The sequence below is a fragment of the Micromonospora radicis genome (assembly GCF_003583405.1).
In the GTDB taxonomy this organism is placed as follows: domain Bacteria; phylum Actinomycetota; class Actinomycetes; order Mycobacteriales; family Micromonosporaceae; genus Micromonospora; species Micromonospora radicis.
The window spans coordinates 170,789-228,296 of the sequence record NZ_QXEC01000002.1 but is presented as its reverse complement, the minus strand read 5'-3'; the positions used below and the strand labels follow the sequence as shown (position 1 = coordinate 228,296).

Genomic DNA, 57,508 nt, shown 5'->3' with positions numbered 1-57,508 from the left:
ACCGTACGGCGGACCGGCCTGGGCCGGCATCGCCCGGGGCGGCATCGGCGGCTGCGGCACCGGAGACATGCCCCGTTCCTCGCGCATCGGCGGACCCAGCCGGTCCGGCGGGCCCGGCCGGGCGTCGCCGCCGGACCGACCCGTGCCCCGCTCCTCCAACTCGGCCAGCTGCCGCTCGACCCGGTCGAGGTGCAGGTCGACCTGCCACTCGTCGTAGCCGTTGAAGCGAACCCGGAAGACGACGTCGTGGACCTCCTGCGAGGCGACCGGGGCCCCCACCGGCTGACCTGCGAGAGTCGCCTCGACCCGGTCCAGGAAGGCGTCCACCTCGTCAACCTTGTATCCCCGGCGGAGCGCCTTACGCCGGAAACGCTGACCCTGACTCGCCACTATGTCTCCTGGTCTCGTTCGCCACGCCCGGTCACGCCGACATCCTCCCGGCCGGGTCGGTGCCCCTGTCCTCCGCGGCGGCCAGCTGCCCACACGCTCCGTCGATCTCGCGACCCCGGGTGTCCCGCACCGTGGTGGACACGCCGGCGTCCCGAAGCCGCCGGACGAACTCCCGCTCGACCGGCTTCGGGCTCGCGTCCCAGCGACTGCCCGGAGTCGGATTGAGCGGAATCAAGTTCACGTGGGCCAGCTTGCCGGCCAGCAGCCGGCCGAGCAGATCGGCTCGCCACGGCTGATCGTTCACGTCCTTGATCATCGCGTATTCGATCGACACACGACGCCCGGTACGAGCCGCGTAGGACCAGGCGGCGTCCAGCACCTCGGACACCTTCCAGCGCTGGTTGACCGGCACCAGTTCGTCGCGCAGCTCATCATCGGGGGCATGCAGCGACAACGCAAGAGTCACCGAGAGGTCTTCGCTGGCCAGTCGGTTGATGGCCGGTACCAGCCCGACGGTCGACACGGTGATGTGACGCTGCGACAGGCCGAGACCCTCCGGGGCGGGAGCAACCAGCCGACGGATCGCGGCGACCACCCGGTTGTAGTTCGCCAGCGGCTCGCCCATGCCCATGAAGACCACGTGCGAGAGCCTCGGCGGTGACCCGGCCACCGCGCCGGAGGCGGCCACGCCGGCCAGGTAGACCGCCTGGTCGACGATCTCGGCGGTGGAGAGGTTGCGGGTCAGACCGGCCTGACCGGTGGCGCAGAACGGGCAGGCCATCCCGCAGCCGGCCTGGCTGGAGATGCAGACCGTGACCCGGTCCGGGTAGCCCATCAGCACGCTCTCCACCAGCGAGCCGTCGTGCAGCCGCCAGAGCGCCTTGCGGGTCGCGCCGTCGTCGCAGGCCAGCTCCCGCATCGGGGTGAGCAGCGGGGGCAGCAGCTGGTCGGCCAGCCGGTCGCGGGACGCCGCCGGCAGGTCGGTCATCTGCGCCGGGTCGCGGACCAGCCGCCCGAAGTAGTGGGTGGAGATCTGCCGGGCCCGGAAGGCCGGCTCTCCCAGCTCGGTGACCAGGGCCTTGCGGCCGGCCAGGTCAAGGTCGGCGAGGTGTTGTGGCGGCATCGTCGCCCGACGCGCACCGGGCGCGTCCGGGTCGACCGGGATCAGGGGCAGACTCGTCATGACCCGTCCAGTCTGGCACGCCCGGCGCGGAACGCACCGGGGCGGCGGGAGCGGACCGCCGTCGGCCGCCTGGCCGACTCGGTCGCGCCGACCTGGTCCATGTCTCAACTCACCGCCGGGACGAAGATCACGAGCAGCAGGTACGCGGTCGGCACGGCGAACAGCACCGAGTCCAGCCGGTCCATCAGGCCGCCGTGCCCGGGCAGCAGGTTGCTCATGTCCTTCACGCCGAGATCCCGCTTGATCATGGATTCGGCGAGGTCACCGAGGATCGCGGCGGCCGACACCGCCACCCCGAACACGGCACCCCACCACGGTGCGACGTCGAACAGCAGCCAGAGCAGCAGGGCGCTGCCCAGCGCCGCGGCGCCCACCGAGCCCGCCAGCCCCTCCCAGGACTTCTTCGGGCTGATCGTCGGTGCCATCGGATGCTTGCCGAAGTTCGCGCCGGCCGCGTACCCGCCGGTGTCGGAGAGCACCACGGCGACCAGGGTCACCAGCACCCGTAACGCCCCGTCCTCGGGAGACGACGCGAGCAGCGCGGCGAAGCCGCCGAGGAACGGCACGTACACCGCGATCAGGGTGGCCGCGGTCATGTCCCGCCGGAGGTTGGCGGTACCGTCGCCGAGCCGCCAGACCAGCGTGCCCGCGACCGTGACCAGCAGGCCGAGCAGGAGTGCGTCCAGTCCACCGAACCAGGCGATGGTGACCGTCAGGACCCCGCCGACGACCAGCGGGATCAGCGGCACCACGGCGCCCGCGCGTCGCACCGCGCGGGACATCTCCCAGATGCCCACGCCGAAGGCGGCGGCGAGCACCAGTAGGAAGGCCGGAGTGTAGAGGAAGAGCGGGAGCAGGACCGCGGCGCCGAGGCACACCCCGACCGAGATGGCCGCCGGCAGGTCCCGCCCGCCGCGGCCCGGTTTCCCGCCGGGCGGGCGACCGGCGCCGGCGCGCCGTCGACCCCGGTGCCGTTTGCCGGGTGACTGCTCGTCGTGCTCCGGCTCGTCGTCGGTACGCACCGGCGCGATCTGCGCGGTCGGTGCGTCCTCGTGGTCGAGGCTGGGGCGTACCGGCTCCAGTTGGGTGGTGGGGGCGTCCTCGTGGTCGAGGCCGGGCCGGCGGTCCGGGCCGGTCGGGAAACGTTCCCGCCAGCCGTCGTCGTACCGGTCGCGGCGCTCCTCGCCGGGGCCGCCCTCGTACCCGCCGCCCTCGGGGTGCCGGGCGTACGGCCGCTCGGTCGGCGGATGGAGCCGGGCCTGCGGCTCGGCGTGCAGCTCAGCGCCGGGGTGTGCGTCGCGGGCCCACGGACCGGGTTCGAGTTGCGGTTCGGGCCAGGGCAGCGGGGCCGACCGGTCCGGGCGGTCCCAGCCGCGGGCCTCGGCGCCACCGTAGGGGTCGAGGTGGGACATCACGCACCAGGTGTGAGCGGTACGAGATCCACCACTTGACGCACAACCACTACCATCCCCTACCCGCGCGAGGCGCTCCGTCTGATTTGCCGGCCGGTCGGCCGGCCGATCCCCACCGTTCACCGCCGGGTCGCCGGGAATCGTGCCGAGCCTACTGCACCTGGCCGCCCGGCAGGACGTACCACCAGCGGCCCACACACCGGACCGCGTTGATCATGAAGTTATTACCGCGCCGGGCCGGCGAGGGAACAACAACTTCATGATCAACGCGGTGGGGCCGGAGGGTTTAGACCTCCAGAAGTTCGGTTTCCTTGTGCTTGACGAGCTCGTCGACGTGCGCGACGTAGCGCTGGGTCAGGTCGTCCAGTTCCTTCTCCGCACGCCGGCCGTCGTCCTCGCCGACCTCGCCGTCCTTGACCAGCCGGTCCAGCTCTTCCTTGCCCTTGCGGCGGATGTTGCGGATGGCGACCTTCGCCTCCTCACCCTTGTGCCGGGCCACCTTGATCATGTCGCGGCGGCGCTCCTCGGTCATCTGCGGGAGCAGGATGCGCAGCTGGTTGCCCTCGTTGTTCGGGTTGACCCCGAGGTCCGAGTCGCGGATCGCCTTCTCCATGGCGTTGATCTGCGAGTTGTCGTACGGCTTGATGATGGCCATCCGCGGTTCGGGGATGCCCACCGACGCCATCTGGGTCAGCGGCGTCGGGCTGCCGTAGTAGTCGATGATGATCTTGGAGAACATGGCCGGAGTGGCGCGACCGGTACGGATCGCACCGAACTCCTCCTTGGCGTGCTCGACCGCACGCTCCATCTTCTCCTCGGCCTCGAGGAGGGTGTCGTCGATCACCGCTCTCCTCGCCTCCTTCTTGTGCTCGTCGTGGGGCTTGTCCGGTCACCGGGACCGCCGGGTTCGGATCGACGGTCGGCTCAGGTGGTGATCAGCGTGCCGATCTTCTCGCCGCCGACCGCCCGGACGATGGTGTCGTCGCCCTGCGCACCGAAGACCAGCATCGGCAGGCCGTTCTCCATGCAGAGGCTGAAGGCCGCGGCGTCGGCCACCCGGAGGTTGCGGCGCAACACCTCGGAGAAGGTGATCGAGTCGAACTTGCTCGCCGACGGGTCGATCCGGGGGTCGGCCGTGTAGACGCCGTCGACGCCGTTCTTGCTCATCAGCACCACGTCGGCGTGGATCTCCAACGCACGCTGCGCAGCCACCGTGTCGGTGGAGAAGTACGGCATGCCCGCCCCGGCGCCGAAGATGACCACCCGGCCCTTCTCCAGGTGCCGGATCGCGCGCAACGGGATGTACGGCTCGGCGACCTGGGCCATCGTGATGGCGCTCTGCACCCGGGTCTCGATGCCCTCCTTCTCCAGGAAGTCCTGCAACGCGAGGCAGTTCATCACGGTGCCGAGCATGCCCATGTAGTCCGCCCGGGCCCGGTCCATGCCGCGCTTCTGCAGCTCGGCGCCACGGAAGAAGTTGCCGCCACCGACCACCACGGAAACCTGGACCCCGCGCCGTACCACCGTGGCGATCTGCCGGGCGATTGCCTGCACGACATCCGGGTCGACGCCGATCGCGCCGCCGCCGAAGACCTCACCGGAGAGCTTCAGCACCACCCGCCGGGACCGGCCGGGCGGCGGCGCCGTCGGATCGTCCACCGCCAGCGTCCGGTCACTCACAACCTGCGTCATCCGCCCGTCCTTCCCCCACCGGCGCACCGGGTGTGCAACTGCCGTTGCCGACCTTATGGGACGAGGAGGCCGCGGTGTGCGTCGCGTACACCGGCGGCCTCCTCGTCGTGTCGTTGCTCAGCCCACGGGCGCAGCGCGCCCGGGGAGGCTCAGGCCTGACCGACCTCGAACCGCACGAAGCGGGTGACCTCGATGCCGGCCTCCGCCAACACCTGCTTCACGGTCTTCTTGTTGTCGGTGACCGAGGACTGCTCCAGCAGCACGAAGTCCTTGAAGAAGGAGTTCACCCGGCCCTCGACGATCTTCGGCAGCGCCGCCTCGGGCTTGTTCTCCTCGCGGGCGGTCTGCTCGGCGATCCGCCGCTCGGACTCGACGACCTCGGCCGGCACCTCGTCCCGGGTGAGGTACTGCGGGCGCATCGCGGCGATCTGCATGGCAGCGCCACGGGCGTCGGCGTCGGCGGCCTCGTCGGTCTTGCCGGCGTACTGCACCAGCACGCCGACCGCCGGGGGCAGATCCTGTGCCTTGCGGTGCAGGTAGACCGCGACCGTGCCGTCCAGCTTGGCGAAGCGGTTCAGCACCAGCTTCTCGCCGATCTTGGCCGACTGCTCCTGGACCAGGTCGGCGACCGGACGGCCGTCGATCTCACTGGCCAGCAGTTCCTCGGCGTTGCTCGCGCCGGAGCGCTCGCCGTGCTCGACCAGCTGCTGGGCCAGCGCGATGAACGCGTCGTTCTTGGCGACGAAGTCGGTCTCGCAGTTGAGCTCGAGCAGGGCCTGGCCGCTGTGGGCGATCAGCCCGTTGGCGGCGGTACGACCGGCGCGCTTGCCGACATCCTTGGCGCCCTTGACGCGCAGGATCTCGACGGCCTTGTCGAAGTCGCCCTCGGCCTCGGTCAGGGCCTTCTTGCTGTCCATCATGCCGGCGCCGGTCAGATCGCGGAGCTTCTTGACGTCCGCGGCGGTGATCTGGGACATGGCTCTCTCTTCGGTGTTGAGATTGCGATGGGATGGTCTGAGGTACCGGGTACCCGGATCCGGGGGGTTCGTGCCCGGCCTGGCCACCGCCGGCCACCCTCAGCGAACTGACGGTGGCCCGACGGCGGCGGGGGTCACTGCCCGGAAACGGCGGCCGGCTGCTCGACGGCCGGCTGCTCGACGGCCGGCTGCTCGACGGCCGGCTGCTCGTCAGCCTTCTTCGGCTCCTCGAGCAGCTCGCGCTCCCACTCGGCCAGCGGCTCGTCGGTGGCGACACCCGCCTCCGGCTTCTCGTCGCCACCCCGGCGACGGCCGGAGCGGGCGATCAGACCGTCGGCCACCGCGGCGGCGACGACCCGGGTCAGCAGCTCGGCCGAGCGGATCGCGTCGTCGTTGCCCGGGATCGGGAAGTCGACCTCGTCCGGGTCGCAGTTGGTGTCGAGCACGGCGATCACCGGGATGCCCAGCTTGCGGGCCTCGTCGACGGCGATGTGCTCCTTCTTGGTGTCGACCACCCAGACCGCGGCCGGGAGCTTCTGCATGTCCCGCAGACCGCCCAGGGTGCGGGACAGCTTGATCTTCTCGCGGGAAAGCTGCAGGGTCTCCTTCTTGGTGTAGCCGGCGGCGGTGCCGCTGAGGTCACCGAGGGCCTCCAGCTCCTTCATCCGCTGCAGCCGCTTGTACACCGTCTGGAAGTTGGTCAGCATGCCACCGAGCCAGCGGTGGTTGACGTACGGCTGGCCGACCCGCGTCGCCTGCTCGGCGATCGCCTCCTGGGCCTGCTTCTTGGTGCCGACGAAGAGGATGCTGCCGCCCTCGGCCACCGTGTTGCGCACGAACTCGTACGCCTTCTCGATGTAGTCGAGGGTCTGGCGCAGGTCGATGATGTAGATACCGTTGCGCTCGGTGAAGATGAAGCGCTTCATCTTCGGGTTCCAGCGCCGGGTCTGGTGCCCGAAGTGAACACCACTCTCCAGCAGCTGACGCATGGTCACGACGGCCATGGTTCGTACTCCTTGCGGTCCCTGGTTGTCGCGCCCGGCCGGCGGCCGGGCGTCCTGGTGCCCGGTCGTCGGCCATGGTCGGCCCGATGAAGATCGGGACCAGGGAGGCCGCCGCCCCACGACGATTCGTGAAGAGGGCACGCGAGGTCGACCGCGCGAGGCGGTCGCCAGTCGACCAGTGTACGCCCCTCCCCCGCCGCCCCACCCCCGGGTGCAGGGAAGGGCACCCGTTCAACGCCTCGTGTCGAGGAAGGTGCCCTTGTCGGCAGCTGCCGCGCGCCGTCGGAGGCCGGACCCGGCCCCGACGGCCGGTGGCTCAGCCGGCGGCCAGTGCCGCCGCGAAGAACAGCGCCAGCCCGACGGTCAGGTACGCCGTCGGCGGGCGCAACCAGCCCCGCGCCCCGTCGGTCAGCGAGAACCCGGTGGTCCGCAGCCCGTACAGGCCGGCCGCGAAGATCGGCAGTCCGGCGACCAGGAAGGTACCCACCAGTACGTCGGCGGCGGAGACCGGATCCGCGGTCGCCCCGTGCAGCAGCACCCGCAACGCCGGCACCTCGAAGATCACGACCAGCGCCACGAACAGCACGGCGAGCACCGGCCGCCGCGTCCGGTAGACACCGTCGCCGGCCGGCAACCCCGCAGGTACGCCCGGCGCCTGGTACCCGACCTCACCGGCGGCCTGCTGGTACCCGACCTCGCCGGTCGGCGGGTCACCGCGGTGTGCCACCGGTGGCATCGGCCCGGTCGGCTGCTCCAGCGGGTTCACCGCGTCCGTCGCCCGCTTCGCCTCGACGATCGGGTAACCGGCCAGCGGCGCGGGTCGGGTCGGGTCGGCCAACGACGGATCCCCGCCCACCGGCCGGCTCACCTCCCGCGCCGCCCGGCGCCCCGGACGCTCGGCGGGCAGCTCACCCGAGACCTCCGGATCAGCCGATTCGGCCCGGCGGGCGCGTGATGCCCGGTACCGCTCGGTCTCCGCGGGAATGTCCCCCAACGGATCCGTGCCGCCGAAGCGCCGCGTCGCGGTGTTGTACCGGTCGTCGTCGTCGACCCGCTGCTCGGGGAGCGCCCGCGGCTCGTCGTCCCGGTACCGTGCCTCCCCCGCGCCACGCCATTCGGGATCGCGGTAACCACTGTCGCGTTCACCCGGATACCAGCGCGACTCCGGGTCGTCGGCAAAGCTACGTCGTCCATCCACGCCCGGCACCGTATGCGACCGGCCGGACAGTCTCGATCGGGGCCCCGCCCCTGGCCAGGGGCGGGAGAGGCAATTCGACCAGGTACGCAGAGTAAGGACCGGATTGGCCGGGCACCCTTCCGCGGGCAGCGGACCGCGACGAAGCCCGTAGCACACCGAGGGCATGATCGTCCGTCTGTCCACAGCCCTCCGGTTGTCCACAGCTCGCCGCCGCGGGGGTCGCCGCGTCGCCACCTCGCCGGGCAGGGTGCCGACCATGACCAAGCGGAACCGGGCGGTCGGCGGCTACGGGGAACGATGCGCCGTCCGACATCTGATCGAGGCCGGGCTGCGTCCGGTGGCCCAGAACTGGCGCTGCGCCTCCGGAGAGATCGACATCATCGCCTGGGACGGCCCGGTGCTCGCCATCTGCGAGGTGAAGACGCGCCGCAACCAGGACTTCGGCACCCCGGCCGAGGCCGTGGTGCCGCGCAAGGCGCACCGGCTGCGCCGGCTCGCCGCCGCATGGCTGGCAACCACCGGCACCACCGCCGACGAGGTTCGCTTCGACGTCATCTCGGTGCTGCTGCCGAGCACCGGCCGGGCCCACGTCGAGCACCTCAAGGGGGCGTTCTGATGAGTTACGCCCGGGTGCTCTGCGTCGGCCTGGTCGGGATGACCGGCCAGCTGGTGGAGGTGGAGGCCGACCTCTCGCCCGGCCTGCCCGGGGTGGTCATCACCGGCCTGCCGGACACCGCCCTGCACGAGGCGCGGGACCGGGTCCGTGCCGCGGTGGTGAACTCGGGCCAGCGGTGGCCCAACCGCCGGATCACCCTCAACCTGCTACCGGCCACCCTGCCCAAGTTCGGTTCGGCGTTCGACCTCGCGATCGCGGCGGCCCTGCTCGGCGGCTCCGGCGAGTTGCCACTGGCCCCGTTGGACGGCGTGGTGCTCCTCGGCGAGTTGGGCCTGGACGGCACGGTGCGGCCGGTCCGGGGCGTACTGCCGATGGTCGCCGCGGCGGCGAAGGCCGGCATCCGGCGGGTGATCGTCCCGGCCCCGAACAGCGCCGAGGCGGCGGTCGTGCCCGGCCTGCGGGTACGCGGCGTGGACACCCTGCACCGGCTGGTCGCGTTCGTCCGTGACGGCGCGCCACTGATGGATCCGCCGGCCCGCGTCCCGGCACCGACCGGGCCCGGCACCGACCTTGCCGAGGTGGCCGGGCAGGGGCTCGGTCGACGGGCCCTGGAGGTAGCGGCCGCCGGCGGTCACCACCTGGCACTGATCGGGCCGCCGGGCGCCGGCAAGACGATGCTCGCCGAACGGCTGCCCTCGATCCTGCCGGAGCTGGACGATACCGCCGCGCTGGAGGTGACCGCGCTGCACTCGATCGCCGGCCTGCTGCCGGCCGACGGCGGGCTGCTCCGTCGCCCACCGTTCCAGGCCCCGCACCACACCGCGACCGTGCCCTCCCTCGTCGGCGGCGGATCGGGCCTGGCCCGGCCCGGATCGATCTCCCTGGCCCACCGTGGGGTGCTCTTCCTGGACGAGGCGCCGGAGTTCGGCAAGGCCGCCCTGGAGGCGTTGCGCCAGCCGTTGGAACACGGCCGGGTGCTGCTGACCCGCAGCCGAGGTACCGCCGAGTACCCCGCCCGGGCCCAACTGGTGATGGCCGCCAATCCATGCCCGTGTGCGAACCCGGCCGGCGACGACCGCTGCGAGTGCCCACCGCTGACCCGACGCCGCTACCTCGGACGGCTCTCCGGCCCGTTGCTCGACCGGATCGACCTGCAGGTCCGGCTGTCTCCGATGCGCGCGGCCGAGCTGATGGCCTCCGTCGCGCCCGAGCCCTCCGCGGTGGTGGCCGCCCGGGTGGTCGCCGCCCGTTCGGCGGCGGCGACCCGCTGGTCGCCCCTGGGCCGGCGACTCAACGCCGAGATACCCGGCCCGGCGTTACGCCAGTCACCGTGGCGACTGCCCGCCGAGGACACCGCCGAGCTTCGGGCCCGGCTCGACGCCGGTTCGCTCTCCGCCCGCGGCTTCGACCGGGTCGTCCGGCTCGCCTGGACGATCGCCGATCTGGACGGGCGGGACCGGCCGGACAAGCAGGACGTCGCCGAGGCCATCCAGCTCAGGACAGGAGAGGGCATGTGAGCACGTACGACGAGACGACGCTGGCCCGGGTGGCGCTGACCTGGCTGGCCGAGCCGGGTACCCGCTCGGTGTGGAAGCTGGCCGCCGAACTCGGCCCGGCGGCCGCGCTGGACCTGCTGCTCGACGGCGGTGCGCCGGAGCAGGGGCTGCGCGACAGTGTGGCGGCGCGTGGCCAGGCCGGTGCCGCCCGGGCGATCGCCACCGAGGCGCTGAAACGCGCCGACCGGCTCGGGGCCCGCGTCGTGGTACCCGGAGACGACGAGTGGCCCGGCACGGTCGAGCAGCTACGCCACCTGCGGCTGCCCGCGCCGCGCCGCCGGGTCGACGTGGAAACCGCGCCGCCGCTCTGCTTCTGGGTACGCGGGCCGTGGCCGCTGGCCGAGACGCTGGAACGGTCGGTGGCGGTGGTCGGCGCCCGGGCCGCCACCCCGTACGGCCTGCATGTCGCCACCGAGCTGGGATACGGCCTGGCCGACCGGGAGTGGACGGTCGTCTCCGGTGGTGCCTTCGGCATCGACGCCGCCGCACACCGGGGGGCGTTGAGCGCGGGTGGTCGGACCGTCGCGGTGCTCGCCTGCGGGGTTGATCGACCGTACCCGATGGGTAACACCGCGCTGTTCGACCGGATCGCCGACGTCGGGCTGCTGGTCAGCGAGTGGCCTCCCGGCGCCGAACCACTCCGACCGCGTTTCCTGATCCGCAACCGGGTGATCGCGGCCGGCACCAGGGGCACCGTGCTGGTGGAGGCGGCGGCGCGCAGCGGCGCGACGCAGACCACCAGACGGGCGCTCGCCCTGCACCGGCCGACCATGGTGGTGCCCGGCCCGGTCACCTCGGCGATGTCCGTCGGCGCGCACGAGCTACTGCGCGACGAGCCGGACGCGCGGCTGGTGACCGGTCTGGCCCAGGTGTTGGAGGAGGTGGGCCGGATCGGTGAGCTGGCACCGGTGCCACGCGGTCCGGACCGCCCCGTCGACCTGCTCGACGACGACGCGCGGGCACTGGTGGAGGCGATGCCCCGACGTGGCACGGTCGACGTGGACGACCTCGCCGCGCGGGCCGGTCTGGCGGTGCGTACGGTGCTGCGCAAGATGTCCCTGCTGGAGGAGTTGGCCCTGGTGGTACGCCGCGAGGACGGCTACGCCCTGGCCGCCGCGGCGTACCGGCCCCACGTTCCCCGTTGACCCGGCCCGCGGTCGTAGGCTGTCACCCGTGCGGGGCACGGAGGACCGGGACGCCCGCGGCACCCGGGCGACGCACGCGGCGCTGCCGGGGCCGCTGCGCGACGCCGTGGACGCCTTCGCCGACCACCTCGCCTCGGTCCGCGACCGCTCGGCGCACACCGTGCGGGCGTACGTCGGCGACCTGGTGTCCCTCATGGACCATGCCCACCGGATGGGCTGCGCCGAGGTGGCCGACCTGAGCCTCGACACGGTACGCAGTTGGTTGGCCAGGCTGCGGACGATGGGAGCGGCCCGCTCCTCGCTGGCCCGGCGCGCGGCGGCGGCCCGCACGTTCAGTGCCTGGGCGCACCGTAATGGTCTGCTCCCCACCGACGTGGCCGCCACGCTGGCCAGCCCTCGCCCGCGGCGGACCCTGCCCACCGTGCTCCGCCCCGACCAGGCCGCACTACTTGTCGCGGCCCCGGCCCGCGTCCCGACCGACCAGCCCGACTACGAAGCGGCAGCCAGCGATGCAGCCGGAGCCAACGGAGCGGCAGAAGCCGACGGCACAGCAGAAGCCGACGACGACGCAACGGAAGCCAGCGGTGCAGCAGGGGCCGACGACGCGACGGAGGCCGACCGCGACGCGGCCGCCGGCGGTGGCGTCCGGGATCGGGGCGGTGAGGGCCCGCGCGACCGGGTGGCGGAGGCGGTGCTGTTGCGTGACCGGGCGCTGTTGGAGTTGCTCTACGGCACCGGCGTTCGGGTCAGCGAGGCGTGCGGCATCGACCTCGCCGACGTCGACCACGGCCGGCGGGTGGTCCGGGTACGCGGCAAGGGTGGGCGGGAACGAACCGTGCCGTACGGCGTGCCCGCCCAGCGGGCGCTCGACGAGTGGCTGCACCGCGGGCGACCGGTGTTGGTGGTACCCGGTTCGCGCGACGCCCTGCTGCTCGGTGCGCGGGGTGGCCGGTTGAATCCGACCACCGCTCGCCGGATCGTCGGCAGCTACGCCGCCGCTGCCGGGCTGCCCCACACCGGGCCACACGCGCTGCGCCACTCGGCGGCGACCCATCTCCTCGAAGGCGGCGCGGACCTGCGCGCGGTACAGGAGTTCCTCGGCCACTCCTCGCTGGCCAGCACACAGGTCTACACCCACGTCTCCATCGAACGCCTACGCACCACCTACCACCGGTCCCATCCCCGCGCCTGAACCCCTGCTGTCGATCTCGGTACGCGACGGCCCCTGCGAGGGCGGCTTCGCACCAAGATCTACGAGGCGGGTTCACGGACGAGCGGGGCGGGCGGGAGCTGGGCGACGTTACGATCAGCCGGTGAGCGTCCCGCCGCCGCCCGACCCGATCGCGGGCGCCCGTCTGCTCTTCTCCCTGGATCCGGCGGTCAGCCACCTCAACCACGGCTCGTTCGGCGCGGTTCCGATCGTCGCGCAGCGGGCCCAGCAGCGGCTGCGCGACGAGATGGAGGCCGACCCGCTGCGCTTCTTCACCCAGGGCCTGGTCGACCGGGTGGCCCACGCGCGCCGACACCTGGCCGGCTTCCTCGGCGCCGACCCGGACGGGGCCGCCCTGACCACGAACGCCACCACCGGCGTGGCGGTGGTGTTGCAGTCCCTCGGGCTGCGCCCGGGCGACGAAGTGCTCACCACCGACCACGGCTACGGCGCGGTCGAGTTCTCGGTGCACCGCGAGTGCCGCCGTACGGGCGCCACGCACCGGGTCCTGCCGGTGCCGCTGGCCGCCACCGCCGAGGAGATCGTGCAACTCGTCCGGTCGGGGCTGCGTCCGGGGCGGACCCGACTGCTCGTCGTCGACCAGCTCACCTCGGCCACGGCGAAGCTGTTCCCGGTCGCCGCCATCGTCGGCGTGGCCCGGGAACATGGCGTGTCGGTGCTGGTCGACGCGGCGCACGCGCCCGGCATGCTGCCAGCGACCGTGCGGAGCATCGGCGCCGACTTCTGGGTGGGCAACCTGCACAAGTGGGGGTACGCCCCACGCGGCACCGCGATCCTCGCGGTCGCTCCACAGTGGCGGGAGCGGATCGAGCCGTTGGTGGTCTCGTGGGAGCAGGAGGCGGGCTTCCCCGGCCGGTTGGAGTGGCAGGCCACCGCGGACTACACCCCGTGGCTGAGCGCGCCGGTGGGGCTCTACACATTGCGTACGCTGGGTGTCGACCAGGTCCGGGCGCACAACGCGGCACTGGCCGCGTACGGCCAGCGGGTGCTGGGGGACGCGCTCGGCGTGCCGCCGGCCGACCTGCCCGCCCCCGGCGGACCCTCGGTCGCCATGCGGATCGTCCCGTTGCCCGCGGGGCTGGCCAGCACCGTCGACGCGGCACGGGCGCTACAGACCCGGATCGCCGAGCGGCTGGCCACCCAGGTCGCGATCACCAGCTGGAACGGGCGGGGTTGGCTGCGGCTCTGCGGCCAGGTCTACAACTCGGCCGAGGAGTACGACCGGCTCGCCGTCCGGCTGCCCGCCCTGCTCGACCAGCGTTGACCCCACCGGTCCACGGCTCGAACTCGGCCAGTGGCAGGAGACGGACCCGGCCGAGACCGAGCAGGGCCAGCGGATCGAGGTACTCCGGCCCGTGCCGCAACCCCCAGTGCAGGCAGGCCGCACCGGGACAACCGGCATGGCCGGCGAGCAGGTCACCCAGGGCCGTACCGGCCGACACCTCGGCACCGACGGTGACCACCGGCTGAACCGGCTCGTAGGTGGTGCGCAGCCCGTCGGCGTGCCCCACGGTCACCACCGGCCGTCCGGCGACCGGGCCGGCGAACAGCACCGTCCCGGCACCGGCCGCCCGGATCGCCGCCCCTGCCGGGGCGAGCAGGTCGACACCCCGGTGGCCGGGAAGCCACGGCTGCGGCGGTGGATCGAAGCGGCGTACCGGATCCGGCCGGCCGTCCACCGGCCACCGGAACACCCCCGCCGCGGCCCTCGTCGGCAACACAACCCCCGCCGCCGGCCAGTACTTCCCGACGGGTGACGGCAGCCCGGCCGATGACGGCGGCTCTGCCGGTCGAGGCGTCGACGGGAGCACCAGGGCGGCCGTCGTCAGCAACAGGAGCAGATGTCGTCGCATGACGGCGATCGTCACCGGTCCGCAGCGTGCTCGCCGCCCCGGGAGGCTCACCTGTGGACGGTGCGACGTCCTGTGGACAACGCCCGGATGAACGAATGATCTGCTATGCGTCGACCGGCCGCGCGGGGCTGAGCCAGGCCGCGCGGGGCTGAGCCAGGCCGCGCGGGGCTGAGCCAGGCCGCGCGGGGCTGATGGGGTACCGACGGGACCAGTGTGGACGAGCGGGTGGGGGTCCGCCTCCGCTACCGGCCTGACCGGGTACGGGTCAGGCGCCGCCGAAACCGGAGTCCGCGGGGAGGGAGATGTCGGGCTTCTCCAACTCCTCGACGTTGACGTCCTTGAACGTCATCACCCGGACGTTCTTGACGAACCGGGCCGGACGGTACATGTCCCACACCCAGGCGTCGTGCATCTCGACCTCGAAGTAGACCTCGCCGTCGGAGTTGCGCACGTGCAGGTCGACCTGGTTGGCCAGGTAGAACCGTCGTTCCGTCTCCACCACGTAGGAGAACTGACGGACGATGTCGCGGTACTCCCGGTAGAGCTGCAGCTCCATCTCGGTCTCGTACTTCTCGAGGTCTTCCGCGCTCATCGCACTCCGCCTTCCATGACCACATCTTCCCCCACCGGCGCCGGAGGCCGAGGCTGCTCGCCCAACGCCACGCCGACGGTACCCCCTGCGGAGCCTGAGCGCTCCATCGGCTCGTCCCGGGTTGCCTCGACCGGCCGCCGAGAGCGCGGTGGGCGGCCGTCCAGCCCGGAGAGGGTGGCCACGTTGACGTAGGAGAACCGGTGCTCCCGGCACGGCCCGTGCGCACGCAGTGCCGCGGTGTGCTCCGCGGTGATGTACCCCTTGTGCTCGGCGAAGCCGTAGCCGGGATGCGCGGCGTCCAGATCCACCATGATCCGGTCCCGGGTGACCTTGGCCAACACGCTGGCCGCGGCCACGCAGGCGGCCACCCGGTCGCCCTTCCACACGGCCAGTCCGGGCACGTCCAGCCCGTCGACGCCGAAGCCGTCGGTCAACACGTACTCCGGCCGAACGGTCAACAAGGCCAGCGCCCGGCGCATCGCGGCGAGGTTGCACACGTGCAGCCCGCGGGCGTCGACCTCCTCGGCCGGGATGACCACCACGGCGTACGCCAGGGCACGCGCGACGACCTCGTCGTACACCCGCTCCCGGCTCGCCGGGGTGAGCAGCTTGGAGTCGGCCAGCCCGTCGATCTCGCCGCGCCGCCCCTCGGGCAGTACCGCCGCCGCGGCCACCAGCGGCCCGGCACAGGCACCGCGGCCCGCCTCGTCGGCACCGGCGACGTACCGGAAGCCACGCCGCTGGAGGGCCCTTTCCAGGGCGTACAGTCCCGCCTCGCGGCGTACCACGGTGCGCGGTGGGGTCAGCATGTCGGGTCTCCGGCCACCGTCGGGTTGTTGTCTCCCAGCGTCAGATCGTCGACCACCGCCGAGCGCTCGGACAGCGGCAGGTTGCCGGCCGCCGGGATGTCCACCAGCGCCGAACGGTCGGCCAGCGCGCGGGCCAGGACCGCCGGCAGGTCCGGCGGGTAGCAGCGTTCCCCGGTGGCGCCCAGTTCCCGCGTCGACCACCAGCGGTGGCCGTCGACGCTGCCCCGTTCGATCTCGGAGAAGCCGGTCGTGTCGACCTCGTGCGCCGCCACCCGCACCAGGAAGAACCGCTGTTCCTGGCGGTACCACACGCCGTCGAAGGTGAACTCCGTCAGGTCGGCGTGGACCGGCTCACCGAACGCCGCCGCGGTCAGCCGCAACCCGGTCTCCTCCGCCAGCTCACGCGCCGCGCACTCGGCGTACGTCTCGCCCGGGTCGAGCCCGCCGCCGGGGGTGAACCACCAGCGTCCGCCCTCGGGACGCGCCGGGTCGAAGCCGCGGAAGAGCAGCAACCGGTCGGCCGCGTCGACCAGGAGCACGCGGGCGGCACGCCGCGCGGTGTAGTGCCTCACCGCACCAGACTGCCAGACGCCGGTGACCACGCCCACGGCCCACCCGTGGCCCGCGCCTGCCGGTACGGTCCGCCGGGCGCCGTCAGGGAGTGGGAATCGCCTCGAACTGCTCGGGCACGGTCAGCAGGGTGGCCCGGCTGAACGGCCAGAAGACGGTGAAGGCCCGGCCCACGACGTCCTTCTCCGGGATGGTCGCCGAGGTGATGTTCTGCCCGGACTGCTGGTAGTGCTCCAACGAGTCACCGGAGGCCGAGCGGTGGTCACCCATGACCCAGAGCCGTCCCTCCGGTACGACGACGTCGAACTCCTGGTCCGCCGGCTTGTCGCGGTGCCCCTCGAAGGAGAAGATGTACGGCTCGTCCAACGACACCCCGTTGATCACCAAGCGGTCCTGGTCGTCGCAGCAGACCACCCGGTCACCGCCGGTGCCGATCACCCGCTTGATGAAGTCCTCTCCCGCGGGGTTGCCGCTCCACTCCACGGGCGCCTTGAAGACGATCACCTCGCCGCGGTGCGGCGTACGGAAGTTGTAGACCAGCTTGTTGACCAGCACCCGATCGTCGATCTTGAGGGTGTTCTCCATGGACGGCGAAGGGATGAAGAAGGTCTGCAACACGAAGGCGCGTACCAGTACCGCGACCACGATCGCCACCCCGAGGAGGATGGGCAGTTCCTTCCAGAAGGAATGGCGCGACTTGTCGGTCTGCTCGTCAATCACGGAAGGAGCCTACGTTGCTCGGATCGACGCCACCGCGCGGAACGCGCGAGAACGGATAGCCCGGCCGCAATCGGGAGAACCAGGACGACACCTCCATCGGCCGTGGGCCGCACCAGCGGCGCGGCACCTCCGGTGGCCGCCGGCGGCGGCGGGGGCACACTGTCGAACGTCTCGGGTACCGGCAGCGAATGCCAACGGCTCGACGGCCAGACCACCGCGAAGGCCCGTCCCACCACGTTGTCGATCGGCACCGTGCCCTGACAGCGGGCATCCTGGGACACCTGCCGGTGGTCGCCGAGCACGAACATCTGGCCGGGCGGCACCACGATCTCCTCGAACCGCCGGGGGCGGCACTCCTCCGGGTTCGGCGGCAGGTCCAACGGCGAGTCGCGCAGGACGTACGCGGACTCGTCCAGCGGGGTGCCGTTGACCAGCACCCGCCCCTCGTCGTCGCAGCAGCTCACCCGGTCGCCCGGCAGCCCGATCACCCGCTTGATGAAGTCCTTCTCACCGGGACGGCCGTACCCGATCAGATCGCCGACGGTACGGCCGAGACGGTCGGCGAAACCGCCCGGCGGTTCCACGTCCACCTGTGGAACCCACTGGTCGGTACCCCGGAAGACGACCACCTCGCCGCGTTGCGGATCGCGCACGTTGTAGACGACCTTGTTGACCAGTACCCGGTCATTGACGAGCAGGGTGTCCTCCATCGACCCCGAAGGGATGAAGAACGCCTGGAGCAGGAAGGTGCGGATCAGCACCGCGAGGCAGAAGGCGACGATGAGCAGCAGGGGCAGTTCCTGCCAGAGCGGCATCTGCGGCTTACCGCGTCGGGTGCGTCTGCGCCACGGATCGACCGCGCCGCTGTCGTCAAGCGCCTGTACCACGCCCACTCCCCGGTCCGCAGATACGACTACCGCCCGTGAGTCTCGACGAGACTCTCCGGGCGGTAGTGGAGGCACCCGCCACAGGAGGCGGGTCGCCGTACCGCTGCGCCCGTACGACCAGGGTAGTGCGACCTGGCGAGTACGGCATACGCGCAGCTCGGACGGCGTGGCGCAGCGTCGAGGTCAGCTCGGCAGCTTCTCGCGCAGCTCCTTGATCTTGGCCTTCTTGCCGCGCAGCTCGCGCAGGTAGTAGAGCTTGGCACGGCGAACGTCACCGCGGGTCACGACCTCGATCCGGTCGATCGCCGGGCTGTTGATCGGGTAGGTCCGCTCGACACCGACGCCGAAGCTGAGCTTGCGCACGGTGAAGGTCTCGCGCAGCCCGTCGCCCTGGCGGCGGATGACGACGCCCTGGAAGATCTGGACCCGGGACCGGTTGCCCTCGACCACCCGGGCGTGCACCTTGACGGTGTCACCGGCGCGGAAGGCGGGCAGGTCGGTGCGCTTCGACTGGGCGTCAAGAGCATCCAGGATGTTCATCGCGGTGTCCTCGTAAGGCTCACGGCGCACCGTCACTCGGCGCGCGGATGGGTGATACTGATCCTCGGGTAGTGGCCGTGGCGAACCGACCCCGGTCGAGGATCCTCGCAGCCGTCCACGGCGCAGACGGCTCCGGCAACCCCTCTACTTTGCCACATCCCGTCCGGGCACCGGAAATCCACCCCGGTCCAACGCCGCCACATCCCGTTTGTCCAGGCTCTGCGGGTCGAGCGCGGCGAGCATGTCCGGACGGCGCCGACCGGTACGGGTGAGCGCCTCGTCGCGCCGCCAACGGGCGATCCGCCCATGGTCGCCGGAGCGGAGCACCTCCGGCACGTCCCGGTCCCGCCAGGTCGCCGGCTTGGTGTACATCGGCGCCTCGAGCAGCCCGTGCGCGTGTGACTCCTCGGTCAGCGAACCGGCGTTGCCGAGCACCCCCGGCAGCAGTCGGGTCACCGCCTCCAGGATCACCAGCACCGCGACCTCACCGCCGAAGAGCACGTAGTCACCGAGGCTGACCTCGGTGACCGGCATCCGGTCCGCCGCGTGGTCCAACACCCGCTGGTCGATGCCCTCGTACCGGCCGCAGGCGAAGAGCAGGTGCGGCTCGGCGGCCAACTCGTACGCCAGCGCCTGACTGAACGGCACCCCGGCCGGGGAGGGCACCAACAGCCTCGGTGCGGCCGAGTCGGCGGGGGCCAGCGCGTCCAGCGCCGCGCCCCACGGCTCGGGTCGCATCACCATGCCGGGACCGCCGCCGTACGGGGTGTCGTCGACCGTACGGTGCACGTCGTGGGTCCAGCCCCGCAGGTCGTGTACGGCCAGCCGCAGCGTGCCGTTGGCCCGGGCCTTACCGATCAGCGACAGTTCCAGCGGGGCGAAGTACTCCGGGAAGATCGACACGATGTCGACACGCATCAGGGTGGCTCCCGGGGTCAGAGGTCGAGCAGGCCGCCGGGCGGATCGACCACGACGCGACCACCGGCGAGATCGACCTCGGGGACGATCGCCTTGACGAACGGAATCAGCGCGGTGCCCCCCTCGGGGCGGCGCAGCACCAGCAGGTCGGAGGCGGGAGCGTGGTCGATCCGGGCCACCTCGCCGAGGCGCTCACCGGACGGCGTGACCACGGCCAGCCCCACCAGCTGGTGGTCGAGGAACTCCTCGGGGTCCTCCGGCGGTGCCACCTGGGTGCTGTCCACGGTGAGCAGGGTGCCCCGCAACGCCTCCGCGACGTCCCGGTCCAGCGACCCTTCGAAGGCCACCAGCAGCCGCCCCTGGTGCCAGCGGGCGGCCTCCACGGTCAGCTCGTCGGGCACCTCGTAGCGCACGCCGGCTCCGGCGGGCGACTCCGGCCCGCCCCGGGTGCCCGCTCCCGGCATGGTGCGCAGCACCATGCCGGGAGCGAACCGCGTCTCGGGCTCGTCGGTCCGCACCTCCACGGTGACCTCACCGCGGATGCCGTGCGGCTTACCGATCCTGCCGACGATGAGCAGCATCAGTACGAGTCGACGATGTCGACGCGTACGCCGCGCCCACCGATGGAGCCGATCACCTGGCGCAGCGCCTTGGCGGTCCGGCCGGACCGCCCGATCACGGTGCCCAGGTCCTCGGGGTGCACGCGCACCTCGAGCCGCTTGCCCCGACGGGAGTCGACCATCCGGACGCGTACGTCATCGGGGTGGTCGACGATGCCCTTGACCAGGTGCTCCAACGCCGGCCGCAGTGCCATGTCAGGCCTGCTCGCCGGAGTCCGCAGCGGCCGGCGCAGCCGCCGGCTCCTCGGCCTTCGGCGCCTCGGCCTCGGCCTTGGCGGCCTTCTTGGCCGGCTTGGCCGGGGTGTCGGCCACACCGGCGGCGGCCTTCGCCTCGGCCTCGTAGGCGGCCTTGCGGTCGGCCCGCTCCGGCGCCATCTTCAGCGGCGGCGGGGCCGGCAGGCCCTTGAACTGCTGCCAGTCACCGGTCAGCTCCAGCAGCCGCTGCACCGCCTCGCTCGGCTGGGCGCCGACGGACAGCCAGTACTGGACCCGCTCCGACTTGACCTCGATCACCGAAGGGTCTTCCTTCGGCTGGTAGATCCCGACGAACTCGATCGCCCGGCCGTCGCGCTTGGTGCGCGAGTCGGCGACGACGATGCGGTACTGCGGGTTGCGGATCTTGCCCATCCGCAGGAGCCGGATCTTTACGGCCACGTCTGTTTCGCTCCTGTTGCGATCTCACCGGCCCGGTGCGGGCGGTGTGCATGGGTGAGCGCCAACCGGCACAGTGGGGTTGGGCCGGAGACCGCTCGGGTGGACTGGCGACGCGCCCGGGTTAGAGGGCGCCGGACACGCGCCGGATACCAGCCTGCCATTCTGCCAGATCCACCCGGGATCCCTCGCACCGGACCGGGGCGGGTCACCCACCGCGGTCCGGAAGTGACCGAGAACACACCCCCCGTCGGGCCGGTCCGGGACACCGGTGAACGGCCGGGCACGACCCGGGATCAGCGGACGGGCGGGCGGTCCCAGCCGGCGGGCAGTTGCTCCGGGGTGGTCCACTCCGGCGGCGGGGTGAACTCGCACCAGGTGCCGTCGAACGGAAACTCGCCCGCCTCCGCCAGCGCGATCGCCCGCTTCCCCTCGGCCCGCACGGCTGCTTCGTCGGTCACCCAGTAGTGCTCCGGGAAGGCCAGCCGCTCGACGAACTCGTCCTCGTCCTTCCAGTCCCAGCTGCGGTCCGGACGGATCCACACGTCCAGGTCCTGGTCGACGATGTCGACACCGGCCAACCCGCCGTCGTCCCACCGGACACCCGGCTCTTCGAGGTTGACGTACCAGCCGGTGAAGTGGCCCTGCGCGTCGCGGAACCACCAGACGGAGTGGGCCGCGCCGGTGGGCAGGAACGACAGCAGCGGCGGGCCGTTCCACCGCCCCTCGGCGACCCGGTACGTACTGGCGATCCACTCGGTGAACGGGACCGCGCGCATGCCCAGCCCGGCCGCCGTCACCTCGCCGGCCACCGGGGCGCCCTCGGCGAGCCAGAGCAGCAGGCCGCGATCGTCGTCGCTGACCACCCAGGAGGGCCGCACCCACCCGATCCGCCCGCGCCGCACGTTGCGGTGCACGATCAACCGTCCCGGCTCGAACCTCACGCCGCCGACCCTACCGCCCACCACACGGCCCACCCGGACGCCTCGCCGATCATGCGCTCACGGTCGGCGATACGCCCCTTCAGCGGCGCTGATCCCGACGGCAAGTGCAAGATCTGTGATGTCGCGCGGGATCGGCGGGCGGGGGCGGGAGTCAGTAGGCGCGGGCCAGGATGGCGATCAGGTCGGGCTCGTCCTCGGTGTCGGGGACCGAGCCGTCGGCGCGGACCAGGCAGCGGACGGTGACGCCCTGCCCGTTGGCCCTGGCCTCGCCCTCGACGCCGACTGCCGACCACGGCACCCGGGCCCAGCCGGTGGCCGCCGCCTCGATCGCCTCGTCCAGGGTCGCCACGTCGACCGTGCGCGACTGCCGGAAGGCCAGCGCCTCATCGTGCAGCGCCTGCTGGTCGGCTTCCAGGGCGGCGAGCACCGCACCGACCACGTCGGGCACCGGCGTGGGCGCCTTGGACCCGTCGGTACGCCGCACCACGACCGCGTTGCCGGCGGCCAGGTCCCGGGGGCCCACCTCGACGCGTACCGGGTAGCCACGCAGCTCGGCGTCGACGGCCCGGCGGCCGAACGGGGTGTCGGTGCGGTCGTCGAGGGCGACCCGGACACCGGCGTCGCGCAGCGCGTCGCGGAGCTTGGCCGCCGCCGCGCCGACGCCGTCACCGTCCTTGACCACCATGACGTACGCCTGCGTCGGGGCCAGCTTCGGCGGCACCCGCAGCCCGTTGTCGTCACCGTGGCACATGATCAGCCCGCCGAGCATCCGGGTGGAGGTGCCCCAGGAGGTGGTCCAGGCGTGTTCCCGGCCCCCCTCGGCGGAGGAGTAGCTGATGTCGAACGCCTTGGCGAAGTTCTGCCCCAGCTCGTGGCTGGTGCCCAACTGGAGGGCCTTGCCGTCGCCCATCATTCCTTCGCAGGTGTAGGTGGCGGTAGCCCCGGCGAAGCGCTCCCGGGCGGTCTTGAGCCCGACCACCACCGGGATGCCGAGCACGCTCACCATCAGGTCCTCGTACGCCTCGTGCAGGATCTGCCGGGCGTACGCGCGGGCGTCGGCGCGAGTGGCGTGGGCGGTGTGCCCCTCCTGCCAGAGGAACTCGCTGGTCCGCAGGAAGATGCGCGGACGCAGCTCCCAGCGGACGACGTTGGCCCACTGGTTGAGCAGCAGCGGCAGGTCGCGGTACGAGTCGATCCACTTGGCCATGAACTCGCCGATGACCGTCTCGCTGGTGGGGCGCACCACGACCGGCTCGGCGAGCTGCTTGCCGCCACCATGGGTGACCACGGCCAGCTCCGGCGAGAAGCCCTCGACGTGCTCGGCCTCGCGCTTGAGGTAGCTCTCCGGGATGAACAGCGGGAAGTACGCGTTCTCCGCCCCGGCCGCCTTGATCCGGGCGTCCATCTCGGCCTGCATCCGCTCCCAGATGGCGTAGCCGGCCGGTCGGATCACCATGGTTCCCCGCACCGGCCCGTTGTCGGCCAGCTTCGCCTTGGCGATCAGATCCTGGTACCAGCGAGGAAAGTCCTCAGCCCGGGGAGTAAGCACACGCGCCATGACCGCACATCCTATGCGCCCGCCCTGACCGCCTCCCCCACCGCCTCCTGAGCCCCCGTCGATCATGAAGTTGTTGCCACGACACGCCGGGCGGATCGGCAACAACTTCATGATCAACGCGGACAGCCGGGGCGGGTGGGTCAGGTGGGTGGGGGGAGGGGGTGGCCGCGGAGGATGAGGTGGGTGGGGGTACGGAGGGCGTTGAGATCCTGGCGGGGGTCCTCGGGGTAGATGGCCAGGTCGGCCAGGCCGCCTTCGACCAGACCGGGGAGGCCCAGCCATTCGCGGGCGGACCAGGAGGCGGCGGCGAGGACGTCCATCCGGGACATGCCGGCCTGTTCGTGCAGCAGGAGCATCTCCTCGACGGCCTGGCCGTGGTCGATGCCGCCACCGGCGTCCGTGCCGACGTAGATCGGCACCCCGGCCTCGTACGCGGACCGGACCACCTCGGGGAAGCGGTCGCGCAGGGCGAGCATGTGGTCGGCGTACCCGGGGAACTTGGGCCGTGCCTGGTCTGCGATGTGGCCGAAGGTACGGATGTTGATCATTGTGGGGATCAGGGCGGTGCCCTGCCGGGCCATCAGGTCGATCAGGTCGAGGCTCAGCCCGGTGCCGTGCTCGACCGAGTCCACCCCGGCCCGCACCATGATCTCCACCGCCGACTCGCTGAAGGTGTGCACGGCGGCGCGTACCCCGGCGGCGTGCGCGGCGGCCACGGCCGCGGCCATCGTGTCGGCGTCCCAGGCCGGCGCGAGGTCACCGACGCCCCGGTCGATCCAGTCGCCGACCAGCTTGACCCAGCCGTTGCCGGCCGCGGCCTGCTCGGCCACCGTCGCCGCCACCTCGGCCGCACCGACCTCGACACCGATGTCGCGCAGGTAACGCTTCGGCGGGGCGACGTGCCGGCCGGCGCGGACCAGCCGGGGCAGGTCGGGCTCGTCGTCCAACTCCGGGTACGGCAACGGTGAGCCGGCGTCCCGGATGGCCAGCACGCCAGCGTCCCGGTCGATGCGGGCCAGCGCGCGCGCCTGGTCCAGCGAGGTGATCGGGGCACCGCCCCGGGCGATGCCGATGTGGCAGTGCGCGTCCACCAGTCCGGGCAGCACGAACCCCCGGTCGGCGATCGTCTCCGCGCCGGGCACCGGGTCGAAGGTCACCCGGTCGCCGACCAGCCACAGATCCCGGACCTCGTCGTCGGGCAGGAGCACACCGCGCACATGCAGAGCCATGCGCACAGTCCTACCGCATCCGCCATGTTCCGCGCCCGGCAGCTGAGGTCCCGGTCACACGCCTCGACTTGAAGCGCTTCAACCCGGGAACGCTCGATGTCATGAGAGCCACGGGAAGCAGCGAGCGGCTCTGGACGAGATGCTCACCATTCCGGGGATGGCCCGACGGTCCGGCCTCACCGGGCGGACGCTGCGCTACTACCAGCGGCCTACCGGGCTCGGTGGCCCGGGATCCGGACAGTGGGCACCGCCGGTACGAGAGCGCTGCGGTCGACCGGGCCGAGGCCCGGGCGTGCCTGCGGTCGGCCGGGATGAACGTGACCGACCTGCGCCGACACCACGGACAGCCTGGTCGGGCTCGGGTTGGTGACCATCTGACGGACCGCTGCGCGCCGTCGACGAGCACTCCTCGTCGGCGACACGCGGCTCGTTGCGTCGGCACGCTCAGCGGGGCGGTTGGCCGCCCTTGCCGAGCTTGTTGAAGTCGATCTTCGGAAGCTTGAAGCCCGGCGGGAGTCCCTGACCGGCGGCCAGGTCGTCCGGGCTCAGGCCCGGCGGAAGCTGCGGCATGCCGCCCGGGAATCCACCGGGCATACCGGCACCGGTACGCGGCCGACCGCCGCCCTTCGTACCCTTGCGCTTGTTCTTCGGACTCTTGGTCGCCTTGCGCCGGCCACCGCCGGGCAGGCCCATCATGCCGCCCATCTGCTTCATCATCTTCTGCGCGTCGGTGAAGCGGTTGAGCAGCTGGTTGACGTCCATCACGGTGACCCCGGAGCCGTTGGCGATCCGGGCCCGCCGGGAACCGTTGATGATCTTCGGGTTGGTGCGCTCGGCCGGGGTCATCGACCGGATGATCGCGGTGATCCGGTCGAAGTGCTTGTCGTCCAGCTCGGCGAGCTGGTCCTTGACCTGCCCCATGCCCGGCATCATGGCCAGCACGTTGGCGATCGGCCCCATCCGCCGGACCGCGATGAGCTGGTCGAGGAAGTCCTCCAGGGTGAACTGCTCGCCGCCCATCAACTTGGCGGTCATCTTCTCCTTCTGATCGGTGTCGAAGGCCGCCTCGGCCTGCTCGATCAGAGTGAGGACGTCGCCCATGCCGAGGATCCGGCTGGCCATCCGGTCGGGGTGGAAGACGTCGAAGTCCTCCAGCTTCTCGCCGGTGGAGGCGAAGAGGATCGGCTGCCCGGTCACCTCGCGGACCGACAGCGCGGCGCCGCCCCGGGCGTCGCCGTCGAGCTTGGACAGGACCACACCGGTGATGCCGACGCCGTCGCGGAACGCCTCGGCGGTACGCACCGCGTCCTGGCCGACCATCGCGTCGATGACGAAGATGACCTCGTCGGGGCGGACCGCGTCCCGGATGTCGGCGGCCTGCCGCATCATCTCGGCGTCGATGCCGAGCCGGCCGGCGGTGTCGACGATGACCACGTCGCGGGCGGAGCGGCGGGCGTGCTCGATCGACGCCCTCGCCACCTGCACCGGGTCGCCGACGCCGTTACCGGGTTCCGGGGCGTACACCTCGACCCCAGCGCGACCGCCGAGCACCTGGAGCTGCCCGACGGCGTTGGGACGCTGCAGGTCGGCGGCGACCAGCAGCGGCTGGTGCCCCTGGGCCTTGAGCCAGCGGGCCAGCTTGCCGGCGAGGGTGGTCTTACCGGAACCCTGGAGACCGGCGAGCATGATCACGGTCGGTGGCTGCTTGGCGAACTGGAGCCGCCGCCCCTCGCCACCGAGGACGGTGACCAGCTCCTCGTTGACGATCTTGACGATCTGCTGTGCCGGATTGAGCGCCTGGGAGACCTCGGCCCCCCGGGCCCGCTCCTTGACGTTCGAGATGAAGCCCTTGACCACCGGCAGTGCGACGTCGGCCTCCAGCAGCGCGAGACGGATCTCGCGCGCGGTGGCGTCGATGTCGGCGTCGGTGAGGCGTCCCTTGCCGCGGAGCTTGGTGAAGATCCCGGAGAGGCGGTCACTCAAGGTGTCAAACACGCGAACATCCCGTTTGTCAGTGTTCCGGCGAGCACGAGTGGGGCCGAATGAGCGCTCCGACCACCGTTAGCGTATCCGGCCACCGGTAACACCGCTCCACGCCGCCTCACCCGTCGCCCGATGTCAAGCGGTGCCCCCTGCTCCACCGCCGGCGTCGAGAAGGTGCCCTTCCTCAGACCGCGGCGAGCACGGCCTGCTCCAGGCGTTCGCGTTCGGCGTCGGAGGGCCACGAGCCGACCAGGTAGAAGACGTCCACCACGTCGCCGCCGAGGGTGGCGATCCGGGCCGCCCGGACCTGCGCGCCCGCCGCGTCCAACGCGCTGGTGACCCGGTACAGCAGGCCGGCCGCGTCGGCGGCGCGCAGTTCCAACAGCACCGCGTCGGTGGCGGCGTCGCGGTGCCAGACCACCCGGGGTTCGGCGCCGGCCCCCCGGGCCGCCAACGCCCGGCCACGCAGCCGCTGGGTGACCGACACGTCGCCGCCGACGGCGCGACGCAGATCCGAGCTGAGCGCCACCGGGTCGGGCGGCAACCCGTAGCGGGGCTGGACCCGACACTCGACCAGGGCCCGCCCGTCCACCGTCGAGGCGTCGGCGGCGAGCACCTCCAGCCGGTGCAGGGCCAGGCAACCGGCCACCGTCGCGAGCAGGCCACGCCGGTCCGCGGCGGCCACCGCCACCCGGTCCCCGGTCAGGTGTACGACCGGCAGCGGCCCCGCCACCAGCGCCGGATCCGGTGCCGGCGGTTCCGGTACGGCACCGGTGTCGAGCATGGTCCGGACCCGGCCGACCAGTTCGGCGATCAGCCGGCCCTTCCAGTCCGACCAGGCGGCCGGGCCGGTGGCGGCGGCGTCGGCGCGGGCCAACGCGTGCAGCAGGTCGAGGGTGGTCACGTCGCCGACGGCCTCGGCCACTCCGGCGATGGTGACCGGATCGGCGAGATCCCGGCGGGTCGCCACGTCCGGCAACAGCAGGTGCAACCGGACGAGGGTGCCGATCAGCGCCGCCTCCACCGCGGGCAGGCCGATCCGGGCCGCGATCGCCGCGGCGATCGGCGCACCGACGGTGGAGTGGTCTGCGAAGGTGCCGGCGGGCTCGTGGCTGCCGGGCCGCCCGGCGACACCTTCGCCCGGCAGGCCCTTGCCGATGTCGTGCAGGAAGGCACCGAGCAGCAGCAGGTCGGGGCGGTCCACGTCGCGGGTGTGCCGGCTCGCCTCGAAGGCGGTCTGCACGAGGTGCCGGTCGAGGGTGAACCGGTGTACCGGGTTGTGCTGGGGCAGGCTGCGCAGCCGGGTCCACTCCGGCAGCCAGCGGTCGATCAGCCCGTACCGGTCGCAGGTTTCCCACGCGGGCAGCAGCCCGGCACCGGCGCCCAGCAGCGTGGTCAGCGCCGAACGCGCCTCGGCCGGCCAGGGCGTCGGCAGCGGTGGGCAGTACGCGGCCAGCCACTCACAGGTGGCCCGGGCGATCGGCAACCCGGTGGTCGCCGCGGCGGCGGCCACCCGCAGCGACAGGCTCGGGTCCGGGCGGGCACCGATGGCGGTACGGGCCAGCACCAGTTCCCCGTCGTGTTCGACCACGTCCCGGGCCACGGGTCGGCGCACCGGCCGCCCGTCGGCGCCCCGGCGACGACCGGTGCGCAGCCGGTCGGCGGCGCGGAACGCGTCGTCCAGGGCGTGGCTGACGGTACGGGCGTCGCCCGCCACCCGGCGCAGCAGGGCGTCACCGTCGCCGTCCGGTACACGCGGCACGGCGTCGGACCCGGGCTGCGGCACCCCGGCCTCGCCGGACGGCGTCTCGGACCGGCCCGGCTGCGCCTCGGGGTCGGCGGGTGGGGGTTGCCGGAGGCCGAGCAGCGCGGCCACCCCGGCGCGTTCCTGGGCGAGCAGCCGGTCGACCCGCCGGCCGATCTGCTGGTGCAGCGCGTCGCGGGCGTCCAGCAGCCGCAGGTGCGCGGCGTGTACGGCGGGACGCAGCGCGTCGGTGATCCCGGCGAGCGCGATGGCTCGCAGGATGCCCACGTCCCGCAGCCCGCCGGCCGCTTCCTTCAGGTCGCCTTCCAGCAGGAACGCCAGTTCTCCGTGGGCCTGCCAGCGGGTCGCCGTGCTCTCCCGCAGCGGGGCCAGTTGCCGCACGGCGGTACGCCGCCAGTGGTCGGCGGCGCTGCGGACCAGCGTGTCGGCCAGTTCGGGATCACCGGCGACGAAGCGGGCGTCGAGCAGCCCGAGGGCCACCTTGACGTCGTCCTGGGCCACCGACAGCGCCTCGGCGACGGTCCGCACCGAGTGGTCCAGCCGCAGCCCGGCGTCCCAGACCGGGTACCACAGTTGGGCGGCCAGTTCGTCGATCCCGGCCACCCCGGCGTGCACCAGCACCAGGTCGAGGTCGCCGTAGGGGGCACACTGCCGTCGGCCCAACCCGCCGACGGCGAGCAACGCGACGCCCGGCCGGTCCGGCACCAGCCGGGCCAGCCAGGCGTCGTACGCGTCCGCCCGGGCGCGACGCGCCGTCGCGCCGATCCCGGCCGGAACGCCGACGACCTCGTTGACCTTCGGGTCCGCCGTGCGGCTCGAAGCCGGGGTTTCCGGGGAGGTCAACGAGGTCATCGATGGTGTTCCTACAGGGCGTCCAGGCCGCGCTCGCCGGTGCGGACCCGGACGACCTCCTCGACTCCGGTCACCCAGACCTTGCCGTCACCGATCTTGCCGGTCCGGGCGGCACCGACCACCGCGTCGACGATCTTCTCGACGTCGATCTCGTCGGTGAGCACCTCCACCCGGATCTTCGGCAGGAACTCGACGGTGTACTCGGCACCCCGGTAGACCTCGGTGTGCCCCTTCTGACGGCCGTAACCCTGGACCTCGCTGACGGTCAACCCGGCCACGCCCAGGGCGTGCAGGGCCTCCTTGACGGCGTCCAACTGGTGCGGCTTGATGACCGCGGTCACCAGCTTCATGTCCAACCCCTCCATCCGCAGAACGTTAGCCGGCGACCTTTTCGCTCACCGGTTCGGTGGGCTCGGTCTTCGGCGTGGCCGTGGGAGCGATGCCCGCGGCAGCGAACGCTCCGCCGCCACCCGTGGAGCTGAACTCGTACGCGCTCTCGGCGTGCTCGGCGTTGTCGATACCCTCGACCTCGGCCTCGGCGCTGGCCCGGAAGCCGATGGTCTTCTCGATCGCGAAGCCGATGATGTAGGCCACCACGAACGAGTAGACCAGCACCGCGACCACACCGATGGCCTGCAGGCCGAGCAGCTCGATGCCGCCGCCGTAGAGCAGACCGTCGTTGCCCTCGCCGGCCAGCACCTCGATTGCCAGGAAGCCGATGAGCAGCGAGCCGATGATGCCGCCGACCATGTGCACGGCGACCACGTCGAGCGAGTCGTCGTACTTGAACCGGTACTTCAGGCCGACCGCGAGCGCGCAGACCGCACCGGCGATCACACCGAGGGCGATGGCGCCGAGCGGCTCCAGGAAGGCACAGGCGGGGGTGATGCCGACCAGACCGGCGATGGCACCGGAAGCCGCACCGAGGGTGGTGGGCTTGCCGTCGCGGATCCACTCGACCACGATCCAGCCGAGCACCGCGGCGGCGGTGGCGACCTGCGTGTTGATCAGCGAGACGGCGGCGGCGCCGTCGGCCGCACCGGCCGAGCCGGCGTTGAAGCCGAACCAGCCGAACCAGAGCAGCGCCGCACCGAGCAGCACCATCGGCAGGTTGTGCGGCTTGAACTTGTCCTTCGGCCAGCCGACCCGCTTGCCGAGGACCAGCGCCAGGGCGAGCGCCGCGGCACCGGCGTTGATGTGCACCGCGGTGCCACCGGCGAAGTCGAGCACGCCCAGCTCGCCGATCCAGCCACCGCCCCACACCCAGTGCGCGACCGGGAAGTAGACCAGCGTGGCCCACAGGCCGGCGAAGAGCAGCCACGGGCCGAACTTGGCCCGGTCGGCGATCGCGCCGCTGATCAGGGCGACGGTGATCACGGCGAACATCAGCTGGAAGCCGGCGAACAGCAGGTCGGGGATGCCCCCCTCGGTGCCGCTCTCCAGCATGCCGCGCAGACCGGCGGCGGAGAGATCACCGGTGATCCCGCCGATGTCCCCACTGAAGGCGATGCTGTAGCCGTAGAACACCCACAACAGGCTGACCAGGCCGATCGCCCCGAAGCTCATCATCATCATGTTGAGCACGGACTTGGATCGCGTCATGCCGCCGTAGAAAAGCGCCAGCCCGGGCGTCATGAGCAACACCAGGGCGGCTGAAGTCAAAATCCAGGCGGTGGCACCAGAATCTAGCTCCGGCACGCTGCCTCCTCTCGGGTTGTTTTCCCTCCCTCCCGGCATCGCGCAGCATCGCCCGTACGCCGGTTGCGCGGAAGCCTGGTAGTCGGCTGTTTCGCCGAGGGTCCCCGGCTGGTTTCCGAACCATGACGGCTTGTTTCGTACGTGTGAAGAAAATCGCACACCTCGGCGCTTCGACGGGGGTGGATCGGCCGTTTGGTGCCGGTCTATCCCCCGACCGCTCAGCGCAGGGCGTCTTCGAGCAACTGCCGCTCGTAGTCGAGCAGCCGCAGATCCCGCATCGGCCGGCGCAGGTGCCCCTTGTGCACGATCCGGACGAACGCCGGTTCCCCCGCGGCGGCCATCCGGCGGATGCCCTCCACGTGGTCGACGATCCGCTTGCGGATGGTGCGGATCAACCGGTGCCGGTCGCGCGGGATCAACCCGTACGCGTCGGCGAACAGCCGCAGCCGACGCGGCCGGTCCGGATGTTTCCAGCCGAGGGTGATCGAGTCCCGGTCGGAGAAGATCGGCACCCAGGTCCAGGCGGCGTACGCCACGTCGTAGATCCGCGCGCCCGGTGAGGCGAGGTCGAAGTCGATCAGCCCGAGGGTGCCGTCCGGCCGCCAGATCACGTTGTGCGGCGCGGCGTCGTGGTGACAGACGACCTCGGTGTCCGGCGGCGGCGGGCCGAACGAGCGCCACACCGCCTGCGGCGGTGGGACGAAGCCGTACTGGGCGTCGTGGAACATCCGCAGCATGGTGGCGACGGTGACCAGCGCCTCGTCGGTTACCCAGTGCGGGGCGAGCGGGTACTCCCCGCACTCCCCCTCCAGGTACGACAGCACCTCGCGGTTGCGCTCGTCCATGCCCAGGGCCCGCGGCGCGCCGGTGAACCCCACGTACTCCAGGTGCCGCAGCAGGGCGTGCACCGACGGGGTCCACGGTCCGGCGTTACGCCGGACCGTGTCGCCCACCCGCACCACGGTGCTGACGTTCCCGCCGTGCAGGGGGATCTCCTGCGAAGTCACGTACGGTCTCCCGAGGCGCTGCGACGGGTGGCTCGGGTCACGCCAGCCCGCGTACGCGCGATTGTCTCTGGTCACCCGAGGTTACGCGGTCGGTCCGGCGGCTTCGGTGCCAAGCAGCGCGTCGACGAACTGCGCGGGGTCGAACGGCGCCAGGTCGTCCGGGCCCTCGCCGAGGCCGACCAGCTTCACCGGGATGCCGAGCTTGCGCTGTACGGCGATCACGATGCCGCCCTTCGCGGTGCCGTCGAGCTTGGTCAGCACCACCCCGGTCACGTTGACCACCTCGGTGAAGACCCGGGCCTGCTCCAGGCCGTTCTGCCCGGTGGTGGCGTCCAGGATCAGCAGGGTCTCGTCGATCGGGCCGTGCTTCTCCACCACCCGCTTGACCTTGCCCAGCTCGTCCATCAGGCCGATCTTGTTCTGCAGCCGACCGGCGGTGTCCACGAGCACGGTGTCCACGCCGGTGTCGATGCCCCGACGGACCGCGTCGAAGGCGACGCTGGCCGGGTCGGCGCCCTCGGGACCACGGACGGTCTCGGCGCCGACCCGCCCGGCCCAGGTCTCCAGCTGGTCGGCGGCGGCGGCCCGGAAGGTGTCGGCCGCGCCGAGCAGTACGCTACGGCCATCGGCGATCAACACCCGGGCGATCTTGCCACAGGTGGTGGTCTTGCCCGCGCCGTTGACCCCGACCACCAGCAGCACCGCCGGCACGCCCTCCTTCGGCGAGGTATGCAGCGCCCGGTCCAACGCCGGGTCGAGCGCGTTGACCAGCTCGGCGGCGAGCAACGCCCGCAGCTCACCGACGGAGCGGGTGCCCAGCACCCGGGTCCGTTCGCGCAGCCGGTCGACGATCTCGCGGGTCGCGTCGACCCCCACGTCGGCGGTGATCAGGCTGTCCTCGATCTCCTCCCAGACGTCCTCGTCGAGCCGGTCGCGGCTGAGCAGCCCGAGCAGGCCCTTGCCGAAGACGTTCTGCGAGCGCGACAGCCGGGACCGCAGCCGGACCAGCCGGCCGGCGGTCGGCTCGGGCACCTCGACGGCCGGTGCCGGCGCCTCGATCACCGGCGGCGGCTCGACCAGGACACCGGTGGACAGCTCCGCCTCGGGCGCCTGCACCGGCGGACCGGCGAGCTCCTCCTCCGCCCGGGTGTCGACCTCCGTGCGCGGCAGCGGCGGCTCCGGCCGTCGCCGCAGCCTCGGCACGACCAGCCCGATGCCGCCGAGGATCAGCACACCGAGCAGGGCGAGAACGATGAGGAGGTATTCCGTCATGCCGAAATCCTGTCAGATGGCGCCGACCACGTCTCAGCCACCGCTGCCGGGGACGGCTCCCGGCGCCGGCGGTAGTCTCTGCCACAGCCAGCAGTGGTACGACCGCCGGCCGGGTACGTAGGAGTCGAAGCTCTCTCATCTGGAGGTCCGACATGCCCGCCGAGCTGCTCATCGGCCCCCTGCTGCGCCGGGTCGTCGGTACGCGGGCCACCGTGTGGGTGGAGACCACGGCACCCGCGGTGGTCACCGTCCGCACCCCTGGCGGCGCCGCCGGCACCGCGACCACCTTCACCGCGTACGACCACCACTACGCGCTGGTGGTGGTGGAGGGACTCAACCCGGACAGCGCCACCACCTACGAGGTGCTGATCGACGACGAGGTGGCCTGGCCACTGCCCGACGACCGGTTCCCGCCCAGCGTGATCCGTACCCGCGCCGCCGAGGACCGGGACCAGCCGGTACGGCTGCTCTTCGGCTCCTGCCGGGAGACCACGCAGCACGCCACCACCCGCAAGCTGCCGCCGGACGCGCTCGACGCGTACGCCCGGCGGATCCTGGCCGACCCCGACCCGGCGGCCCTGCCCGACCTGCTGGTGCTCCTCGGCGACCAGGTGTACGCCGACGAGACCTCGCCCACCATCAAGCGGCTGCTGCGTCGGCGCCGACGACGCCCCGAGGGCGCGCCGACCGACCAGGTGGTGAGCTTCGACGAGTACACCAAGCTGTACCTGGAGTCGTGGGGAGACCCGGAGATCCGTTGGCTGTTCTCCACCGTGCCCAGCGTGATGATCTTCGACGACCACGAGATCATCGACGACTGGAACACCTCCGCGTCCTGGCGGGCCGAACTGCGCGAGCAGCCCTGGTGGGCCGAGCGGATCACCAGCGGACTCGCGTCGTACTGGGTCTACCAGCACCTCGGCAACCTCTCCCCGGACGAGATCGCCGCCGACCCGGTCTTCGCCAAGGTGACCGCGGCCGAGGACGCCACCGTGGTGCTGCGCGAGTTCGGTGAGCGGGTCGACACCGAGGCGGACCTGGCGCACGACACCGAACGCTGGCGCCAGGTGCAGTACCAGTTCAGCTACGCGCTCGACCTGGGCCGGACCCGCCTGGTGATGCTCGACAGCCGGTGCAGCCGGGTGCTGGAGCCGGGCCGGCGGGCGATGCTGCCGGCCGGCGAGTGGTCCTGGTTCGTCGACCAGGTGCACGGCGACTACGACCACCTGGTCGTCGGGTCGTCGCTGCCCTGGCTGCTGCCGCCCGGCATCCACCATGTCGAGGCGTGGAACGAGAAACTGGCCGACTCGTCCCGGGCCTGGGTCGCCGCCCTGGCGGAACGGCTGCGCCGCGGCCTCGACCTGGAGCACTGGGGCGCCTTCCGCCGCTCGTTCGACGCCCTGGGTGCGCTGTTCGCCCGGGTCGGCAGCGGTGCCGACGGCGCACCCGACGACCGCAAGGGCGCCGGCCCGGCGTACCCGCCACCGGCGTCGATCAACGTGCTCTCCGGCGACGTGCACCACTCGTACGTGGCCCGGGTCCGTTTCGCCGACCCGGCGGTACGCACCCCCGTACACCAGCTCACCTGCTCACCGATCCACAACCAGGTGCCGGCCGGGATGCGCCCGCTGATGCGGCTGGGCTGGGCGCGCGGACCGGCCGGGGCGACCCGGGCCCTGGCCCGCGCCGCCGGGGTGCCCCGACCGCTGGTGAAGTGGCGCAAGCTCGCCGGGCCGTACTTCGGCAACGCGGTGGGGACGCTCACCCACGCCGGCCGCGCGGCCGAGGTGATCATCGAGGGCACCACCAGCGACGGGCACCTGCGCGAGGTGGCCCGCCACCGGCTCACCCCGGATCCGACCCAGCCGGCCTGACGGTCCCGTGGTCGGGCCAAGGACCGGGCCGGGGCCAGGGTTGGAGCCAGGCGGCCAGGGTTGGGGGGATCAGGGCCAGCGCCGGGCGCCGAGGGGCCAGGGCCGAGGAGTGGGCACCGCGCGTCGGCACCGGCTGGCTTGCCGGTGCCGACGCTTCGTAGTCTCGACGGGTGGACGAGCAACCGGCGGACAGCCTGCGCGAGGTCGAGCACGAACTGACCGCGTTGTTGCGCCGTGGCCGGGCCATCTCGTGGGAGATCGCCAGCGAGGTGCACCCCAACCTGGAACCGAACGCGTACGGGTTGCTGCTCTGGCTGCGCCGTTCCGGATCGACCCGGCTGACCGACCTGGCCACCCGGCTCGGCGTTGGCAAGGGCACGCTGAGCCGGCAGATTCACAGCCTGGAGGCGCTCGGACTGGTCCGCCGCGTGCCCGATCCGAGTGACCGGCGCGCGGCTCAGCTCAGCCTGACCGAGGAGGGGCAGCGCCGGTTCGACGCGGCGCGGGCATCTCGACTCGGACAGATCCGGCAGGCGCTACAGAACTGGCCGGCACGGGACGTGGCAGAGTTCGCCCGCCTGATGCGCCAGTTCAACGACGCCTGGGGCTGACCGCCCCGACACGGTACGCCGCCGTCTGGCCGCGCCCCCGAAGCGGCGCGCCACCGTTTCGCCGCACTGCGCGTGCCGCCCGAAGCGGCGCGCCGCCGTTTCGCCGCGCTGCGGGTGTCGACGCCCGGTTGATCACGCCATTCCGGCGTAACGGCGCCGGAATAGACCTTGGTCACCTCATGTTGTTGCTTGAGGCAACCAAGGCCTACGGTTGCCTGCGGCAACGTTCTCGTTCCACCTGGAGGCACCACCCATGACTCAGGCGAGCGCCCCCGCCCGAGCGATCCCCGTCCAGATGTCCCACCGGCAGATCCTGGAGGCCCTCTCCGGCCTACTGCTGGGCATGTTCGTGGCGATCCTCTCCGGCACCGTCGTCTCGAACGCGCTGCCGAGGATCATCACCGAGCTGGACGGCACCCAGTCCGCGTACACCTGGGTGGTCACCTCGACGCTGCTGGCCACCACCGCGACCACCCCGCTCTGGGGCAAGCTCGCCGACCTGACCAGCAAGAAGCTCCTGGTCCAGGCGGCCCTGGCGATCTTCGTACTCGGCTCGGTGCTGGCCGGGCTCGCCCAGTCCACCGGGCAGCTGATCGCCTGCCGGGTGGTCCAGGGCGTCGGCGCCGGTGGCCTCACCGCGCTGGCCCAGGTGATCATGGCAACGATGATCGCGCCCCGGGAGCGGGGCCGGTACAGCGGCTACCTCGGCGCGGTGATGGCCGTCGGCACCATCGGCGGCCCGCTGATCGGCGGCGTCATCGTCGACACCGCGTGGCTCGGCTGGCGCTGGTGCTTCTACGTCGGCGTCCCGTTCGCGGTCGTCGCCCTGATCGTCCTCCAGAAGACCCTCGACCTGCCGGTGGTCAAGCGGACGGTGAAGATCGACTGGTGGGGCGCCACCCTGATCACCGCCGCCGTGTCGCTGCTGCTGATCTGGGTCTCGCTCGCCGGCAACCGGTTCGACTGGCTCTCCTGGCAGACCGCGGTCATGGTGGCCGGCGCCCTGCTGCTCGGTGCCGCGGCGGTCCGGATCGAGACCCGCGCCGACGAGCCGCTGATCCCGCCGCAGCTGTTCCGCAACCGCACCATCACCCTCTCGGTGGTGGCCAGCGTCGCGGTCGGCGTGGGCATGTTCGGCGCCTCGGTCTTCCTCAGCCAGTACTTCCAGATCAGCCGGGGGGCCAGCCCCACCAGGTCCGGCCTGATGACCCTGCCGATGATCCTCGGCCTGCTGGTGGCCGCCACGGTCGTCGGCCGGATCATCACCAGCACCGGCCACTGGAAGCGCTACCTGGTCGCCGGCTCGGCACTGCTCACCGTCGGCTTCGCCCTGCTGGGCACGCTCCGGGCGGACACGCCGTACTGGCAGGTCAGCGTGTTCATGGCGCTGATCGGTATCGGGCTGGGCATGACCATGCAGAACCTGGTACTCGCCGTGCAGAACACCGTGGGCGCCCACGAACTCGGTACGGCCAGCTCGGTGGTGGCCTTCTTCCGCAGCCTCGGCGGCGCGGTCGGGGTCAGCGCGCTCGGTGCCCTGCTCGGGCACAACGTCACCCGCTACCTCACCGACGGGCTGGCCACGCTCGGCGTACCGGCCTCGGCCGGCGGCGGTGGCGGCACCCTGCCGGACGTGCACACGCTGCCGGCACCGATCCGGGCAGTGGTCGAGTCAGCGTACGGGCACGGCGCCGGGGATGTCTTCCTGGCTGCCGCGCCGTTCGGGCTGATCGCCCTGATCGCGGTCCTGTTCATCAAGGAGGTGCCGCTGCTGCGGCACACCGGCGGCCCGCTCACGGAGGAGCGCAAGGGCCCCCTGTCGACGCCCAGCGTGGTAGCGGGGCACCTTGTTGACACCGGGACCGGAAAACCGTTCGCGGACCGGCCGGCGGCGCCGCACGATGGCGGACATGACCTGGAGAGCACCCGAGATCGATCGCCGGCACGAGCCCTACCTCGGTGACGAGCGCACCATGCTGGCGGGCTGGCTGAACTTCCACCGCGACACCCTGCTGCACAAGTGCGCCGGGCTGACCGGCGACCAGCTGCGGACCGCGAGCGTGTCGCCGTCCACGCTGAGCCTGCTCGGTCTGGTCCGGCACATGACCGTCGTCGAACGGTCGTGGTTCCGGCAACGCTTCGCCGGCGTGGACCTGCCCGAGCTGTACGACTTCGACGCCGACCCGGACGCCGAGTTCAACACCGTCGACACCGCCGACGCCGAGGCCGACTTCGCCGCCTTCCGCGCCGAGATGCTCGCGGCAGACGCGGTCGTCGCCGACCGCGGCCTGGACGAGGTCTGCGCCGTCAAGTTCCGCGACGGCACCACCAACGAGATCAGCCTGCGCTGGATCTACCTCCACATGATCGAGGAGTACGCCCGGCACAACGGCCACGCCGACCTGATCCGCGAACGCCTCGACGGCGTGACCGGCGGCTGACCACCACGGTCCCGGCAACGCTGTGATCCCGACAAGGCCGCGTCCTCGGCGCGGCCGCGTGCTCAGCAGCCCAGCGCGGCCCGCAGGTACCGCAGGTCCGCCGGGCCGGTCCAGCGGTAGGCCGACAGCCCCGCCACCCGGGCACCACTGATCGCCCGGTCCTCGTCGTCGACGAAGAGCACCCGGTCCGGTGCGGCCTCCAGCGCCAGGCACGCCGCCTGGAAGTACTCCTTGGCCGGCTTGTGCACCCCGATCGCCGAGGAGTTGACCACCACGTCCAGTTCGTCGGTGAGGCCCAGCGCCGCCAGGTCCGCGTCGAGCAGGTCGGAGGCGTTGGTACCGAGCCCGACCCGGACACCGGCCGCGCGTACCTCGCGCAGGAACGCCAACACCTGCGGGTCGACCTCGCCGCGGTAGCTCTGCCACTGCCGCACCGCGGCGCGGGCCCGCTCCGGGTCGCCCACCGAGGGAGTCAGCGCGTCGGCCACACTCGACACCCACTCGGCGTGGCTGACCCGGCCGGTGAGCACCGGCTGGAGCAGCCCCCAGGACTCGGCGATCTCACCGAGCACCCCGGCGGAGAGGCCGTACTCCCGTTCCACCCCGGCGGCGACCGCCGGATCCCACCGACGCAGCACCCCGTCGAAGTCCACCAGCAGCGCCGTCGCGCGTGCCCGAGCCACTACCCGTTCTCCTCGCCGCGGCCTGGCCGCTCGTCGTCGGTGTCGGCCCGGTTGAGCCGTTGACTGATCACCTGGGTGACCCCGCCGCGCATGGTCACGCCGTACAGTGCGTCGGCGATCTCCATCGTCCGTTTCTGGTGCGTGATGACGATGAGCTGGCTCTTCTCCCGCAGCTGCGCCATCAGGGTGATCAGCCGGCCCAGGTTGACGTCGTCGAGCGCCGCCTCGACCTCGTCCATGATGTAGAACGGGCTGGGCCGGGCGCGGAAGATCGCCACCAGCATCGCCACCGCGGTCAGCGACCGTTCACCACCGGAGAGCAGCGACAGCCGCTTGATCTTCTTGCCCGGTGGGCGGGCCTCGACCTCGACCCCGGTGGTCAGCAGGTCGTCCGGTTCGGTGAGCACCAGCCGTCCCTCGCCACCGGGGAAGAGGACGGTGAAGACCTGTTCGAACTCCCGGGCGGTGTCGGCGAAGGCGCTGGCGAACACCTCCAGGATCCGCTCGTCGACGTCCTTGACCACGGTGAGCAGGTCACGTCGGGTCGCCTTGAGGTCCTCCAGCTGCTCGGAGAGGAACTTGTAGCGCTCCTCCAGCGCGGCGAACTCCTCCAACGCGAGCGGGTTGACCTTGCCGAGCAGGGTCAGTTCCCGCTCGGCCTTCGCGGCCCGCTTCTCCTGCACGGGGCGCTCGTAGCGGACCGGCTCGGGCACCGGCAGCCCGTCACGTTCGGCGGCGGCCACCTCGGCCTCCGTCGGCGGCACCGGCTGGCTCGGCCCGTACTCGGCGATCAGGGTCTCCACGGTCAACCCGAAGTCCTCGGCGGCCTTGGCCTCCAACTGCTCGATGCGCAGCCGCTGCTCGGCGCGGGCGACCTCGTCGCGGTGCACCTGGCTGGTCAGCCGTTCCAGTTCCGCGCCGAACCGCTTCGCGGCGGCCCGCACCTCCTGGAGTTCCGCCTCGCGGGTGGCCCGTTCGCGGGCTACCGCGTCCCGATGCTCCTCGGCCTGCGCGATGCTGGTGGTCAGCCGGGTCAGCGCCGCCCGCGCCCCACCGGCGACGGCTCGGGCGATGCCCGCACCCCGGGTACGCGCCGCCCGCCGGGCCGCGGCCCGCTCCCGCGCCGCGCGTTCGGCGGTGGCCTGCCGGCGCAGCGAGTCGGCGCGACCGGCGATCGAGGCCACCCGCTCCTCCGCGGTACGCACCGCGAGCCGGACCTCCATCTCGTTCTGCCGGGCCTGCGGCACCATCGCGGCGAGTTGGTCACGCTCGTCGGTGGAGGGCTCGGCGTCGATCGGCGTCGCCTCCGCCAGCCGCAGCCGCTCCGCCAGCTCGTCCAGGGCGGTCAGGTCCCGGTCGCGGGCCGCCTCGGCGCGGGACCGGGACTCGCCCAGCCGGTCGGTCTCCGCCTTCGCCGACCGGGCGGCGGCGCCCAGCTCGGCCAGCCGACGGGCGGCGGCGTTGCGGTGGCTCTCCGCCTCCCGTTTGGCGGCGGCGGCGTGCTGCACCCGCTCCTTGGCCTCGGCCACCGCCGCCCGCGCGTCGACCAGTTGGTCACGCAGTTCGGCGCTGGCCGCCTCGGCGGTGAGCCGGTTGGTACGGGCCTCCTCGACGGCCGCCTGTACCTCGATGTAGCTGGGCGCCTTCGCCGACCCGCCGGCCGCCGCGTACGCCCCGAGGACGTCACCCTCCCGGGTGACCGCGCGCAACTCGGGGTTGCCGGCGACCACCTCCGCCGCGGCGGCGAGGTCGTCGACCAGCACCACGTCACGCAGCGCCCGGTGCACCGCCGGCCTGATCTGCGCGTCGCAGTCGACCAGGTCGGGCGCCCACTGGGCGCGGTCCGGCAGCTTCGGGCGCAGCGCGTCGGCGGAGCCGGACATGCCCGGCCCGGCGGGGCTGCCGACCAGCACACCGGCGCGTCCCGCGTCGGAGATCTTCAGCAGCCGCATCGCCTCGACCGCCTCGTCGACCCCGGTGACCGCGACCGCGTCGGCCAGCCCACCGAGAGCGGCGGCGAGCGCCGCCTCGTGGCCGGGCGCGACCGTGAGCAGGCCGGCGAGGCTGCCCAGCAGGCCGGGTACCTGGTCGGCGCGGGCCAGCAACGCGCCGGCGCCGTCCTTGCGCCGTAGGCCCAGCGCGAGCGCCTCCTCCCGGGCCTTCCAGGTGGCGGCGTCCTTCTCGGCGGCCCGCTCGGCGTCGGAGAGCGAACGGACCGTCGCCTGCGCCTGTTCCTGGGCGGCGACCGCCTCGGCGTGCCGGGCGTCGAGGTCGGCGTTGTCCCGGTCGGCCTCGGTGGACTGCTCGGCGACCGCGTCCAGCTCGGCCTGGGCCCGCTCGGCGCGGGTCAACGCGTCGGCGTGCGCGGCGGCGAGCCGCTCGATCTCCTCGCCGGCACTGGTGGTCCGGGCGCGGGCCGAGTTCACCTGCCCGGTCAGCCGGGCCAACCCCTCCCGCCGGTCGGCGATCGCCTTGGCCGCGGCGACCAGCTCCCGTTCGGCGGCGGCGAGCTGCCGTTCCAGCTCCTGGCGATGTTCCACCGCCTCGGCGAGGCGGATCTGGTCGTCGGTGAGCGCCGCGCGCAGCTCCTCCTCCTGCTCGCGGACCCGTTCGGCCTCGGCCTCCAACTGGTCCGGGTCGCGGCCCGGGCGCTCGTCGTCGGGGGTCGCGCTCAGGTGTCGCAGGCGTTCCAGCGCGAGTTGCTCGATCGAGCGGAACCGCTCCTGCAGGGCGGAGAGCTTGTACCAGGTGTCCTGGGCGGCGGCGAGCAGCGGGGCGTCGGACGCCAGCGCCTCCTCCAACTCGCCGAGCCGGGCCTGTACCTCGGCGTGTTCGGCCTCCACCTGCTCACGGCGCTGCCGCAGCGCCGTCTCGTCGGCGATCTCCCTGTCCAGCGTGGTCCGCAGGGTGGCCAGGTCGTCGGCGAGCAGCCGCAGCCGGGCGTCGCGCAGGTTGGCCTGGATCACCGCGGCCCGCCGGGCCACCTCGGCCTGCCGGCCGAGCGGTTTCAGCTGGCGGCGCAGCTCGGCGGTGAGGTCGGTGAGCCGATTGAGGTTGGTCTGCATCGCGTCGAGCTTGCGCAGCGCCTTTTCCTTGCGCTTGCGGTGCTTGAGGACGCCGGCCGCCTCCTCGATGAACGCCCGCCGGTCCTCCGGCTTGGCGTGCAGCATGCCGTCGAGTCGCCCCTGGCCGACGATGATGTGCATCTCCCGGCCGATGCCGGAGTCGGAGAGCAGCTCCTGGATGTCGAGCAGCCGGCAGGAGTCTCCGTTGATCTCGTACTCGCTCTCGCCGGAGCGGAACATCCGGCGGGTGATGGAGACCTCGGTGTACTCGATCGGCAGTGCGCCGTCGGTGTTGTCGATGGTCAGCGTCACCTCGGCCCGGCCGAGCGGGGCCCGGCCGGCGGTGCCGGCGAAGATGACGTCCTCCATCTTGCCGCCCCGCAGCGCCTTCGCGCCCTGCTCGCCGAGCACCCAGGCGATGGCGTCGACGACGTTGGACTTGCCGGAGCCGTTCGGGCCCACCACACAGGTGATCCCCGGCTCCAGCTTGAGCGTCGTCGCGGAGGCGAAGGACTTGAAGCCCTTCACCGTCAGGCTCTTGAGATGCACTTCTCGATCCTCGTCCGGTGGCCGCCCGTACCGTCGCCCGGCTGCGCGACCCCTGGTGAACCCGCAGACTAACCCGCGACCAGGTGGCCCGCGCCACGCGACCCGCCTGCCGGTCGGCACCGGACCGCCGGTGCCGGCACCGCCCGAATCACCCATACCGGATGGGTACGCACAGAACCGCGCGCCGGCACTTGGTGTCGGCGCGCTTCGTGCGGGTGGTGCTATTCGGTTGTGGCGGCCAGGTGGATCAGGTCAGCGCGGGCTCGGCCAGACGAAGCAGATCGTCCGCCTCTGCCGCAGCCGCCGCGAGCCGATCGTTCTCAGCACGCAGCCGGGTGACCTCGAACTCCAGTGACTGAACCCTGGCACGCAGTCGGGTGACCTCGTCGAGCAGGCGCCGATCGGGCGCCGCACCTACGTGGCCGTAGAGGGCCTTCGCCATGTTGACTCCTTGAATTGCGCTGCCGGAGAAGCCGGCCAACGCGCGCCCTTGTGTACGCGACTACCATCCCCACGAATTCTGGGCACGGCCGGGCGCGACTGGCGACATCTCCATAGTGAGCCGACAGCCCCCACTTCGTCAAGTTTTCACAGGCCGTAGATCATCTCGATGCCTACCTGGCCCGTCACGGGGGGCTGCCACACGGCGCGGACACACTCTGTCCGGACACCCCGACTCTACGCTCCGAATCGGCAGTTCAACTCACCCGGACGTACAGGGTCCTCTTAACTCTTCCTTAGCCACGTTGCTGCTGTTCGTAACGACCACGTAGCGTCACCCCGGCCCGTACCCGACCCGTGGAGGCGACAGGCGTGCACGGCTGGAACGAACCGACCGACCCGGAGCACACGGCCCGGCGACCGGAACCGGCGAACGACGACCCGGCCTGGTTGACCGACCGCCCGGCGCCGCGATCGTCGTACCTGTTCGGCGACGAGCCGGAGCCGGCCAACTCGCCCGCCGACTGGTACCGCGACCAGCCCACCGAGCAGTGGCGCCCCGGCGACCCGGCGACGGCCGAGCGGGCGTACCCGGAGCAGGACCGCTACGACCAGCACCCGGCCTGGCAGCCGAACGGACCCGGTCGTGCCGACGAGCCGGTGAGCGGGTACCAGGGCTGGTCGGCCGAGGAGCCCACCAGCCGGATCGGCGCCGCACACGACACCGGCCAGCACGCCCGGCACGCAGCCCCCGAACCCGACCAGTACGACCACCTCGGCCGGCACGACGAGAGCCAGCCCCACGAGCACCCCCGGTGGGAGCAGACCCCACCCCACGACCGGGTGCGGTGGGAGGACACCCAGCGGTACGAGGACAGCCAGCGGTACGGCGAGCCCCAGCAGTACGAGCACGGCCGATGGGACGGGTCGTACGACGTACCGGGTGACGACCGTGGCGGGGTGACCGGGCCGGAGCCCGCCGCCGCCGCGCCGCGCGGCACCGGCCGCCGGTTGTCCCGCCCGCTGGTGATGGGCGGTGCCGCCGCGGCGGCCACGCTGGTGGTCAGCATCGGCGTCGCGGCCCTCGCGCTGCCCGGCGACGACGCGCCGACCAACACCACCGCCGGTGACCTGCCCGTCGCCACGGCACCCGCGGCGCCCGAGGAGGAGCCGGTCCTCCCCTTCGACACGCTCGACTCGCCGAGTCCGAGCCCCAGCACCTCCCCGAGCACCGCCGCCGCGTCCCCGTCGCCCAGCCGGACCGCCCGGCCCACACCCACGCCGTCGCGCAGCAACGCCGCCTCCCGGCAGGGCGTCGCGCGGCAGGGCGCCCCGAGCCGCAGCGCCACGGCCCCCGCCCCCGCCACGTCCTCCCCGTCCAGCGGAGCCGGCACCCAGGCGGCGCAGGTAGTCGAGCTGGTCAACGCGGAACGGGCGAAGGCCGGCTGCGGTGCGTTGAGCATCGACGACAAGCTGATGACCGCAGCCCAGCGGCACAGCCAGGACCAGGCCGACAATCAGAACATGTCGCATACCGGCAGCGACGGCAGCGACCCCGGTGACCGGATCGACCGGGTCGGGTACGCCTGGCGCACCTACGGCGAGAACGTCGCCTGGAACCAGCAGACGCCAGCGGCCGTCATGGACGCCTGGATGAACAGCGACGGACACCGCGCCAACATCCTGAACTGCGCCTTCACCGAGATCGGCGTCGGCGTGGCGAACAGCAACGGCCCGTACTGGACCCAGGTCTTCGCCGCACCCCGCTGACCCCACGCCCGCCGACCACCCGGCACCGCGCGCACCTGTCCCGCCGCGGAGCGCGAGTCCTTGTCAGGTCTGTGCTCGTTTGACCCGGTGAGGTACGCCGGAGCCGGCGTACCGGCTCGGGCGGCGCGACGCCGCCCCGCGATCCGTGGAGCTGGGGATGATCGGGCGGGATGGGCAGCCGGCACGACGGATGGGCCGCGTGCTGCCGCTCGGCGTCGCTGTCGTGCTGCTCACCGCCACGGCCGCCTGCCGGCCCGATCTCACCCCACCCGGCGCGCCGACCAGTTGGCCGGTCGCCTCGGCCCGCCACTGGCAGTGGCAGTGGCAGCTGGACGGGGTGCTGGACCCGACGGTGGAGGCGGACGTCTTCGTGCTCGACCCGGTCACCACCACCACGGCAGAGACCGCCGAGCTACGGTCGCTGGGCCGCCGGCTGGTCTGCCAGGTGTACGTCGGGTCGGTGCACCCCGACGACCCGGACGCGAGCCGCTACCCGGCTCACCTGCGGGGTGCCGCGGTCGCCGGCACCGGCCGCAGCTGGCTGGACGTACGGCGGTGGGACGCGCTGCGGCCGGTGCTGGCCGACCGGTTCCGACTGTGCCGCGGCAAGGGCTTCGGTGCGGTGCTGCTCGCCGACGCCGACGGCTACGCGCACCCCTCCGGCCTGCCACTGGAGTTCGACGACCAGTTGCAGTTCGACCGGCAGGTCGCCGGGCTGGCCCGCTCCCTGGAACTCTCCCCCGGCCTGCTCGGCAACCTCGGGCAGGTCACGGCGCTGGCACCGGACTTCGACTTCGCCGTCAACGAGGAGTGCGTACGGCTGGCGCAGTGCGACAAGCTGCTGCCCTTCGCCGACGCCGGCAAGCCGGTCTTCCACGTCGAGTACTCGGGCTCGACGGCGGACTTCTGCGTCACCAGTGTCGGCTACGGCTTCGCCTCCATCCGCAAGAACCGCACCCTGGACGCCTGGCGGCTGCCCTGCCCACCAGCGTGACCGGCGCCGACCGGCCGATCCCCGGGTGCGCCGGCACGGATCGCCCGGTCCCGGCGGTCAACCGCGCAGCGCGGCTCGCGGGCGTGGCTGGCAGCGGGGACAGCTGTACGACGAGCGGTTCATGAACGCCTCGCGGCGGATCGGCGCACCGCACTCGCGGCAGGGCTGGCCCTCGCGGCCGTAGACGTTCAACGACCGGTCGAAGTAGCCGCTCTCGCCGTTGACGTTGACGTAGAGGGCGTCGAAGCTGGTGCCGCCCGCGGTGATCGCCTCGCCGAGGACGTCCCGCACGTGGCCGAGCAGCCGCCGGGCGGCCGGGCCGGTCAGCGCGTCGGTCGGCCGGTTGCCGTGCAGCCGGGCCCGCCACAACGCCTCGTCCGCGTAGATGTTGCCCACCCCGGAGATCAGTGTCTGGTCGAGCAACGCCCGCTTGACCTCGGTACGCCGTCGGCGTAGCGCGGCGACGAACTCGTCGTCGGAGAACTCCGGGTCCAGCGGATCCCGCGCGATGTGCGCGATCTCCGTGGGTAGCGTCGCGCCGCCCTCGCTGACCGACAACCCGCCGAACGTCCGCTGGTCGACGAAGCGCAGTTCGGGGCCGTCGTCGGTGAAGCGGAAACGCACCCGCAGGTGCGTCTCGTCCGGTGCGGTGACCGGTTGCAGCAGCAGTTGGCCGGACATCCCGAGATGCCCGATCACCGCGTCCCCGCTGTCCAGCGGTAGCCAGAGGTACTTGCCGCGACGGCGTACGTCGAGCACCGTCCGACCGGCCAGCACGTCGGCGAAGTGGACACCGCCGGGCACGTGCCGGCGTACCGCCCGGGGGTGGCGTACCTCGACCGTGTCGATCCGTCGGCCGATGACCCAGCGGGACAGGCCCTGCCGGACGGTCTCCACCTCGGGCAGTTCAGGCACGGTGCGCCTGCGCCTCGGACTGTGCGACGTCGGCGGCGACCCGCCCGTCCCCGACCGCGGCCTCCACCGGCTCGACGCCCGCCCCGGCGGCCGGAACCGGCTCGGCGGGCACCGACTCGGCGGGCACCGGCTCGGCGGGCACCGGCTCGACCGGCTCGGCGGCGGCTTCGGCCTGCGCGTTGAGGGTCCGCCAGGCCGACTCCGCCGCCCGCTGCTCGGCCTCCTTCTTGCTTCGCCCGTCCGCGCCGCCGTACCGGTTGCCGGCAACCACCACCCAGGCGGTGAAGGTCTTGAGATGGTCCGGCCCGGCACCCTCGATCCGGTACTCCGGTACGCCGAGGCCGAGCGCGGCGGTCAACTCCTGCAGGCTGGTCTTCCAGTCCAGGGCGGCCCCGCGCCCCGCGGACTCGGCCATCAGCGGGTCGAACAGGCGATGGATCACGATGGCGGTGGTGTCCAGTCCGTACTGGAGGTAGATCGCACCGAGCAGCGCCTCCAGCGTGTCGGCCAGGATGCTCGCCTTGTCCCGTCCGCCGGTGGTCTCCTCGCCCTTGCCCAGCAGCAGGTACGGGCCGAGCCCGTCCGGGCCCAGGGCGCGGGCCACGTCGGCCAGGGCACGCATGTTGACCACGCTGGCCCGCAACTTGGCCAACTGCCCCTCGGGCAGGTCCGGGTGGTTGTGGAAGAGCGCGGTGGTGATCACCACGCCGAGTACCGAGTCGCCCAGGAACTCGAGCCGCTCGTTGGTGGGCAGGCCGCCGTTCTCGTAGGCGTACGAACGGTGGGTCAGTGCCCGTTCCAGCAGGTCCGGGTCCAGTGACACGCCGAAGGCTGCTTCGAGGTGGCCGATGGCGGGTCGCCGTCGCTTGTCGTTGCTCATGATGTGCGTACCTCGGTGTCGGTCGTGCGATCGGTGCGGTCCCCGGCGATCAGCGCGGCGACCCGGTCGGTGGCGGCCCGCCGCCAGAGGTGGGCGGCCAGCGCGATGCCGGAGGCGATGTCGGTGGGCCGGGCGGCGCCGTGGCAGACCACCACGGTCCCGGCCACCCCGAGCAGGGCGGCCGCCCGGGGGGCACCCCCGTCGGGCGGTGACCCGCCGGCCATGGTGTACGCGCCCTCGACGGCCTTGAGCAGCACGTTACCGGTGAACCCGTCGGTGACCACGACATCGGCGCGCGTGCCGAGGCAGACGTCGTAGCCCTCGACCAGCCCGACGTACCGTGCGTCACCGGGCAGTTCCGCAGCGCTGAGCACCGGGTCGGTGAGGCGGCGGGCGCGGTCGCCCTTGCCGGGTTCGGTGCCCACGGAGAGCAGCCCCACCCGGGGCGCGGCGAGACCGTGGGCGACCGCGGCGTACGCGGCGCCGAGCACCGCGTGCCGGGCCAGGGTCGCCGGACTCGGTTCCAGCGAGCCGCCGACGTCGAGCAGGACGACCGGCCCGGAGACACCGGGCAGCGTGGCGACCAGCGCGGGGCGCCGGACCTCACGCCACCGGCCGAGCCCGAGGGCGGCGGCGGTGACCGTGGCACCGGTGGAGCCGGCGGAGACCAACGCGTCGGCCTGTCCGGCGCGGACCGCGGCGACGGCGGCACGGACCGTCGAGTCGGCCCGGGCCGCGGTGAGATCGTCGGCCATGTCCACGGCGGTACGCGCCGGCCGAAGCGTGATCCGGACCCGTTCGGCCGGATCGAGGGCGTCGATCAGCGCGGCGGCTGCCGTTGTCGGGCCGACGAGCAGGAGATGCAGGTTCGGGTCGGCACGCACCGCCCGTAGAGCGCCGTCCACCACCACGTCGGGAGCGTCGTCCCCGCCGAGGAGGTCAACGGCGATCCGTGCGGTGCCCGGCTCCGTGACGACGCCGGCCGGGGAGACCCGGCCGGCGTCGGCGGGAGCAACGGGCGATCGCCGGGGTGTGCGCGTCGCCCGACCCGTGGTCGGAGACGTCACTCGGCGTCCGGTCAGACCTCGAGGACCTGGCGGCCGTTGTAGGTGCCGCAGACGGAGCAGGCGGTGTGCGGCAGCTTGGCCGACTTGCACTGCGGGCAGGCCACGGTCGCGACCGCCGCGGCCTTCCAGTTCGCCCGGCGGGACCGGGTGTTGCTGCGCGACATCTTGCGCTTGGGGACGGCCACGGTTCTTACTCCTCTGTACGGGTCAGTTGCGACAGGCCCGCCCAACGCGGGTCGATCTGCTGGTGACTGTGGTCGGCCGGCAGATCGTCCCAGTGCACCCCGCAGTCGGGGCACAGGCCGGGGCAGTCCTGGCGGCACAGCGGGTTGGTCGGCAGCGCGAGCACCACCGCGTCCCGCAGCGTCGGTTCCAGGTTGATCAGGTCGCCCTGCATTCGACCGACCTCGTCTTCCTCGGTGGTGGCGTCCGTGGTGCTGTTCTCGTACGCGTACAGCTCCTGGATCGTCACCGTCACCGAGTCGTTGATCTCGCGCAGGCAGCGACCGCACTCGCCCCGGACCGGACCGCTGACGGTCCCCGACACGAGCACGCCCTCGGACACCGACTCCATCCGCAGATCGAGATCGAGGTCCGCGCCCTCCGGCACGCTGATCAACTCCACGCCGAGGTCCGACGGTGCCGGTACCACCCGCTTGACGGCACGCAACGCACCAGGCCGGCGCGGGAGTTCCCTCGTGTCGAGGACCAGCGGCGACCTGGGGTCGAGTGGGTTGGGTGAGTGTTTGGGCATAGTCAGACTCCGGCCGGTGAGAGGCCGACAAACGAGGTTACCTGGACAGGCCCTCGAACGTCGAACCGGGGGCGGCCCCCTGGCTGGTGGCGGGCCGCGGCGCCGGTTGCGGTCGGCCCGATTTCGCAGGGGCAACGGTACGCGCGTCGCCGCCGTCGTCAACGGCGGCATCGCTCAGAACGGCAGCGGCCGCTCCGCCTCCTCGCCGCCGAAGGTGCCGATCTCCCGCAGCGCGTGCATCTTGTCCCGCCCCCGCTCGATGGAGGCCAGGGCCCGGGTGAGGAACTGCTCGAAGTTGGCCAGCGCGGTGTCGACGTAGTCGTCGACCTCCTCGCGCAGCCGCTGCGCCTCGGCTCGGGCCTCGGCGATGATCCGCGCCCCCTCGTGCTCGGCGGAGACGGTGATCTCGTTCACCGAGACCAGGCGGGCGTGTTCCGCCTCACCCTCGCTGATGATCCGGTCGGCCTCCCGCTTACCGGCCTCCATGATCTTGTCCCGCTCGTCCAGCAGGGCGGCGGCCCGGCGCAGGTCAGCCGGAAGCTCAGCGCGCAGTTCGTCGAGGGCGGCGATCATCTCGCCCCGATCGACCATGCAGTTGTTGCGCGACATCGGGACGGAGCGCGCCTGCTCCACGATGGCGATCAGTTCCTCGATGCGGTCGAGCGGGTCCACCGGCACCTCACTCCTGTCGTTGGTCAGGCCGACCTACATCATGCGGGCTAAGGCCAACTTCCCGCTTCACCCAATAATGTCGTCCCCCACCCCACCCACACCCCACCCCCTCCCCCGCGAGTCGCCATCCCACCGCACCCCCACACGTACGCACCCCACGCACCCACTCGAGTTGATCTTGCACTTCTTGCCGCCGCACAAGCCGCATACCCCCGTCAAGGGGGGACCGAAAGTTCAAGATCGGCGCGGCGAGGGGAGGCCCGGCGAGGGAGGGAGGGGGCGGTTCAGGGGGTGGGGGGTGGGGAGAGGCGAGCTTTCAGGGCGTCGCGGACCAGGTCGGGGACGTGCGGGGTGACGTCGCCGCCCCACTTGGCCACGTCCTTGACGAGGCTGGAGGAGAGGAACGAGTAGAGCGGGTTGGTAGGCATGAACAGGGTCTCCACGCCGGCCAGGCCGATGTTCATCTGGGCCATCTGCAACTCGTAGTCGAAGTCGCTGACCGCTCGGATTCCCTTGATCAGGACGGTTGCCCGCTGCGCCCGGCAGAAGTCGACCAACAGCCCACGGAACGACTCCACCCGTACGTTGTCGTAGGAGGCGGTCACCTCGCGGAGCATGTCGATGCGCTCCTCGACGGTGAACAGGCCGGTCTTCGACTGGTTCACCAGCACGCCGACGATCACCTCGTCGAACAACCGGCTGGCCCGGCCGACGATGTCGAGGTGACCGTTGGTGACCGGGTCGAACGAGCCGGGACACACCGCACGTCTCATGATCGGCGACCGTACCAAAGGGTGGTCTCGCCGTACCGGCGACTGCGCTGGCCAGTGATTCCTTCCACCCAGTCGACCGGGGCGCCGCGGCTGGACCGCTCCACCACCACCATCGCGTCCGGCGCCAGCCAGCCGCCCTCGACGAGCGCGGCGAGCATGGCGGTCACCCCGTCGTCGGGCAGCGCGTACGGCGGATCGGCGAAGACCACGTCGTACGGTCCGCCCTCCGGGCCGGCGGCCAGCACGGTGCAGACCTTGCCGGTGACCAGCCGGGCGGCCGGGGCCGCACGCAGGGTCGCCACGTTCTCCCGGATCACCCGGGCGGCGCGTGGGTCGGACTCGACCAGCAGCACGTGCTCGGCCCCCCGGGACAGCGCCTCCAGGCCGACCGCGCCCGAGCCCGCGTACAGGTCGGCAAAGCGCACCCCGGCGAGGTCGGTCTCGGCCTGCACCGAACTGAAGAGGGCCTCACGCACCCGGTCGGAGGTGGGTCGGGTGCCGGCGCCCGGCGGTGCGGCGATCCGGCGCCCGCCGAGGCTGCCCGCGACGATCCGGGTCATCGCCTGCTCCTGCTCATGCCCCCGACGCTACGCGACCGCAGGCCAGCCCCCGCAGCGAGTGGCAGACCGCTCGAAAGCAGCGCAGATCGATGGATTTGTGGCCACGGCGCCGCGAATCGATCACCCCAGGTAGACAAAAGATCTCAACTTCATAACATCATTCTTAGCCATGCTTGAAGGCTGTATCGGCACTGACGATCTCGCTAGGGTCTGCCGGGTGTCGGCTCATCGACGCCGGCCCCACGGCTCGGGAGACACCCTCTCCGGCGCGGCATCGCTCCGCCAGCGCCGTACGTCCCCCCGAACCACCACTGACGCTTCTTCACCCCGGGAGTACGCGTGTTCCGACCCAAGCTGTCGCTACGGCGACCGCTGGCTGTCCTGGCAGCCGCCCTCATCGGCTCGACCGGTGCCGCGATCGTGGCCACCCCGGCCAGCGCCCACCACACCACCATCTCCGGCACGGTCGCCTGCGACCGGCTCACCGGCGAGCGCGTGATCACCTGGACGGTGAAAAACAGCGAGCGCCACAAGACCGCCACCATCACGAACGTCACCGCCACTCCGGCGACTTCGGTCCAGCTGGTGACCGAGGGTATCGAGCCCGTCGAACTCAAGGGCGCGACCATCCCGAAGGATGGCTCCGTCCAGGGCGTCCAGCGGGTTCCCGGCGACACCCAGAGCGCGACGCTGGTCGTGGACGCCTCCTGGTTCCAGAAGGGCGACTCGCAGCGCAAGAAGCCGCCGACGTCGAAGAACGACAAGACCATCCAGCTCGACGCCGACGGCGCCTGCACCCCGGCGCCGAAGTGCGTCGACGCCAGCCAGGCCAAGTACAGCCACACCTTCGACGGCCCCGGCGGCAAGGCGACGGTCAAGCTGGCGGGTGACCTCCCGCTGTGCAGCGACGAGAAGCAGTACTTCACCCTGGTGTCGTACTTCGCGCCGCGCCCGCAGTTCTCCACCCCGCAGTACGTCTACGGCGCACCGGCCAGCGACTACCTCGGTAACGGCCAGACCGAGATCGAGCTGAAGGTCGACGTGCCGGAGTGCTACACCCAGGTCGACCTGATCTGGGGCGGCGTCGACGAGGTCATCGACCCGATCGTCGAGAACGGCCCCCGGTACGGCAACAAGAAGCTCGGCGACCGGGGTGCCCCCGGCAACCGTTCGGCCGGCCCGCCCGGCTGGTACAACGGCGGTGAGAAGAACTGCACCACCCCGGCGTCCACCTTCGCCTCCGCCTGCGACGGCACCGTCACCGTCTCGCTGAGCAACGACGGCTCGATCTCCAGGTACGCGGTCGAGTTCGAGGTCCGGGGCGAGAACGGCTGGTCCAAGAAGGTCACCGTCGAGCCGGGCAAGGCCGACAACGAGACCGTGGTGCCCGCCGAGAACGCCGGCAAGATCGAGGTGCTGGTCGACGGCAAGGTGATCGAGAACGGCACGTACGAGTGGGAGCGTCCGGAGGACTGCCCGCTGCCGACGGTGACCACCGCCGCCGACTGCGAGACCTTCACGCTGACCGCGTCTAACCCGGAGGGTGGACTGCCGGTCAAGGTCGACTTCACCTACGGCGACAAGACCGAGAGCCGCACCGTCGCGCCGGGCGCGTCGGAGACCGTGACCTTCCCGGCCGGCGACGACGAGGCGGCCCTGGTCGTCCTGCCCGAACTGGACCTGGAGCTTGAGGTCGTCTACGCGCCCGAGGGCTGCGGTGGAGGCGGCGGCGGCGAGGAGCCCGGCCTGCCGGTGACCGGTGCCGCGGTCGGCGGCATCGCCGCGGGCGCCATCGCCCTGCTGGCGGTGGGCGCGGTGCTGTTCGTGGTGGCGCGGCGGCGGCGGATCCACTTCACCGCCTGAGCCGAACCTGAGGGTGCCCTCTTCGCACTGACGAGGGCACCCGGCACGGCCTGAACCGAGGGCGCGTCGACCAACCGGTCGACGCGCCCTCGGCGTCTGCGCGCGCGTCGACCCCGGCGGGCCCGCTCGGCGCCCCCGGTACGGCGGTGGCGGGCAGTCAGCCCTTCTCGAGGTACTCGGCCCGGTCGGCGTCGACCAGGGCCGCCACCGAGGCGGCCAGCGCGGGCTGCCGGGTCAGCTCCGGATCCTCCTCGACCAACGCGACCGCCTCCGCCCGGGCGTCGCGGATCAGGTCGGCGTCGCGCAGCAGCGACAGCAGCCGCAGGTGCGAGCGGCGCCCGGACTGGGTGGCGCCCAGTACGTCGCCCTCGCGCCGCTGCTCCAGATCCAGCTCGGCGAGCTTGAAGCCGTCAGTGGTGGAGGCGACCGCGTCCAGTCGTTCCCGGGCACTGCTGCCCTCGGCCGCCTCGGTCACCAGCAGGCAGAGCCCGGGTGCGCTGCCCCGGCCGACCCGCCCCCGCAACTGGTGCAGCTGGGAGACGCCGAACCGGTCGGCGTCCAGCACGACCATCATCGTCGCGTTCGGCACGTCCACGCCGACCTCGACGACCGTGGTGGCCACCAGCACGTCCAGCTCACCGGCGGCGAAGGAGCGCATCACCGCGTCCTTCTCGTCGGCCGGCAGCCGGCCGTGCAGTACGCCGATGCGCAGCCCGTGCAGCGGGCCGTCGGACAGCAGCGGGGCCACCTCGGTCACCGCGAGCGGCGGGCGCCGGCCGTTGTCGTCGACAGGCGGCGGCTCCTCGTCGGCACCGGAGGTGTCGTCGCCGATCCGCGGGCAGACCACGTACGCCTGGTGGCCGGCGTTGACCTCCTCGCGCAACCGGCGCCAGGCGCGATCCAGGAAGGCCGGCTTCTCGGCGGCCGGCACCACGTGCGAGGCGATCGGTGAACGGCCGCGCGGCAACTGGGACAGGGTGGATATCTCCAGGTCGCCGTAGACGGTCATGGCCACCGTACGCGGGATCGGGGTGGCGGTCATGACCAGCACGTGCGGCGGCTGTTCCGCCTTGGCGCGCAGCGCGTCGCGTTGCTCGACCCCGAACCGGTGCTGCTCGTCGACGACCACCAGACCGAGGTCGGCGAAGTCGACCCCCTCGTACAGCAGGGCATGGGTGCCGAGCACGATGCCGGCGGCACCGCTGGCGACCTCGGCCAACGCCCTTCGCCGGGCCGCCGCGCCGAGTGAGCCGGTGACCAGCTCGACCCGGGTGGCGTGTTCGGCGGCGCCCAGTTCGCCGGCCTGGGCGAGCGGGCCGAGCAGGTCGCGCATGCCCCGGTAGTGCTGGGCGGCGAGCACCTCGGTCGGGGCGAGCAGCGCGGCCTGCCCGCCCGCGTCGACCACCTGGAGCATCGCCCGCAGCGCCACCACGGTCTTGCCGGAGCCGACCTCGCCCTGCAACAGCCGGTGCATCGGATGGCCGGTGGCCAGGTCCGCCGCGATCTCCACGCCGACGGCCCGCTGGCCGGCGGTCAGCTCGTACGGCAGCCGCGCGTCGAACGCCGCCAGCAGCCCGCCGGCCCGGGCCGGGCGGGGCCGCGCGGGCCAGGCCGACGCCTGGTGCTTGCGCTGAACCAGGGTGAGCTGCACGGCGAACGCCTCGTCCCACTTCAGCCGGCGCCGGGCCCGGTACAGCTCCTCCCGGCTGGACGGCCGGTGGATCTCGCGCAGCGCCCCGCCCAGGCCGACCAGGTTCCGGCCGGCCCGTACGGTGGCGGGCAGCGGATCGTCCGGCGGCACCACGGTGTCCAGCACCACCCGCACGCACCGGGCGATGACCCAGGTCGGTACGGCGGCAGCGGCCGGGTAGACCGGGATGAGTGCCCCGGCGAACTCCTCGATCTGTTCACTGGCCGCGGCCTCGTTGTCGGTCTGGTCGCCGAGCAGGACGTACTCCGGTCCGTTGAGTTGCCGCTTGCCGCGGAACTCGGTGACCTTGCCGGCGAACAGTCCCCACCGGCCGGGGCGCAGCTCCCGTTCCCGCCACGCCTGGTTGCCGAAGAAGGTGAGGGTGAGGGTGCCGCCGGAGTCGTCACCGACGGTGACTTCCAGCAGGTTGCCGCGGCGCTGCCGCATCGGGCGGACCGCGGTGCGCTGCACCTGGGCCAGCACGGTGACCTGCTCACCGACGTCGAGCGCGCGGATGTCGGTGTGCTCGCCGCGCTCGTCGTAGCGGCGCGGGAAGTGGTAGATCAGGTCACCGGCGTTGTGCAGGTCGAGGTGACCGGCGAGCGCCTTGGCGGTCTTCTCGCCGACCAGCTTCTTCAGCGGGGTGTCCATCGTGGTGGACGCTTCGGAGGTCATTCGACACCTACCAGCAACGGATAGTGTGGCTGCCCACCGGGGTACGCCTGCACCTCGACGAAGGGCCAGCGGCGCGCCAGGTGTTCGCACACCGCGTCGGCCAGCCCTTCCGGCGCGTCGGCCCCGACGAGCAGGGTGACCAGTTCGCCGCCGCCGCCGAGCAGCCGGTCGACCAGGGCGACGCAGGTGTCGACCAGGTCGACGCCGATCAGATGCACCTCCCCCTCGACCAGGGCGAGCACGTCACCGGCGCGGCACGGGCCGGCCACGGTGAGCGCGTCGCGCCCGGCGTGGCAGACCTCGGCGTGCCGGCAGGCACCGGCGGCCTCGGCCATCGCGATCACGTCGTCGGCGAAGTGCCGGCTCGGGTCGCGTACGGCGAGAGCGGCCAGCGCCTGCACCGGCGAGCGGGTCGGTACCACGCTGACCCGCAGACCCAGCTGGTGCGCCTGCTCGGCGACCTGGTTCGCCACCGCCTGCGTGGCCGGGGCGTCGGGCAGCACCACCACCCGGGCCGCGCCGGTGGCGCGTACCGCGTCCAGCAGTTCCCCGGTCGAGGGGTTGCTCGGCACCACGACCGCGCCCTCGGCGGCGAGCAGCTCGGCGATCCCGGCGCCGGTGGCGACCACCACGGCGGCCCGGCCGTCGGGCGCCGCGACCGGCGCCGGCTGGTCGGCGAAGCGGGTGACCGAGATCTGGTACGGGCGGCCGGCGACCACACCGGCCTCGATCGCCGCGCCCACGTCGTCGACGTGCACGTGCACCTGCCAGGTGTCGCCGTCACCGACCACCACCAGCGAGTCACCGAGCGCGGTCAACGTGTCGCGTAGCCGGCCGACCGCCTCGGCCCCGGCGTCGAGCAGGAACTGCACCTCGTAGGCGTACCCGGTGGAGCCGGTCTCCCGGCTCGGGCCGTGCGGTGCCGGCCCGGCCCGGGGTGCCGGCGGCGCCGGGCGCTCCGGGCTCTCCCCCGTGACCACCTCGACCAGCGCGTCCAACAGCAGGCACAGCCCCTGCCCACCGGCGTCGACCACCCCGGCGCGGGCCAGCTCCGGCAGCTGCTCGGGGGTACGGGCCAGGGCGGTCGCCGCGGCCGAGGCCGCCGCCCGGGCCACCGCCCGCAGCTCGTCGCTGCCGGCCCGCTCGGCGGCCTCGGCCGCGGCGGAGACCACGGTGAGCAGGGTGCCCTCCACCGGCCGGGCGACCGCCGCGTACGCCGCGGTGGTCGCGGCGCGCAGGGCGGCGGCCAGCTCCGGGCCCCGGACCGTCGGCGTCGTGGCCAGCGCGTCGGCCAGGCCTTGCAGGATCTGCGACAGGATGACGCCGGAGTTGCCCCGCGCGCCGAGCAGGGCGCCCCGGGCCATCAGCCGGAGCGCGTGCCCGTGCGCGGTCGAGGCGCCGTCGGCGACGGTGTCGAGATCCATCGCCAGGGCCTGCTGCGCCGAGGTGAGGGTCAGCACCAGATTGGTGCCGGTGTCACCGTCGGGCACCGGGTAGACGTTGAGGTCGTCGATCTCCCCCTGGTGCCGCTTGAGCGCGGCCAGGCCGCCGGCACACCAGCGGCGCACGGCGGCGGCGTCGAGGGTGTCCAGCACGGTGGGAAGCCTACTGGCGTACGCTGACAGTCGCCGGAGGGCCGGGCGTGTCCCGCCCCGTCCGGTTTCCCCGCCCCGCCATCCCCGGCGGGGGTGTCGCGGCGGAGGCCCGGTTGGGCAGGCAGATCCGTCATCGGGTACCCTGGCCAGGTTGCCCGGGCAGCGCCTGGCGGCGACCTCATGAACGTTTCAATCCCAGGAGTATCCCGTGGCTAGCGTGTGCGACGTCTGTGGCAAGGGACCGGGCTTCGGCCACAACGTGTCCCACTCGCACCGGCGGACCAACCGCCGCTGGAACCCGAACATCCAGTCGGTGCGTACCCCGGCCGGTGGCGGCACGACCAAGAAGCTGAAGGTCTGCACGTCCTGCATCAAGGCGGGCAAGGTCACCCGCGCCTGACGCGCGGTACGCAACGATCGTCCGATGCCGGTGGGTCCAGGTGGCCCACCGGCATCGTCGTGTCCCCGCCCCGGTCTCCCGCCGAGGGTCACCCGAGCCGTCGGCCGGGTGCCCGTCCGCTCACAGCGGGCGGCCGAAGGAGAGACAGCCCGGGTGGTCGGCGTAGTAGCCGAAGTTCGGGATCCGCTCGTAGCCGGCCGCGGAGTACATCGCGATCGCCTCGGGCTGACGGTCGCCGCACTCCAGGATGATCCGCTTGCGACCGTGTTCGCGGGCGGAGCGTTCGACGGCGGCCAGCACCGCCCGGGCCACGCCGCGCCCACGGGCCTGCGGGGCGGTGTACATCCGCTTCAGCTCGGCGGTG

54 protein-coding genes and 1 pseudogene (2 of these 55 cut by a window edge) are annotated in these 57,508 nt (G+C 72.4%); 13 read left to right on the top strand and 42 right to left on the bottom strand.

Going from position 1 to position 57,508, the window contains the following annotated elements:
- The 8 genes from D2L64_RS03715 to D2L64_RS03680 form a co-directional block, all read right to left on the bottom strand.
- Nucleotides 1-390, bottom strand: partial view of a DivIVA domain-containing protein gene (locus D2L64_RS03715; RefSeq protein WP_119573140.1) — the 5' portion only. It extends 816 nt beyond the left edge of the window; 390 of the gene's 1,206 nt are visible here — the first part of the coding sequence; the start codon lies at nt 388-390; its stop codon lies off the left edge, out of view.
- A gap of 31 nt (nt 391-421) precedes the next feature.
- The gene (gene rlmN, locus D2L64_RS03710) at nt 422-1,573 is read right to left on the bottom strand and encodes a 23S rRNA (adenine(2503)-C(2))-methyltransferase RlmN (protein WP_119573138.1); all 1,152 of its coding nucleotides are present in this window, start codon (nt 1,571-1,573) and stop codon (nt 422-424) included.
- 104 nt (nt 1,574-1,677) lie between these two features.
- Nucleotides 1,678-2,985, bottom strand: a complete 1,308-nt coding sequence (locus D2L64_RS03705; RefSeq protein WP_119573136.1) for a phosphatidate cytidylyltransferase — start codon at nt 2,983-2,985, stop codon at nt 1,678-1,680.
- 286 nt (nt 2,986-3,271) lie between these two features.
- The gene (gene frr / locus D2L64_RS03700) at nt 3,272-3,829 is read right to left on the bottom strand and encodes a ribosome recycling factor (protein WP_119573135.1); all 558 of its coding nucleotides are present in this window, start codon (nt 3,827-3,829) and stop codon (nt 3,272-3,274) included.
- Nucleotides 3,830-3,909: 80 nt separating this feature from the next.
- A complete protein-coding gene (pyrH, locus tag D2L64_RS03695) occupies nt 3,910-4,677 on the bottom strand; it encodes a UMP kinase (RefSeq protein WP_119573133.1) in 768 nt (255 codons plus the stop codon).
- A gap of 149 nt (nt 4,678-4,826) precedes the next feature.
- Nucleotides 4,827-5,654, bottom strand: coding sequence for a translation elongation factor Ts (gene tsf, locus D2L64_RS03690; protein ID WP_119573131.1), 828 nt, complete (start codon nt 5,652-5,654; stop codon nt 4,827-4,829).
- A 134-nt stretch (nt 5,655-5,788) separates the two neighbouring features.
- Nucleotides 5,789-6,658 (bottom strand): 30S ribosomal protein S2, encoded by an 870-nt coding sequence (gene rpsB / locus D2L64_RS03685; RefSeq protein ID WP_119573129.1) that lies wholly within the window; start codon nt 6,656-6,658, stop codon nt 5,789-5,791.
- A gap of 316 nt (nt 6,659-6,974) precedes the next feature.
- Nucleotides 6,975-7,856: a hypothetical protein gene (locus D2L64_RS03680; RefSeq protein ID WP_233558739.1), complete on the bottom strand. Its 882-nt coding sequence runs from the start codon at nt 7,854-7,856 to the stop codon at nt 6,975-6,977.
- A gap of 256 nt (nt 7,857-8,112) precedes the next feature.
- On the opposite strand from D2L64_RS03680, the gene D2L64_RS03675 reads away from it, so the two are divergent.
- The 5 genes from D2L64_RS03675 (at nt 8,113) to D2L64_RS03655 (ending at nt 13,668) form a co-directional block, all read left to right on the top strand.
- The gene (locus D2L64_RS03675) at nt 8,113-8,472 is read left to right on the top strand and encodes a YraN family protein (protein ID WP_119573125.1); all 360 of its coding nucleotides are present in this window, start codon (nt 8,113-8,115) and stop codon (nt 8,470-8,472) included.
- Nucleotides 8,472-9,989: a YifB family Mg chelatase-like AAA ATPase gene (locus D2L64_RS03670; protein WP_119573124.1), complete on the top strand. Its 1,518-nt coding sequence runs from the start codon at nt 8,472-8,474 to the stop codon at nt 9,987-9,989. The genes D2L64_RS03675 and D2L64_RS03670 overlap by 1 nt, the downstream gene beginning before the upstream one ends.
- On the top strand, nt 9,899-11,173 hold the full coding sequence (locus D2L64_RS03665; RefSeq protein WP_407663054.1) for a DNA-processing protein DprA: 1,275 nt from the start codon (nt 9,899-9,901) through the stop codon (nt 11,171-11,173). Before D2L64_RS03670 ends, D2L64_RS03665 begins: the two co-directional genes overlap by 91 nt.
- A 28-nt stretch (nt 11,174-11,201) precedes the next feature.
- Nucleotides 11,202-12,365 carry a tyrosine recombinase XerC gene (locus tag D2L64_RS03660; RefSeq protein ID WP_119573119.1) on the top strand — a complete coding sequence of 388 codons (1,164 nt, stop codon included), beginning with the start codon at nt 11,202-11,204 and terminating at the stop codon, nt 12,363-12,365.
- A gap of 121 nt (nt 12,366-12,486) precedes the next feature.
- Nucleotides 12,487-13,668: an aminotransferase class V-fold PLP-dependent enzyme gene (locus tag D2L64_RS03655; protein WP_119573117.1), complete on the top strand. Its 1,182-nt coding sequence runs from the start codon at nt 12,487-12,489 to the stop codon at nt 13,666-13,668.
- On the opposite strand, the gene D2L64_RS03650 is transcribed toward D2L64_RS03655, so the two are convergent.
- The 20 genes and pseudogenes from D2L64_RS03650 to ftsY form a co-directional block, all read right to left on the bottom strand.
- The gene (locus D2L64_RS03650) at nt 13,556-14,257 is read right to left on the bottom strand and encodes a peptidoglycan DD-metalloendopeptidase family protein (protein WP_119573453.1); all 702 of its coding nucleotides are present in this window, start codon (nt 14,255-14,257) and stop codon (nt 13,556-13,558) included. The genes D2L64_RS03655 and D2L64_RS03650 overlap by 113 nt on opposite strands.
- Before the next feature lie 265 nt (nt 14,258-14,522).
- The gene (locus tag D2L64_RS03645; protein ID WP_119573115.1) at nt 14,523-14,849 is read right to left on the bottom strand and encodes a DUF2469 domain-containing protein; all 327 of its coding nucleotides are present in this window, start codon (nt 14,847-14,849) and stop codon (nt 14,523-14,525) included.
- The gene (locus D2L64_RS03640; RefSeq protein ID WP_119573113.1) at nt 14,846-15,658 is read right to left on the bottom strand and encodes a ribonuclease HII; all 813 of its coding nucleotides are present in this window, start codon (nt 15,656-15,658) and stop codon (nt 14,846-14,848) included. The genes D2L64_RS03645 and D2L64_RS03640 overlap by 4 nt, the downstream gene beginning before the upstream one ends.
- Nucleotides 15,652-16,230, bottom strand: coding sequence for an NUDIX hydrolase (locus tag D2L64_RS03635; RefSeq protein ID WP_119573452.1), 579 nt, complete (start codon nt 16,228-16,230; stop codon nt 15,652-15,654). The genes D2L64_RS03640 and D2L64_RS03635 overlap by 7 nt, the downstream gene beginning before the upstream one ends.
- A gap of 82 nt (nt 16,231-16,312) precedes the next feature.
- Nucleotides 16,313-16,948 carry a signal peptidase I gene (lepB, locus tag D2L64_RS03630; protein ID WP_119573111.1) on the bottom strand — a complete coding sequence of 212 codons (636 nt, stop codon included), beginning with the start codon at nt 16,946-16,948 and terminating at the stop codon, nt 16,313-16,315.
- 9 nt (nt 16,949-16,957) lie between these two features.
- Nucleotides 16,958-17,835: pseudogene (gene lepB, locus D2L64_RS03625) on the bottom strand (signal peptidase I).
- Between the two features lie 183 nt (nt 17,836-18,018).
- Nucleotides 18,019-18,375 (bottom strand): 50S ribosomal protein L19, encoded by a 357-nt coding sequence (gene rplS, locus D2L64_RS03620; protein ID WP_119573450.1) that lies wholly within the window; start codon nt 18,373-18,375, stop codon nt 18,019-18,021.
- Nucleotides 18,376-18,519: 144 nt separating this feature from the next.
- Entirely contained in the window at nt 18,520-19,293 is a 774-nt protein-coding gene (gene trmD / locus D2L64_RS03615; RefSeq protein WP_119573109.1) for a tRNA (guanosine(37)-N1)-methyltransferase TrmD, read from the bottom strand.
- 17 nt (nt 19,294-19,310) lie between these two features.
- Complete coding sequence (rimM, locus tag D2L64_RS03610; protein WP_199714401.1) at nt 19,311-19,871, bottom strand: ribosome maturation factor RimM; 561 nt, start codon at nt 19,869-19,871, stop codon at nt 19,311-19,313.
- Nucleotides 19,872-19,873: 2 nt separating this feature from the next.
- A complete protein-coding gene (locus tag D2L64_RS03605; RefSeq protein WP_175440282.1) occupies nt 19,874-20,134 on the bottom strand; it encodes an RNA-binding protein in 261 nt (86 codons plus the stop codon).
- The gene (gene rpsP / locus D2L64_RS03600; protein WP_119573105.1) at nt 20,109-20,567 is read right to left on the bottom strand and encodes a 30S ribosomal protein S16; all 459 of its coding nucleotides are present in this window, start codon (nt 20,565-20,567) and stop codon (nt 20,109-20,111) included. Before rpsP ends, D2L64_RS03605 begins: the two co-directional genes overlap by 26 nt.
- Before the next feature lie 293 nt (nt 20,568-20,860).
- Nucleotides 20,861-21,508, bottom strand: coding sequence for a DUF402 domain-containing protein (locus D2L64_RS03595; protein WP_119573449.1), 648 nt, complete (start codon nt 21,506-21,508; stop codon nt 20,861-20,863).
- A gap of 151 nt (nt 21,509-21,659) precedes the next feature.
- Complete coding sequence (proS, locus tag D2L64_RS03590) at nt 21,660-23,066, bottom strand: proline--tRNA ligase (protein WP_119573103.1); 1,407 nt, start codon at nt 23,064-23,066, stop codon at nt 21,660-21,662.
- A gap of 140 nt (nt 23,067-23,206) precedes the next feature.
- Complete coding sequence (locus D2L64_RS03585; RefSeq protein ID WP_119573101.1) at nt 23,207-24,295, bottom strand: amidohydrolase family protein; 1,089 nt, start codon at nt 24,293-24,295, stop codon at nt 23,207-23,209.
- A gap of 444 nt (nt 24,296-24,739) precedes the next feature.
- Entirely contained in the window at nt 24,740-26,290 is a 1,551-nt protein-coding gene (gene ffh, locus D2L64_RS03580; protein ID WP_119573099.1) for a signal recognition particle protein, read from the bottom strand.
- Between the two features lie 172 nt (nt 26,291-26,462).
- Nucleotides 26,463-28,895 carry a [protein-PII] uridylyltransferase gene (locus D2L64_RS03575; RefSeq protein ID WP_119573098.1) on the bottom strand — a complete coding sequence of 811 codons (2,433 nt, stop codon included), beginning with the start codon at nt 28,893-28,895 and terminating at the stop codon, nt 26,463-26,465.
- A gap of 11 nt (nt 28,896-28,906) precedes the next feature.
- Complete coding sequence (locus D2L64_RS03570; RefSeq protein WP_165521895.1) at nt 28,907-29,245, bottom strand: P-II family nitrogen regulator; 339 nt, start codon at nt 29,243-29,245, stop codon at nt 28,907-28,909.
- Between the two features lie 25 nt (nt 29,246-29,270).
- Nucleotides 29,271-30,632, bottom strand: a complete 1,362-nt coding sequence (locus tag D2L64_RS03565; RefSeq protein ID WP_119573097.1) for an ammonium transporter — start codon at nt 30,630-30,632, stop codon at nt 29,271-29,273.
- A gap of 179 nt (nt 30,633-30,811) precedes the next feature.
- Complete coding sequence (locus D2L64_RS03560) at nt 30,812-31,675, bottom strand: phosphotransferase (RefSeq protein ID WP_199714389.1); 864 nt, start codon at nt 31,673-31,675, stop codon at nt 30,812-30,814.
- A 6-nt stretch (nt 31,676-31,681) separates the two neighbouring features.
- Nucleotides 31,682-32,872 (bottom strand): signal recognition particle-docking protein FtsY, encoded by a 1,191-nt coding sequence (ftsY, locus tag D2L64_RS03555; RefSeq protein ID WP_119573093.1) that lies wholly within the window; start codon nt 32,870-32,872, stop codon nt 31,682-31,684.
- Between the two features lie 152 nt (nt 32,873-33,024).
- Between ftsY and D2L64_RS03550 the strand changes: the two genes are divergently transcribed.
- The 4 genes from D2L64_RS03550 (at nt 33,025) to D2L64_RS03535 (ending at nt 37,798) form a co-directional block, all read left to right on the top strand.
- Complete coding sequence (locus D2L64_RS03550) at nt 33,025-34,746, top strand: alkaline phosphatase D family protein (protein ID WP_119573091.1); 1,722 nt, start codon at nt 33,025-33,027, stop codon at nt 34,744-34,746.
- 170 nt (nt 34,747-34,916) lie between these two features.
- Nucleotides 34,917-35,357 (top strand): MarR family winged helix-turn-helix transcriptional regulator, encoded by a 441-nt coding sequence (locus D2L64_RS03545; RefSeq protein ID WP_119573089.1) that lies wholly within the window; start codon nt 34,917-34,919, stop codon nt 35,355-35,357.
- Between the two features lie 253 nt (nt 35,358-35,610).
- A complete protein-coding gene (locus tag D2L64_RS03540; RefSeq protein WP_119573087.1) occupies nt 35,611-37,320 on the top strand; it encodes an MDR family MFS transporter in 1,710 nt (569 codons plus the stop codon).
- Entirely contained in the window at nt 37,268-37,798 is a 531-nt protein-coding gene (locus D2L64_RS03535; protein WP_119573085.1) for a DinB family protein, read from the top strand. The genes D2L64_RS03540 and D2L64_RS03535 overlap by 53 nt, the downstream gene beginning before the upstream one ends.
- Nucleotides 37,799-37,860: 62 nt before the next feature.
- On the opposite strand, the gene D2L64_RS03530 is transcribed toward D2L64_RS03535, so the two are convergent.
- The 3 genes from D2L64_RS03530 to D2L64_RS03520 all read right to left on the bottom strand — a co-directional run bounded on the left by D2L64_RS03530 (nt 37,861) and on the right by D2L64_RS03520 (nt 42,537).
- Nucleotides 37,861-38,481 (bottom strand): HAD family hydrolase, encoded by a 621-nt coding sequence (locus D2L64_RS03530; protein WP_119573083.1) that lies wholly within the window; start codon nt 38,479-38,481, stop codon nt 37,861-37,863.
- Nucleotides 38,481-42,095: a chromosome segregation protein SMC gene (smc, locus tag D2L64_RS03525; protein ID WP_119573081.1), complete on the bottom strand. Its 3,615-nt coding sequence runs from the start codon at nt 42,093-42,095 to the stop codon at nt 38,481-38,483. The genes D2L64_RS03530 and smc overlap by 1 nt, the downstream gene beginning before the upstream one ends.
- Nucleotides 42,096-42,342: 247 nt before the next feature.
- A complete protein-coding gene (locus tag D2L64_RS03520; RefSeq protein WP_093401709.1) occupies nt 42,343-42,537 on the bottom strand; it encodes a hypothetical protein in 195 nt (64 codons plus the stop codon).
- A 371-nt stretch (nt 42,538-42,908) separates the two neighbouring features.
- Between D2L64_RS03520 and D2L64_RS03515 the strand changes: the two genes are divergently transcribed.
- Nucleotides 42,909-44,306, top strand: coding sequence for a CAP domain-containing protein (locus D2L64_RS03515; protein ID WP_119573448.1), 1,398 nt, complete (start codon nt 42,909-42,911; stop codon nt 44,304-44,306).
- Between the two features lie 157 nt (nt 44,307-44,463).
- Nucleotides 44,464-45,300 (top strand): endo alpha-1,4 polygalactosaminidase, encoded by an 837-nt coding sequence (locus D2L64_RS03510; RefSeq protein WP_119573447.1) that lies wholly within the window; start codon nt 44,464-44,466, stop codon nt 45,298-45,300.
- Between the two features lie 57 nt (nt 45,301-45,357).
- Here D2L64_RS03510 and mutM read toward each other — a convergent pair whose 3' ends face one another.
- The 8 genes from mutM to rsmD all read right to left on the bottom strand — a co-directional run bounded on the left by mutM (nt 45,358) and on the right by rsmD (nt 50,921).
- Complete coding sequence (gene mutM, locus D2L64_RS03505; RefSeq protein WP_119573079.1) at nt 45,358-46,215, bottom strand: bifunctional DNA-formamidopyrimidine glycosylase/DNA-(apurinic or apyrimidinic site) lyase; 858 nt, start codon at nt 46,213-46,215, stop codon at nt 45,358-45,360.
- Entirely contained in the window at nt 46,208-47,095 is an 888-nt protein-coding gene (gene rnc, locus D2L64_RS03500; RefSeq protein ID WP_119573077.1) for a ribonuclease III, read from the bottom strand. Before rnc ends, mutM begins: the two co-directional genes overlap by 8 nt.
- Complete coding sequence (locus tag D2L64_RS03495) at nt 47,092-48,045, bottom strand: phosphate acyltransferase PlsX (RefSeq protein ID WP_119573446.1); 954 nt, start codon at nt 48,043-48,045, stop codon at nt 47,092-47,094. Before D2L64_RS03495 ends, rnc begins: the two co-directional genes overlap by 4 nt.
- 128 nt (nt 48,046-48,173) lie before the next feature.
- Nucleotides 48,174-48,347, bottom strand: a complete 174-nt coding sequence (gene rpmF, locus D2L64_RS03490; protein WP_119573075.1) for a 50S ribosomal protein L32 — start codon at nt 48,345-48,347, stop codon at nt 48,174-48,176.
- 5 nt (nt 48,348-48,352) lie between these two features.
- Nucleotides 48,353-48,916 (bottom strand): YceD family protein, encoded by a 564-nt coding sequence (locus D2L64_RS03485; RefSeq protein ID WP_119573073.1) that lies wholly within the window; start codon nt 48,914-48,916, stop codon nt 48,353-48,355.
- A gap of 174 nt (nt 48,917-49,090) precedes the next feature.
- Complete coding sequence (locus D2L64_RS03480; protein ID WP_119573445.1) at nt 49,091-49,588, bottom strand: SPFH domain-containing protein; 498 nt, start codon at nt 49,586-49,588, stop codon at nt 49,091-49,093.
- Nucleotides 49,589-49,872: 284 nt separating this feature from the next.
- Nucleotides 49,873-50,361: a pantetheine-phosphate adenylyltransferase gene (gene coaD / locus D2L64_RS03475; RefSeq protein WP_119573071.1), complete on the bottom strand. Its 489-nt coding sequence runs from the start codon at nt 50,359-50,361 to the stop codon at nt 49,873-49,875.
- Nucleotides 50,358-50,921 carry a 16S rRNA (guanine(966)-N(2))-methyltransferase RsmD gene (rsmD, locus tag D2L64_RS03470; RefSeq protein ID WP_119573069.1) on the bottom strand — a complete coding sequence of 188 codons (564 nt, stop codon included), beginning with the start codon at nt 50,919-50,921 and terminating at the stop codon, nt 50,358-50,360. Before rsmD ends, coaD begins: the two co-directional genes overlap by 4 nt.
- A 339-nt stretch (nt 50,922-51,260) precedes the next feature.
- On the opposite strand from rsmD, the gene D2L64_RS03465 reads away from it, so the two are divergent.
- Nucleotides 51,261-52,784 carry a cell wall anchor protein gene (locus tag D2L64_RS03465; protein ID WP_119573067.1) on the top strand — a complete coding sequence of 508 codons (1,524 nt, stop codon included), beginning with the start codon at nt 51,261-51,263 and terminating at the stop codon, nt 52,782-52,784.
- Between the two features lie 157 nt (nt 52,785-52,941).
- Here the strand turns inward: D2L64_RS03465 and recG are convergent, their stop codons facing one another.
- Nucleotides 52,942-55,149: an ATP-dependent DNA helicase RecG gene (gene recG, locus D2L64_RS03460; protein ID WP_119573065.1), complete on the bottom strand. Its 2,208-nt coding sequence runs from the start codon at nt 55,147-55,149 to the stop codon at nt 52,942-52,944.
- Complete coding sequence (locus tag D2L64_RS03455) at nt 55,146-56,744, bottom strand: DAK2 domain-containing protein (protein ID WP_119573063.1); 1,599 nt, start codon at nt 56,742-56,744, stop codon at nt 55,146-55,148. The genes recG and D2L64_RS03455 overlap by 4 nt, the downstream gene beginning before the upstream one ends.
- Nucleotides 56,745-56,952: 208 nt before the next feature.
- Between D2L64_RS03455 and rpmB the strand changes: the two genes are divergently transcribed.
- On the top strand, nt 56,953-57,144 hold the full coding sequence (gene rpmB, locus D2L64_RS03450; RefSeq protein WP_007075181.1) for a 50S ribosomal protein L28: 192 nt from the start codon (nt 56,953-56,955) through the stop codon (nt 57,142-57,144).
- A gap of 120 nt (nt 57,145-57,264) precedes the next feature.
- Here the strand turns inward: rpmB and D2L64_RS03445 are convergent, their stop codons facing one another.
- On the bottom strand, nt 57,265-57,508 hold the 3' portion of the coding sequence (locus D2L64_RS03445; protein ID WP_119573061.1) for a GNAT family N-acetyltransferase. It continues 224 nt past the right edge of the window; only the last 244 of its 468 coding nucleotides appear in the window; its start codon lies off the right edge, out of view; its stop codon occupies nt 57,265-57,267.

Bases quoted from the DNA above. Each gene is read 5' to 3' on its own strand.
- rlmN (WP_119573138.1), bottom strand. From the start codon at position 1,573: ATGACGAGTCTGCCCCTGATCCCGGTCGACCCGGACGCGCCCGGTGCG.
- D2L64_RS03705 (WP_119573136.1), bottom strand. From the start codon at position 2,985: ATGTCCCACCTCGACCCCTACGGTGGCGCCGAGGCCCGCGGCTGGGAC.
- pyrH (WP_119573133.1), bottom strand. From the start codon at position 4,677: ATGACGCAGGTTGTGAGTGACCGGACGCTGGCGGTGGACGATCCGACG.
- tsf (WP_119573131.1), bottom strand. From the start codon at position 5,654: ATGTCCCAGATCACCGCCGCGGACGTCAAGAAGCTCCGCGATCTGACC.
- rpsB (WP_119573129.1), bottom strand. From the start codon at position 6,658: ATGGCCGTCGTGACCATGCGTCAGCTGCTGGAGAGTGGTGTTCACTTC.
- D2L64_RS03675 (WP_119573125.1), top strand. From the start codon at position 8,113: ATGACCAAGCGGAACCGGGCGGTCGGCGGCTACGGGGAACGATGCGCC.
- D2L64_RS03670 (WP_119573124.1), top strand. From the start codon at position 8,472: ATGAGTTACGCCCGGGTGCTCTGCGTCGGCCTGGTCGGGATGACCGGC.
- D2L64_RS03650 (WP_119573453.1), bottom strand. From the start codon at position 14,257: ATGCGACGACATCTGCTCCTGTTGCTGACGACGGCCGCCCTGGTGCTC.
- D2L64_RS03645 (WP_119573115.1), bottom strand. From the start codon at position 14,849: ATGAGCGCGGAAGACCTCGAGAAGTACGAGACCGAGATGGAGCTGCAG.
- D2L64_RS03640 (WP_119573113.1), bottom strand. From the start codon at position 15,658: ATGCTGACCCCACCGCGCACCGTGGTACGCCGCGAGGCGGGACTGTAC.
- rplS (WP_119573450.1), bottom strand. From the start codon at position 18,375: ATGAACATCCTGGATGCTCTTGACGCCCAGTCGAAGCGCACCGACCTG.
- trmD (WP_119573109.1), bottom strand. From the start codon at position 19,293: ATGCGTGTCGACATCGTGTCGATCTTCCCGGAGTACTTCGCCCCGCTG.
- proS (WP_119573103.1), bottom strand. From the start codon at position 23,066: ATGGCGCGTGTGCTTACTCCCCGGGCTGAGGACTTTCCTCGCTGGTAC.
- D2L64_RS03585 (WP_119573101.1), bottom strand. From the start codon at position 24,295: ATGGCTCTGCATGTGCGCGGTGTGCTCCTGCCCGACGACGAGGTCCGG.
- D2L64_RS03575 (WP_119573098.1), bottom strand. From the start codon at position 28,895: ATGACCTCGTTGACCTCCCCGGAAACCCCGGCTTCGAGCCGCACGGCG.
- D2L64_RS03570 (WP_165521895.1), bottom strand. From the start codon at position 29,245: ATGAAGCTGGTGACCGCGGTCATCAAGCCGCACCAGTTGGACGCCGTC.
- D2L64_RS03565 (WP_119573097.1), bottom strand. From the start codon at position 30,632: ATGCCGGGAGGGAGGGAAAACAACCCGAGAGGAGGCAGCGTGCCGGAG.
- ftsY (WP_119573093.1), bottom strand. From the start codon at position 32,872: ATGACGGAATACCTCCTCATCGTTCTCGCCCTGCTCGGTGTGCTGATC.
- D2L64_RS03550 (WP_119573091.1), top strand. From the start codon at position 33,025: ATGCCCGCCGAGCTGCTCATCGGCCCCCTGCTGCGCCGGGTCGTCGGT.
- D2L64_RS03540 (WP_119573087.1), top strand. From the start codon at position 35,611: ATGACTCAGGCGAGCGCCCCCGCCCGAGCGATCCCCGTCCAGATGTCC.
- D2L64_RS03535 (WP_119573085.1), top strand. From the start codon at position 37,268: ATGACCTGGAGAGCACCCGAGATCGATCGCCGGCACGAGCCCTACCTC.
- D2L64_RS03520 (WP_093401709.1), bottom strand. From the start codon at position 42,537: ATGGCGAAGGCCCTCTACGGCCACGTAGGTGCGGCGCCCGATCGGCGC.
- D2L64_RS03510 (WP_119573447.1), top strand. From the start codon at position 44,464: ATGATCGGGCGGGATGGGCAGCCGGCACGACGGATGGGCCGCGTGCTG.
- rnc (WP_119573077.1), bottom strand. From the start codon at position 47,095: ATGAGCAACGACAAGCGACGGCGACCCGCCATCGGCCACCTCGAAGCA.
- D2L64_RS03485 (WP_119573073.1), bottom strand. From the start codon at position 48,916: ATGCCCAAACACTCACCCAACCCACTCGACCCCAGGTCGCCGCTGGTC.
- coaD (WP_119573071.1), bottom strand. From the start codon at position 50,361: ATGAGACGTGCGGTGTGTCCCGGCTCGTTCGACCCGGTCACCAACGGT.
- rsmD (WP_119573069.1), bottom strand. From the start codon at position 50,921: ATGACCCGGATCGTCGCGGGCAGCCTCGGCGGGCGCCGGATCGCCGCA.
- recG (WP_119573065.1), bottom strand. From the start codon at position 55,149: ATGACCTCCGAAGCGTCCACCACGATGGACACCCCGCTGAAGAAGCTG.